Origin of the sequence: Amycolatopsis sp. MJM2582 (genome assembly GCF_000754115.1) — a bacterium.
GTDB classification, from domain to species: Bacteria; Actinomycetota; Actinomycetes; order Mycobacteriales; family Pseudonocardiaceae; genus Amycolatopsis; species Amycolatopsis japonica.
Genome location: NZ_JPLW01000001.1, coordinates 466649 through 523743, shown reverse-complemented (window position 1 = coordinate 523743; position 57095 = coordinate 466649). Strand labels below are relative to the sequence as shown.

The window sequence follows — 57095 nt, the reverse complement described above, 5'->3', positions numbered from 1 at the left end:
CAACGCGAGCCAGGACGACTTCAAGCATTGCTCGAAGTTCCTCGACCAGCAGTCGCGCGACATGATCAACGACGACGACTGCGACCTCGACGGCGACACGATCGAGCACATCATCGGGCAGGTCAAAAACTACCTGACGGGAACCTTCAATCCGTTCTACTCGAAGTACCTGAACGACTTCCGGACCATGTGCGCCAACACGCACACTGCGGTCGCCGGGGCCTGGCAAGGGCTGACCGATTTCTTCAGCCAGCTCGAAGAGAACCCGTTCGTCAACCTCGACGCGGCCGCCGGAACGTCGGGCGGCGGGTTCAAGACCGGCGGCGGCCAGGAGAACGGCGGCGGGCACACCGGCGGTCCCGGCACAGGGCCCGGTAGCGGTGGTGGCGGCAACACCACGCCGATCGGCGACGCGAAACCTCCCGCCCCGCCGGCACCGCCGAGCCCTCCGGACCCGAACATCAACCCCGTCACGGAGAAGCCGCTCGAAGTCGACCCGGAGACCGGGGAGGCGTACCCGATCGATCCGCGCACCGGAGAGGCGGTCAAGCCGGAAGGCCCGGAATCCGTCACCGTCGAGCAGGGTGATCACAAGATCTCCATGGCCGAGCCCGGCAAGGACGGCAAGATGGGGATCTCGGTCGACGACGGCTCAGGGCAGCCGAAGGACTACAAGCTCGACTTCGGCGACTCGCGGCCGTTGCCGGACGACACCCCCAACCGCGGACCCGGCGGCGACACGTCGGCAGGCGGCGCGATCCATCGTGACGCCGCACAAAAACCGGACGCTCCGCGTGTGGACGACCAGGCGTTCAAACCCGGTCCGGACGGCAAGATCCACATCGAGGACGGCGCCCTCAAGATCACCGCGGAGCGGCCGGACGGGCCGGACGGGCCCACCCGGGTGACGGTCGACGACGGCAGCGGCAAGCCGACGACGTACACCCTTGGCGAAGAGAATCCCGTGGCCAAGACGGCCGCTGGAGCCGGTGGCGGCGCCGCCGAGGCCCGTTCGGACGCCGCGGTGCCGGGCGGCAGGCATGCCGCCGAGCACGTTTCCGGTCAGCCCGTGGAAGCGGTGGCGAGGGACCACGCGACGGCGCAGGCCGCTCCGGAGCCGGCGTCGCAAGGGGAAGCCCAGTCCGTGCGAACGCACGAGGTTCCGGCTTCCGGCGCGGTCGAAGTCCCGGCGGCCGCCACCGAGCAGACCACGCCGGCCGCGGATTCGGAGTCGACGTCGCCGCAGTCACTGAGCGATCCCATGGGTGACGACGGTGGACTCGGCGAGACCTCCGATCCGGCGGGTGCCGGCGGCGGCGCGTCCACCTCCGCGACGTCGGGGCTCGGCTCGGCACCGGGCGGTGGTGGCGACCAGGCCGCCGCCGCCATGAGCGGTGGAATGGGCATGATGGGCGGCGGCATGATGGGTGGTGCCGGTGCGGGCGGCGGCGGTGGCGAGGACCAGCAGCGCTCCTCGAGTGGTTACCGCGTCGACGGCGGCCTCTTCGACACGGCGACGTCGAGCAGCCGGATCAGCGGTTCTCTCGACGACGACGGTGTCATCGGGTTCCGCTAGCGGCCGGCATCAGCGAGGGAGGACTGACCGTGGGTTCCGAGGACGCGCTTGCCGCGCTGAAGAGCAAATTGGCGAATCTGGAGAGTGAAAACTCCGCCAGGATGGCCCTACTCGACAAACGTCGTGAAGAGGCGCTCGCCGAGGCCAAGGAGAAGTTCGACAAGCAGTCGAAGATCCAGGGCGGCGTCATCGTCCGGTTGCAGGAGCGCAACCGCAAGGCCAAGGCCGCGGGTGGCTGGGCGACCGAGTCGACGTTGAGCGAGAAGGTCGAGGACGACGGCGATTTCGGGTTCGAGGAAGACGAGGCCGAGAACGAGCGTCGGGCCGGGTATCGGACGGCGGAGGAGCAGCCGGTCGCGTACCGGCCGCCCGCTCCTCCGGTGCAGGCGCCGACACCTCCGCCGCCTCCGGCTCCCGTTCCGGAAGAGCGTCCGGCCGGGCGGCACCGGCGGGCGGCGGCCGCGCGGGGTGACGACGACGATTTCGCCAACACCGATTGGCTGGCGACCTGAGCGGTCAGGTCCGCAGCGTGATGATGGCCCGCTCGACGCCGTGGAAAACGGCGTGCGACTTGTATCGCACGTCTTCGGCGACGTGGTCGGGAGTCAGGATCTCGGCGAGGGCGCGAAGCGCGACTTCGCCCTCGGCGACCGCGACCCGCGAGCCGGGGCAGGTGTGCCTGCCGAGGCCGAAGGCGAGCTCGGCGTCGGGGCCCAGCGGGATGGCCAGTTTGTCCCCGGTCGTGAAGTCCTTGCCCGCCAAGGAGAACGGCGTGGTCACGCGTCGGGCGGCGAAGCGGGTCGGGGCGACTTCGTGGATCAGGCCGCGTACGTCGTCGAGAACGTCGGGGCGGCGTAGGAGTTCGAGGCCGGCGAGGGCGAGGAAGTTCATGGAGTTCTCGTACGCCGCGTGGGCGAGCATCACCGGCGTGATCATCAGCTCGTCTTCGGTGATCCGGCCCGCTTCGTGTGCTTCGCGCAGCAGTGCCAGCCCGCCGCCTTCGACGGCCGTCGCCTTCAGGAAGAACATCGCGACCCTGAGCGCGGCGGTGTCGGCTCCGGCGGGCCCGCCCGACCAGACGTCCAGGTTCGCGGCGGTCTCCGAAAGGTTCGTCAGCAGCTTCTCGCCGAGCGGTTCGACCGTGCCGAGCACCGCCTCCGTCACCCTGGCCGCCGCGGGCCTGGCGAAATCGGCCACCAGATCGAACCGCCGGAGCGACTTTAGCGGGCTAATCGCGCTCCGGAGGTCGGTGAGCACGGTCTCCGGAAGCGGCTCCACCAGGGCGATGACCTCCTTGACGACCGCGCGCAGCCGTCGGTGGTCCGCGCCGTCCATCAGCAGGAGGTTCGGGGTCTCGGCCGCGGCGCCGCCCGGGTTCGAGCTGAGCTCGCGGTCGCGCAGGGCCTTGACGCGATCCGCCGGATCGTCCAGCACGAAGAAGTCGTCCACGTTCGTATGATGCCCATGCCGCGGCCGGAGGATGTGCCAGTGCGCTCAGAAGTGCCCGAAGAAGTTCTGCGGACCCCGCTCGTGCGGCGGCTGCTCGAACGCGCCGACGTCGAGCGCCCGGCGTACACGCACCTCGATTGCTCGAACCGGCACGAACCCGTCGAGGACACGCTGACCTGGGCGGAGCTGCTCGTCCACGTCCGGGCGGTCGCGGCGAGGCTGCGTGAGGTGATCCAGCCGGGAGACCGCGTCGCGATCACGGCGCGGCAGGACCTCTCTTACGTTGTCGCGTTCTTCGGCGCGTTGTACGCCGGGGCCGTCGCGGTGCCGCTGTCCGCGCCGGACGTCCGCGCGCACCGCGAGCGGCTGGTCGGCGTCCTCAACGACTGCGACGCCGACATCTGGCTCACCTCGGCAGCCTTGGTCGCGCGGCTGACGGAGTTCGCCGAGACCGAGCCGGTTCCGGCGCCCCGCGAGATCATCGCCGTCGACACCCTGCCAACGGATCCGGCGGACCGGTCGCTGCCCTCGCCCGTTTCCCCCGAAGACCCCGCCTACCTGCAGTACACCTCCGGGACGACGCGATCGCCCGCCGGCGTGATCGTCACGCATCGGGCGTTGTCGGCCGCCTGCTGGCAGATCTGCGACGCCTACGACGTCGACGAGCGCACCACGTGCGTCGGCTGGATCCCGTTCTTCCACGACATGGGGCTGGCGCAACTGCTCGCGGGGACGATGCACTCCGGCGGCCGGACGGTGTTCATCGCGCCGCTGGAGTTCATCCGGCGGCCGGAGCGCTGGCTGCTGCTGATGTCGTCCTATCCGAACACGCTCACGGCGGCCCCGAACTTCGCGTACGACCTGGTGACCGAGGCCGTGCCCGAGGCGAAGCGCGCCGAGTACGACCTCTCGACGGTGTTGATCGCGCTCAGCGGCAGTGAACCGGTCCGGGCGGCGACCGTCCGGGAGTTCCTCGCCGCTTACGAACCCCACGGCTTCCCGCGTGGCGCGTTCCGGCCGTCCTACGGTCTGGCCGAGGCCACGGTCTACGTCGCCAGCGGCGGTTCCGACGGCCCCGTGGTGACCGAAGTGGACGGCCGGGAGGTCGTCGAGATCGGCTGGCCCAGGGGGCAGCGGGTCCGCGTCGTCCCCACCCCGGATCGCGTTTTGCCCGCTAAAGGCGAAGTGGGCGAGATCTGGGTCAAGGGGCCCAACGTGGCGGCCGGGTACTGGCGGCGGCCGGACTTGACCGCCGAGGTGTTTGGCGCCGAACTCGACGGCGAGGGCGGCTGGCTCCGCACCGGCGACCTCGGCACGATCCGCGACGGCAGGTTGTCGGTGACCGGTCGCATCAAGGACCTGATCATCATCGACGGCCGTAACCACAGCCCGCACGACATCGAGGAGACGGTCGCCGCCGCGCATCCCCTTCTCGGGCCCGAGCGGGTCGCCGCGTTCTCGGTCGACGGCGACGAAGGCGAGGGCGTCGTCGTGGTCGCCGAACGCGCCAGGAAGGCCCCCGGCTTCGACGAATCCGAGATCGAGCGAGCCGCCACGCGAGCCGTCGCCGAGCGGCACGACGTGCGCCTCCGCGCCTTCTTCCTGGTGAAACCCGGCGGCCTGCCGCGGACCTCCAGCGGCAAGGTCGCGCGTTCCGCGGCCAGAACGCGGTACTGGACGGCGGATGGGCCAGAATCCACCCATGGCAGCTGACGGGAGCGAGTACGTCGACGAGATCAAGGCCCTCGTCTGCGAGACCTTCGACGTCGATCCGGAGACCATCGACGAGAACACGCCCTTCGCCGAGATGGGGGTCGACTCCCGGCGCCGCGTCCGGCTCCTGGCGACCGTCGAGGTGGAGTTCGGTGTCGACCTCGATCTCGACGAGCTGGACCGCCTGGTCGACATCCGGGGCGCGGCGACCGTGCTCGCCGAGGCCGTCGAGGCGGGCGCGAAACCGCGAAAACGCGGTCTACCAGGCTTCTTACGCCGAAATCGTTTGAGTTAGCAAAGGTGTGAATGTCCCTGCGGTCTCGATGACCGGTGGGTACATTCTGTGTGCATATGCGACGGCACCTGATGCCGTCGGCGTGCGTCGTAGGTAGGACAACGAGGCGGATACAGCGGGACGAAGGGGGCACCGGTCATGCCGGACGGGGGCTACAAAGCCGATTCAGAGGCGATGCTCACGGCGTCGACGTCGTTGGAGCGCGCGGCTGAGAAAACGACGTCCGAGGCGGGGAAGGTGGGGCCGACCCAGGTCGCGCCCGAGAACTTCGGCCGGGTCCACAAGGACTATCAAAAGGGCTACGCCACCGGGATTCTCGCCATTTCCGACGCGATGAAGGGCTACGCGGGCCAGCTCACCCAGCTCGCCGGCGGCGTCAGCACCGCGTCGACCCGATACACCTCTTCCGACCAGGCGAACGCCGCGGCTGCCAACAAGGCGGGAGCCCAGTAATGAGTCAACCGACGCAGGCGCAGATCGACGAAATGCTGAAGGACCCCTACGTCACCCAGGGGACCAAAGACGCCTTGATGCTGCCGTGGAACAGGGAAGCGGCATACAAGAAGGCCGTCGCCGAACGTGACTCGAACGCGGCCGGGGACAAGAAGCAGGCGGCCGAGACGAAACAGGCCGACAAGGACCTCGACTCCATGTCCCGGCCGGCCGCCGGGGGTGCGACCACCAAATCCGACCAGGTGCTCGACCTCGGAAAGCCGGCACTGGACTTCTTCTCCGACTGGGCCGAGCAGGTCTGGAACAAGATGCCGGAGAAGTCGGGCGAAATCAGCTACAAGACCGACATCTGGGACCGGTTCCACGAGAACCGCGAGATCAATTTCCAGAAGATGTTCGACGAGGTCGAGGATCTCGCCGACGCCAAGAAGATCGTCGAGCAGACCCAGAAGGACGCGAGTTCGGCGCTGACCACGCTCTTCCACGATTGGAAGGGCCAGGGCGCGACGGCCGCGAAGGTCAAGTACGAGCAGCGGATCCAGCCCGACGCGAAAGAACTCATCGCGCAGATGGACGGCGCCATCAAACTGGTGCCTTCGACCATCGACAAGATCTACAGCGCGCTCAAGCTGAAGGTCGACGAGACGCTGAAGCTCCGGGTCGACAAGGTCGCGACGGCGCCCCTGTACATCGCGAAGCAGGTCGTCGACATCGCGAATGGCAAGGTCGATTCCAAAGAAAAGCTCATGGACGTCGCGTATTGGCTCGACTCCGCGTGTCCGGGCAACAACCTCGCCGAACGGCTGCGTCACGACGACTGCAAGCTGAACGACGAAAACAAGGATTACGCGATCGGGGCCGCGAAGCAGTGGCTGAAGGGTTCTTTCGCCACCGAATTCGGTGAGCGGTACGAGAACTTCAAGAAGCTCTGCAAGAACGCGACCGAGACGATCAACACGCAGTACCACGAACTTTCGCGGTTCATGGAGGACTACACGAACCCGTTCCCCGCGCCCGGATCCGAGAAGCCGCCCGCCGACGACGGCAAGGGCAAGGGCAACGACACCGGCGGCGGCGGGAACACCGGCGGCGGCAGCGGTGGCGGAAGTGGCAGCGGGAGCGGAGGTGGCAGCGGCAGTGGTGGCGGTGCCAGCACGCCGCCTGCCGCGGAGGTCCCCGAGGCGCCGAAGCCCGAGGACAAGCCCGCCGAGGGAACCAACCCGGTCACCGGCAAGCCGTTGGAGATCGACCCCGAGACCGGCAAGCCGTACCCGATCGACCCCGCGACTGGCGAGGCGATCAAGGACGGCATCGACGGTCAGGACACCATGACCGTCCAAAAGGGCGACAACAAGATCGAGATGACCGAGCCGGACAAAGACGGCAAAATGGACATCAAGGTCGACGACGGCAAGGGCAACGAGAAGGACTACAAGCTCGACTTCGACGACCCGAAGGGCGAGGACGGCAAGCCCGGCGAAGAGGGCAAGGACGGCAAGGACGGCGAGTTCGGGCCGAAGGGCACGGTCAAGGAAGGCGAGCCCGGCCCCGACGGCGTCTACCGGCCCGGTCCGGACGGCAAGATCCACATCCAGGACGGCAACCTCAAGATCACCGCCGAGCAGCCGGACGGTCCGAACGGCCCGACCGTGGTGACCGTCGACGACGGCAAGGGCGAGCCGACCACCTACACCCTCGACGAAAAGGGTGAGAAGAAGGAACTCAAGCCCGGCGACGACCTCAAGAACGGTCTCGACGACCGGAATCCCGGCAACCCGCAGCCCGGCAAGACCGACGACATCCGCACGATGCCCGCCCCGGCCGAGGCCGGGATGGCTCCCGGCGGTGGCGGTGGCAGCGGCTTCAGTGCTCCTGGCGGAGTCGAGGTCGGTGTCGGCGCCGAAGGGACCGCTGGGGCGTCCGCGGGAGCGGAAGCCGCCGGTGGTGGTGGCGCTTCGGGTGCCGGTGGCGATGGCACCGTGCCGACCGCCAGTGGCGGCGGAGGCGGCGGCAGCTTCGAAGGCGCGCTCGGGAGCCCCATGGAGGGTGCTTCGGCGGGCTCGCTGAACGAAGCCGGGTCGCTGGAAGCGGGTGTGCAGTCAGGAGGCGGCGCGCTGCCGGCCGGGGCCGAAGGCGGTCTCGGGATGGCTCCCGGGGGGATGGATCCGGCGCCCGCGGGTGCCGGCGGTGCCGGTGCCGGAAGCTCGCCCGCCGGAATGGGCGGCATGATGGGTGGCATGGGCGCCATGGGCGGCGCGGCCGGCGGTGGCGGGGGTGACACGCAGCGCGGGTCGAGCCAGTACCGCGTCGAGGGTGGCATTTTCGAGACCAGTGGTGCGGGCGGCCGGATCAGCGGATCGCTCGACGACGAGGGTGGCGACCGCTCGATCAGCTACGAGCGATGATCGCCTGACCGGGGAACGAGGGAGGACCGATGAGCGCTGTCGACCGGCTGGCGGCCGCCATGTCCAGGCAGGACGCCGCCATCACGGAGCAGTTGGAGCAGCGCGGGCTGCGGGAGCGGCATCTCGCCGACGCCAAGGCCCAGGCGGTGGAGACCATGCAGAAGGACGCCGCCATCCACGACAAGTACGCCGCTCACATGCAGGAGCTGGGGAAGCGGAGCAAGGAGGCGGGCGGCTGGCTGACCGGCAAGACGACCGCCGACCGCAGCCACACCATCGGCTTCGACATCGAGGACGACGAGAAGCCGGACGCCCGGTTCGCCGAGTTCGGGGCGCGGCCTGACGCGCCGCGGCCGGTGGCGCCTCCGCCGCCGCCTCCGATCGCCCCCGGGGTGCCCGGGATGCCGGCGACGGTGGACGTCCCGCCTCAGGCGCCGACGCCCGCTCCGAGTGCCGCGGCGCCTGAAGCGCCGGGCACGCCCGCGCGCCGTCGGGGTCGTCACGCCCGTGACGACAAGGGCTTCGACGACGACGACTTCTCGAACAACTCGTGGATGGTCGACTGACCTGTTTCACCCCCGGATCGCGTTTAGCCCGCTAAACGCGATCCGGGCGGTCAGGCGGCGGGCTCGTCCTGGAGCTCGATGGGGGCGCGTTTGACGTCGGCGTCCAGCAGGGGCTGGTACTTCGTCGTCCCCGTCAGATGGGTGAGGAAGAACGCGGTGAACAGCGCCCGCGCCAGCTGCTGGGTGCCGCGGTGCGGCTTCCCGTGCAGCAACAGCTGACTCCAGTGCCTGCCTTCGGTGACGCCGAGGTGCGAAGACTTCCCGAGCTTGCGCAGCTGCACCGGGCCGCCCCACGCGTCGGCGATGGCCTCGGCGTGGCCGACCGGCGGCGCGACCAGGTCTTCGCTCGCCGCGAGGTGCAGGCCGGGCGCGGTCACCGACCGGGCCGACACCGTCGCCGGCGGCAGTGTCTGCGCCGGAGTGATGGTCGCGACGGCGCGGATCCCGGGCCGCTCGTCGTTCTCGGCCGCCTGCGCGGCGGCCAGCACCGCCGAACCACCGCCGGTCGAGTGCCCGGCCAGGCCGAGCTTCGCCGGGTCGACGCTGATGCCGTCCGGTCCGAGGCGGACCGTCGTGATCAGTTCGAGCGTGGTGAGCAGGTCGCCGGCCAGCAGCCGGTGCGAAGGCAGCGGCCCGCGCTGGGTGGCCGGAGCCGCCGCGACGATGCCCCAGCTCGCGAGGTGCCGGAGCAGATGCCGGTAGCTCCCGGTCGGCTGCAGCCAGCCGTGCCCGAAGGCGATCGCGGGCAGACCGAGCCCGGAACGGGGCGTGAACACGACACCGGGCAGTCCGACCAGGGCGAGGTTGCCGCGCAGAACGTCGTGCGGACCTGGGTGGGACAGCTCCGCGAGCAGCTGCTTGGGCTTGCTGGCCATGGTCGTGACCTTACTGCCCGCACCCCCACCTGGCCCGCGCGCCGCCCTGCGCGTCGCGTTTAGCCCGCTAAACGCGACGCGCGGGCGCCCGGGCGAGGGGGCCGGATTCCCGTCGTTAGGCTGGTGGCCGTGTGTGGAATCGTGGGATACGTCGGACACCGCCCGGCCCTGGACGTCGTCATCGGCGGCCTGCGCAGGATGGAGTACCGCGGCTATGACTCGGCAGGCGTCGCGGTCCTCGACGGCGCCGGCGCGCTGAACGTCGAGCGCAAGGCGGGCCGCCTGGCCAACCTGGAGACCCAGCTCGACACCGTCGGCAGGGACGCCTTCACCGGCACCGCCGGGATGGGTCACACCCGCTGGGCCACCCACGGCGCCCCGGTCGACCGCAACTCGCACCCGCACCGCGACGCCTCCCAGCGCGTCGCCGTCGTGCACAACGGCATCATCGAGAACTTCGCCGCCCTGCGCGCCGAGCTCGAGGCCGAAGGCGTCGAGATGGCGAGCGACACCGACTCCGAGACCGCCGCGCACCTCATCGCCCGCGCGTACACCGAGGGCGACACGAAGGGCGACTTCGCGGCCAGCGTCGCCGCCGTCTGCCGTCGTCTCGAGGGCGCGTTCACCCTGGTCGTGACCATCGCCGACCAGCCGGACACCGTCGTCGCCGCCCGCCGTTCGTCGCCGCTGGTCGTCGGCGTCGGCGAGGGGGAGCACTTCGTCGCCTCCGACGTCGCCGCGTTCATCGAGCACACCCGCGAGGCGGTCGAGCTCGGCCAGGACCAGCTCGTCGTGATCACCCGCGACGGCTACGAGGTCACCGACTTCCACGGCGACGCCGCCCAGGCCAAGCCGTTCACCGTCGACTGGGACCTCTCGGCCGCGGAAAAGGGCGGCCACGAGTACTTCATGCTCAAGGAGATCGAGGAGCAGCCGGAGGCGTTGGCGAACACGCTGCGTGGCCACTTCGACGGCGGCCGGATCATCCTCGACGAGCAGCGCATCTCCGACCAGGACCTGCGCGACGTCGACAAGGTCTTCGTCGTCGCCTGTGGTTCCGCGTACCACTCGGGCCTCGTCGCCAAGTACGCGATCGAGCACTGGTGCCGCCTCCCGGTCGAGGTCGAGCTGGCCAGCGAGTTCCGCTACCGCGACCCGGTGCTGGACCGCGCGACGCTGGTCGTCGCCGTCTCCCAGTCGGGCGAGACCGCGGACACCCTCGAAGCCGTCCGCCACGCGCGCGAGCAGAAGGCCCGCGTCCTGGCCGTCTGCAACACCAACGGCGCGCAGATCCCGCGCGAGTCCGACGCCGTCCTTTACACGCACGCCGGTCCGGAGATCGGTGTCGCCTCGACGAAGGCGTTCCTCGCGCAGATCGCGGCCAACTACCTGGTCGGCCTGGCCCTCGCGCAGGCCCGCGGCACCAAGTACCCGGACGAGGTCGCCCGCGAGTTCGCCGAACTCGAAGCGATGCCCGCCGCGGTGCAGAAGGTCTTGTCCACTGTGGACCAGGTTCGCGACCTCGGCCGCCGGATCGCCGACTCGAAGGCCGTGCTGTTCCTCGGCCGCCACGTCGGGTTCCCGGTCGCCCTCGAAGGCGCGCTGAAGCTCAAGGAACTGGCGTACATGCACGCCGAGGGCTTCGCGGCCGGCGAGCTCAAGCACGGCCCGATCGCGCTGATCGAAGAAGGCCTGCCCGTCGTCGTGGTGATGCCGTCGCCCAAGGGACGCGCGGTGCTGCACTCCAAGCTGGTGTCGAACATCAGCGAGATCCAGGCACGCGGCGCCCGCACGATCGTGATCGCGGAGGAGGGCGACGAGACCGTCCGCCCGTTCGCCGACGAACTGATCGAGATCCCGGCCGTCCCGACCCTGCTGCAGCCGCTGGTCTCCACGGTGCCGCTGCAGGTGCTGGCCGCCGAGATCGCCCGCACGCGCGGGTACGACGTCGACAAGCCGCGTAACCTGGCGAAGTCGGTCACCGTCGAATAGAGACCGGAGGCGTCGTGCAGGGAATCTGGACCACGGAACGGATTCGCGCGGCGGAGGACCGGTTGCTCGCCGTCACTCCCGACGGCGAGCTCATGCGGCGCGCGGCTTTCGGTCTCGCGGTGCACGCCGCCGAGATGCTGGCCGAACACACGGGTTCGGTGTCCGGGCGGCGGGTGACGTTGCTCGTCGGGTCGGGGAACAACGGCGGTGACGCCCTGTGGGCCGGCGCGTTCCTGCGTCGCCGCAATGTGGCCGTCTCCGCGATCCTGCTGAAGCCCGAACGCGCGCACGGCCCGGGGTTGGCCGCGTTGAAGCGATCCGGCGGCAGGGTTGTGTCCCTTGAGGACGGTCCACAGTGGATTCGGCGGGCCGACCTCGTCGTCGACGGGATCGTCGGGATCTCGGCGCGCGGGCCGTTGCGGCCGGACGCCGCCGCGCTGCTGGAGCACGTGAGCGCGCCCGTGCTCGCGGTCGATCTGCCGAGCGGGGTGGATCCGGACACCGGCGCCGTCGACGGTCCGGCGGTCGTGGCGGACCGGACGGTCACTTTCGGTGCGCTCAAGCCGGTGCACGCCCTCGCACCCGCGTCCTGCGGTGAGGTTTCCTTGGTGGACATCGGACTGCGGCTCACCGAGCCGGATCTGCAGCGACTCGATACGGCGGACGTCGCCGCCGCGTGGCCGGTGCCCGGGCCGGACGACGACAAGTACAGCCAGGGCGTGGTCGGGGTGGCCGCCGGGTCGGCGACGTATCCGGGCGCGGCCGTGCTCGCGGCGGGCGCGGCGGTGCGGGCGACGTCCGGGCTCGTGCGGTACGCCGGTCATGCGGCGGACGTCGTGCGCGGGCAGTGGCCCGAGGTCATCGCGACGGGTTCGGTGACCGACGCGGGCCGGGTGCAGGCGTGGGTCGTCGGGCCGGGGATCGGTACCGGGAACGAGGGGCGGGACGTCCTGCGGTTCGTGCTCGGCCGCGGTGTGCCGGTATGCGCGGACGCCGACGCGACGACGATCATCGCGCGTTCGCCCGACGTGCTCGACGCACGTGATCCGGACACGCCGCTCGTGCTGACTCCGCACGCGGGGGAGTTCGAGCGGCTGATGGGTTCGCCGCCGGGGGCGGACCGGGTCGCGGCGGCGCGGGCGGCCGCGCGGAAGTACGACGCCGTCGTGCTCTTGAAGGGGCATTGCACGGTGGTCGCGGCGCCGGATGGGCGTGCGCTGGTGAACACGCCGCGGGGGTCGTGGCTCGCGACGGCGGGTTCGGGGGACGTGCTGTCCGGTCTGGTGGGCGCGCTGCTCGCCGCCGGGCTCGATCCGTGGTTGGCGGCCGGGGCTGCCGCGCACGTCCACTCGCTCGCCGGGGCGCTCGCCGCCGACGGCGCCCCCACCTCGGCCTCCGGCATCCTCGGCGTGATCCCCGCTGCCCTCCGGTCCGTCCGTTCCCTGACCTCCTGACCAGGGCCCCGACCTGCGTTTGCCCCCTAACCGCGCTCTGCGGTCGGGCGCCCTCAGATACTCACATTCTGCGGGCGGGCGCCATCAGAGCGCGGTTAGCCCGCAAAACGCAGGTCGGCGGGGCAGGCGGCGCGAGTGGGAAAAAATGCGGCAGTTATCGAGTTACGTGTTAACTCCGGGCGAATAATCTGGTAAGAAGCAGATGTGAGCGCCGACACCCACCCCGCCGAGACCGCGATGGTCCGGGTCGTGAACGGTGTCGCCCATGTCTAAGACCAGGCCCTCGGACGCCGCCGTCGAGCAGCGACGCCAGGAGATCCTCGACCACGTCATCGCCACCGGCGAGGTCCGCATCGACGACCTCACCACCCGCTTCGGCGTCAGCCTCATGACGATGCACCGCGACCTCGACGACCTCGCCGACCGCCGTCTCCTCCGCAAACTCCGCGGCAAGGTCGAGGCCTACCCCGCGACGACCATCGAGTCGGCCGCCCGCTTCCGCGACACCTTCAACCAGGCCACCAAGGACGCGCTCGGCGAGGCCGCCGCGGCGCACGTCCACTCCGGCCAGACGGTCTTCGTCGACGACTCGACGACGCTCTTCCCGCTCGTCCGCCGCCTCGGCCAGGTCGAGGACCTCACCGTCATCACCAACTCGCTCGAAGCCGCCCGCATCCTCGGGCCCGCGAAGAGCGTCGAGGTCGTCCTGGCGGGCGGGCGCTACCACCACGAGTTCGACTCGTGCGCCGGCCCGGACGTCGTCGCGTTCCTCGACCGCACGCACGCCGACATCGCGTTCGTCTCGGTCGCCGCGGTCGCGGTCGGCCGCCTGTTCCACCCGGTCCAGGACTACGCCGAGCTCAAGAAGGCCGCGCTGCGCACCGCCGACCGCAACGTCCTGGTCGTCGACAACTCCAAGTTCGGCCGCACCGCCACCTACGCGTACGGCGACATCGGCGACTACGACCTCCTGATCACCGACGAAGAGACGCCGACCGAGGAGATCGAGGCGGCGCTGACCGCGGGGACCGCCATCGAGCAGGTCGAATGCGTACCGGAGGGGCCGGAATATGAGTTCTGACCTGGTCGCCGGAATCGATTCGTCGACCCAGTCGACGAAGGTCGTCGTCTGCGACGCGAACACCGGCGAGATCGTCCGCACCGGCCGCGCCTCGCACCCGGACGGCACCGAGGTCGCGCCCGCCGCGTGGTGGGACGCGTTCCGCGAGGCCACGGACGGCCTCCTCGACGGCGTCGGCGCCATCGGCATCGGTGGTCAGCAGCACGGCATGGTCGCCCTCGACCAAGCCGGCGAGGTCGTCCGGCCCGCCCTGCTGTGGAACGACACCCGGTCGGCGAAGGCGGCCGAAGACCTCGGCGCCGAACTCGGTGCCGAGAACTGGGCGAAGTCCGTCGGTTCACTGCCGGTCGCCAGCTTCACCGTCACGAAGCTGCGCTGGATGGCGGAGAACGAGCCCGAACTGGCCGATCGCGTCGCCCGCGTCCTGCTCCCACACGACTGGCTGACCTGGCGGCTGCTGGGCGACGGCGCCGAGCCGGTCACCGACCGCGGCGACGCCTCCGGCACCGGATACTTCTCGCCCGCCACCGGCGAATACCGCCAAGACCTCCTCGCGCACGCCTTCGGCGGCCGGACTCCCGAACTGCCCAAGGTCATCGGCCCAGCCGAAGCCGCGGGCCATACCGCGGACGGGATCCTGGTCTCGGCCGGAACCGGCGACAACATGGCCGCCGCCCTCGGTCTCGAACTCGTCCCCGGTGACGTCGTGGTCTCGCTCGGCACCAGCGGCACCGTGTTCGGCGTCTCCGAGGCGGCGAGCGCCGACCCCACCGGCATCGTCGCGGGATTCGCCGACGCCACCGGCCGGTTCCTCCCGCTGGCCTGCACGCTCAACGCGGCGCGCGTGCTCACGGCCACGTCCGCGATGCTCGGCGTCGAGCTCGCCGAGTTCGACAAGCTGGCGCTCGGCGCCACGCCGGGTGCCGGCGGCCTCACCTTCCTGCCGTACCTCGACGGTGAGCGGACGCCGAACCTCCCGGACGCCAAGGGCACGCTCTTCGGCCTGACCCGCGCGAACATGACGCCCGAAAACCTCGCCCGCGCGGCCGTCGAAGGCATGTTGTGCGGTCTGGCCGCCGGGCTCGACGCCCTGCGCGAACAGGGGCTCGAAGTCCGACGCGTCCTCCTGATCGGCGGCGGCGCGCAGTCGGCCGCCGTCCGCGCGGTCGCGCCGATCGTGTTCGGCGTGCCCGTCGTCATCCCCGAAGTCGCCGAGTACGTCGCGGTCGGTGCCGCGCGGCAGGCGGCCTGGGCCCTCGCTTCCAGCACGGAACCTCCCCGCTGGCAGGAACAGCACGGCTACACCCCACTCGAGCCGACCGAAGCGGACCGTGCCGAAGGGCGCCGGATCCAGCAGCGGCATCTCGAAGCCCGCGAACTCGGGCACGGCATTTCCGCGAAACCGAAAGAGGACTGAACCGATGGCCACGATCACCTACGACAAGGCGACCCGGCGCTACGCGGGCTCCGAGCGGCCCGCCGTGGACGCACTCGACCTCGAGATCGCCGACGGCGAGTTCCTCGTGCTGGTCGGGCCTTCCGGCTGTGGCAAGTCCACCAGCCTGCGGATGCTCGCGGGCCTCGAGGACATCGACGAAGGCGCCGTGTGGATCGGCGACCGCGACGTCACGCAGCTGCCGCCGCGCGCCCGCGATATCGCGATGGTGTTCCAGAACTACGCGCTGTACCCGCACATGACCGTGGGCCAGAACATGGGCTTCGCGCTGAAGATCGCGGGCCGCCCGGCCTCGGAGATCAAGCAGAAGGTGCTCGACGCGGCCAAGCTGCTGGACATCGAGCAGTACCTCGACCGCAAGCCGAAGGCGCTCTCCGGTGGTCAGCGCCAGCGTGTCGCGATGGGCCGCGCCATCGTGCGTGAGCCGCAGGTCTTCCTCATGGACGAGCCGCTGTCGAACCTCGACGCGAAGCTGCGTGTCTCCACCCGTACGCAGATCGCCGCGCTGCAGCGCCGCCTCGGCGTCACCACCGTCTACGTCACGCACGACCAGGTCGAGGCCATGACGATGGGTGACCGGGTCGCCGTCCTCTCGGACGGTCTCCTGCAGCAGTGTGACACCCCGCGCGCCCTTTACGACAAGCCCGCAAACGCTTTCGTCGCCGGATTCATCGGCTCGCCCGCGATGAACCTCGTCACCGCGAAGCTCACCGAAGACGGCGCCGAACTGGGTGGTGCCCGGGTGCCGCTGACCCGCGAGATCCTCGCCAAGGCCGAAGGCGACACGGTCACCCTCGGCTTCCGCCCCGAGTCGCTCGAGGTGACCACCAGCGAAGACGGCACCCTGCCGATCAAGGTCGACCTCGTCGAGGAGCTCGGCTCGGACGCGTACGTCTACGGCAAGCTGGCCGAGACCGACGCCGAGGGCGCGAAGTCGAACGTCGTCACCCGCGTGGACCCGCGCACACCGCCGGCCATGGGCGACACCCTGCACCTGCGGATCCGTCCCGACGAGCTGCACGTGTTCTCCGCCACCGACGGGGCGCGCCTGTCCTGAGCCGGTTCGTGGGAAACTGGTGGTCGTTATGACCGCCAGTTTCCCGCGTGCCGAGGTCGTCATCGACCTGTCCGCCATCCGGCACAACGTCGCCCTGCTCGCTTCCCGCGCCCCCTCGGCCCAGACGATGGCCGTGGTCAAGGCAGACGGCTACGGGCATGGCGCCCTCGAGGTCGCCCGGGCCGCCGTCGCGGGCGGCGCCACCTGGCTGGGCACCTGCTCCCTCGGTGAGGCGCTCGCGCTGCGCCGGGCCGGGATCGGCGTCCGGCTCTTCAGCTGGCTCGACACCCCCGAAGCCGACTTCGCGCCCGCTGTCGCCGAAGACATCGACGTCGCCGTGAGCTCCCTGGACGAGCTGGCCCGCGTGGTCGACGGCGCGCGCCGGGCACGCGACTTTAGCGGGCTAAACGCGATCTGCCGGGTTCACCTCAAGATCGACACCGGGCTCAGCCGAAACGGCTGCCCACCTGCGGATTGGCCGGCCCTGGTCAGGGCCGCGGCGGCCGCTGAGCCGCTCATCGAGGTCGTCGCCATCTGGTCGCACCTCGCCTGCGCCGACGAGCCGGGCCACCCCTCCATCGACGCGCAGGCGAAGCGGTTCGACGAGGCCTATGACATCGCCCGCGCGGCCGGTCTGAACCCGATGCGGCATATCGCGAACTCCGCCGCCGTGCTGACCAGGCCCGACCTGCACTTCGACCTCGTGCGCCCCGGGATCGCGATCTACGGGCTGAACCCGGTGCCCACCGAAGACGACCTGCGCCCGGCGATGACCTTCAAATCGTCCGTCGTGCTCACGAAACGGATCCCGGCCGGCGAATCGGTCTCGTACGGCCACAGCTGGACGGCCGAGCGCGACACCACCCTCGCCTTGGTTCCGGTCGGATACGCCGACGGAGTGCCGCGGTCGCTGTCCGGCCGCATGGACGTGTGGCTCGCCGGGAAGCGGCGGCCGGTCGTCGGCCGGGTCTGCATGGACCAGCTGATCGTCGACTGCGGAGACGAAGAACCGGCCGTCGGCAGCGAGGTGATCCTGTTCGGCAAGGACGGGCCCACGGCGCGGGAATGGGCCGACAAGCTGGGGACGATCGACTACGAGATCGTGACTTCGATGTACCGCCCGCGGGTCCACCGGACGTATCTGGAGGCAGGCTCGTGACACCTTCACGAAGACTGCTGGCCATCGTCGGCGGCGTCGGTGCGGTGGCCACCGGCACCGCCGCCGCGATCGCCGTCGCCGCACAGCAGCGGCGGCAGAGTGAGGATCCGTTCGTGGACGAGCCGTTGGGGGACTTGGAACCGGACCGGACGTCGACAGTGGCGGCGGAGGACGGCACGCCGCTCGCGGTCGAGGAGATCGATCCGGCCGATGGGGGAGAACCGGAGCTGACCGTCGTCGGCGTGCACGGTTTCGCGTTGTCGAAGCGCTGCTGGCACTTTCAGCGGCGAGACCTCGCTTCGCTGAAGCTGCCGCGGGTGCGTCAGGTCTATTACGACCATCGCGGGCACGGGCAATCCGGCGCCGCGACCGCCGAGACCAGCACCATCGAGCAGCTGGCGCGCGACCTCGACATGGTCCTGCGCTCGGTGGTGCCGGACGGGCCCATCGTGCTCATGGGGCACTCGATGGGCGGCATGGTGATCATGGAGCTCGCCGCGGAGCATCCCGAACTGTTCGACGACCGGGTCTGCGGCGTCGCGTTCATCGCGACCGCCGCGGGCGAGGTCGGCGCGCGGGGGCTGCCGCGTTCGCTGCTTTCGAAGTACAACCCGCTCACACGAGGCGTCGGCGGGCTCGCCGGCTGGCAGCCTGGGCTGGTCGAGTTCGTGCGCGCGGCGGGCGGGCAGTTGACCCGGCAAGCCGTGCGCAGGCTGGCTTTCGGCAGCCGGGACGTGTCTCCGCGGCTCGTCGACTTCATGCTGGAAATGCTCGAAGTGACGCCGGTGCGCGGGCTCGTGAACTTCGTCGACACGCTCGGCAGCCACAACCGGTATGCCGCGCTCGCCGGGCTGAAGCACGCGCACGTGCTGGTCGTCGGCGGGGATTCCGACCGGTTCACGCCGATCGCGCACGCCGAGCGGATCGCGGCGGAGCTGCCGGACGCGGAGCTGGTGCGCGTGCGCGGCGCGGGGCACATGGTGCAGCTGGAACAACCCGAACTGGTGAACAGCCACCTGATCGACTTGGTGCAACGATGCACGGGCACCGATGGTGAGACTTCCGAACGGCGGACCTGGTGGTGGCAACGCTGATGAATTTCGCTTTCCCGACTCCCGAGTCGACGATGGACTTCGGGCGCGAGCTCGGACGTTCGCTGCGTGCGGGCGATCTGGTGCTGCTCGCCGGGCCGCTCGGGGCGGGCAAGACGACGCTGACCCGCGGGATCGCGGACGGCCTCGGGGTCGGCGGGCGGGTCAGCTCGCCGACGTTCGTGCTGGCGCGGGTGCATCCGGCGGGCGCGGCCGGGGTCGCGCTGGTGCACGTCGACGCGTACCGGCTCGGCGGGGATCTCTCGCAGCTGGACGACCTGGACCTCGACACCGAACTGGAGCGGTCGGCGCTGGTCGTCGAATGGGGCGAGGGGGCCGCCGAACGTCTGTCGGAGGACTACCTCGTCGTACGCCTGGAGCGCCGGGAAGACGATGTCCGCCTGGTCACCCTGGAGCCCCACGGCACCTGGGCCACCCGCACGCCCGACCTGCGTTTAGCGGGCTAATCGCGATCTGGCCGCCCGACCTGCGTTTCGCCCCCTAATCGCGATCTTGGCGGGGCGACCTGCGTTTCGCGGGCTAAACGCGATCCGCGGGGCGCACGACGGAACGCGCGATTCCCAGGTCGACCAGGTCTTGGGGGCGTAGCCGCAGCCGGTCGGCGAGTGCGGGGACTTCGTCGGCGGGCAGCTTGAGGATCGCCGCGGCCGCCTCGGGCGACGTCACCGAGAAGTAGGCGTCAGGTGTCACCCAGGTCGACCCCGGCGCCGCGAACGCGAGCGCACCCCCGGACCCGCCTTCGCCGATCACCAGCGTCGTGATTGGCACGACCGCGCTCGCGACCGCCTCGAACAACTCCGCGATCGCCGCGCCCGCACCGGCCCGCTCGGCCGCCTCGTCGTTCGCCGCTCCGGGGGTGTCGACGAGGGTGAGCACCGGGATGCCGAGCCTCGACGCGAGCCGCACCAAACGCGCCGCGGTCCGGAACCCCGCGGGCAGCGTCGCCGTTCCGCACTGCGCCGCATACGCGACCGCTCGGCCGCTTCGCCAGCCGAAGCCGCACAAGACACCCGAGTCGACTCCGCCGCACCTGTCGCCCGAGAGCTCCTCTCGCCAGTCGAAGTACACGTCGAGGTACTCCGCGGCCCTCGGTCGCTCAGCGGAGCGTGCCGCCTGGACCGCATCCCACCCACTGTCGGGCAGGTCCGTGGATCCGAGCGCTCCGGGCGGCTCGGCGGCTTCCGCAGTCGACGAAGTCAGCAGGCGCAGCCACCGTTCCAAGGCCGAAGGAAGTTCGGCCGGCGTCACGATCTGATCCACCTGGCCCCACGCGAGCTTCGCCTCCGCCGTGTACGCCTCCGGGGACGCGTCGGCGGGCCGCACGCGAGAACCGGCGAAGCCGACCTGCGCGCCGGGCAGTGCGAGGACGACGTCGGCGCTCGCACCGAGCGTCGCCCAGCCGCCACCTGTGGTCGGATCGCGCAGCACCGAGATCTGCGGCACCGACCGGGCCCCGGCCGCCGCCCGCGCGATGCGCTGCAACTGCGAAAGCGCTCGCATCCCGTGCTGCATGCGGCTGCCGCCGGTCGCGATCAGCGACACCACCGGCAACCGGGAAGCCACGGCCCGCGCGAACGCCGCCTCGACGCGATCACCGGTCCGCCTGCCGATCGATCCGCCAAGGAAGCCGAACTCGAAAGCGATCACCACCGCCTCGACGTCGCCGATCATGGCGGTCCCACAGAGCACGGACTCGCTCTCGCCGGTCCGTTCCTCGGCGGCCTCGCGCGCCGAGCGATAACCCGGCCAGTCGATCGGCCCGTCGTCCGGCTCCTCGGAACGCGGAACGTCCAGATCCTCGAAACCGGTCGCGATCTCCTTGATGACAGACCGCGTCGAGGGCTCGCTCATCCGAGCGCCCGCTTCATGACCTTGCCCATGTCGTTGCGCGGCAACGCTTCCAGATAGCGGACCACCCGAGGCCGTTTGTGCGGCGACAACAGACGTGAGACATGGTCGGCGAGCTCCGACTCCGTCGGACGTTCTCCCTCGGGTACCACCCAGGCCACGATGCGCTCGCCGAGATCGTCGTCGGGCTCGCCGGTCACGGCGACCTCGGCGACACGGGGATGCTCCATGAGCGCGTTCTCGATCTCGCCCGCACCGATCTTGTAGCCGCCGCTCTTGATCAGATCGGTCGCCTTCCGGCCGACGATCTTCACGTATCCGGCCTCGTCGCGAGTCGCCATGTCGCCGGTCCTGAACCAGCCGTCGTCGAAAGCGGCTTCGGTGGCGTCGGGACGGTTGAGGTACTCGGTGAACAGGTTCGGGCCGCGGACCTGGATCTCGCCGACGGTCTCGACGTCTTCGACGGGCTCGCCCGCTTCGTCGACGAGGCGCAGATCGACGCCGCGCAGCGGGACACCGACGGTTCCGGGAACGTGCTCGCCGTCGGCGCGGATGCTGGTGTTCATGAGGGTCTCGGTCATCCCGTAGCGCTCGATCACGCGCCTGCCGGTCGCCTCGGTGATGCGCTGATGGTAGTGGACGGGCAGCGCGGCCGATCCGGACACGAGCAGTCGAGCGCTGCTCAGCGCCTTGGCGAGCGACGGGTCTTCGCCGACTTCGCCCGCGATGCGGTGGTACATCGTCGGGACGCCGAACATCATCGTCGCGCCGGTGGCGAGCTCGCGTGCGACGCCTTCGGTGGAGAAGCGACCGAGGTGCCGGACCGAGCCGCCGCGCCGGAGCGGCCCGAGGATGCCGAGGATCAGGCCGTGCACGTGGAACAGCGGGAGTCCGTGGACGAGGACGTCGTCGGCGGTCCACTCCCAGGCGTCCTCGAGCGCGTCGAGGGTGGTCGCGATCGCGCGCCGGGGGAGGACGACGCCCTTGGGCGGGCCGGTGGTGCCGGAGGTGTAGACGATCAGCGCCGGGGTTTCGGCGTCCGGTTCCGCGGGGAGATCGACCGGTGCGCCTTCGAGAACGATGTCGCGTCGCGGCAGTCCGTCGAGACCGGCGGGCAGGTCGACGCCCGGCTCGGCGAGGACGAGGACGGGTTCGCTGTCGGTGAGGATGTGCGCGAGTTCGCGCTCGCCGATCTTCGGGTTGAGCGGGATGGCGGGGACGCCCGCGAGCAGGGCGGCGATGACGGCGACGCTGGTGTGCACCGAGGGCGTCGCCCAGACGGCGACGCGGCCGTCCGGCAGGTCGCGGGCGAGCGTGCCGGCGATGGCCGCCACGTCGGCGTAGGTGAGGGAGGTGTCGCCGAAGCGGAGCGCCTCCTTGTCGGGGCCGCTCGCCAGCGTGGGGAACAACCGATCGGGCACCGTGTGACCTCCTGCTCGACTCCGCCGGCCGGGGCGCTTGGAGCCAAGGAACCCCGCTTTCGGAACCGTACCGGGCAGGCCGCCTCTGCCCTGCGACCTGCTTCACACGCCCCGCCCGACCTGCGTTTAGCCCCCCTAATCGCGATCTGTGGGTCCGGAAGACGGAGGCCCGCCGACTCGCCTTTCGCGGGCTAACTGCGATCCGCAGTCGGGGGAGCCAGATCGCGTTTCGCCCCCTAATCGCGATCCGGTGGGCGGGGCGCGGGGTCCGGCGGCAGGCCCGGTGCGCATCGCGTTTAGCGGGCTAAACGCGCTCCGGTGCCAGGGGAGCGGCCACGCCACCCGATCGCGTTTAGCCCGCTAAACGCGCTCCGGGGCGCTGGTCGTAGGCTGGGTAACCGTGCTGGTACTGGCCATCGACACCTCGACCCCGGCGGTCACCGCGGGCCTCGTCGCCCTGGACGGCGACGCCCTCGAGTCACGCGGCGACCGCGTCACGGTCGACCCGCGCGCCCACGGCGAGCTGATCACGCCGCACGCCCTCGAAGCCGTCAAGGCCGCGGGCGTCACGCTTCGCGACCTCGACGCCATCGTCTGCGGCGTCGGCCCCGGCCCCTTCACCGGCCTTCGCGCCGGTATGGCCACCGCCGCGTCGCTCGCCCACGCCCTCGGCATCCCCGCTCACCCGGTCTGCAGCCTCGACGCCATCGCCGCCGACGTCGCTCCCGGCGAAGCGCCCTTCCTCGTCCTCACCGACGCGAGGCGCCGCGAGGTCTACTGGGCCGCGTACGCCGCCGACGGCTCCCGGACGGACGGCCCCCACGTCGAGCGGCCCGCCGACCTCCAGACCACCATCAAGGTCGCGGCGGGCGACGGCGCCCTCCTTTACGCGGACACCCTCGGCGTCCAGCCGATCGAACCGCGCTTCCCGTCGCCTCTCGGGTTGGTCAAAGCAGCCGACTTCGACCAAGAGCCCGCGCCGCTCACCCCGCTCTACCTCCGCCGCCCCGACGCCGTCGAACCGGCCGCGCGCAAGAAGGTGACCACGCCGTGAGGCTGGAACCCTTACGTCGCAAGGACATCCCGCGCTGTGTCGAGATAGAGAAGATCCTCTTCCCCGGCGATTCGCCCTGGACCGCCTACGCCTTCCACGCGGAGCTCGACGCCGGCGGCCACTATCTCGTCGCCCGCCCGGATGAAACCGACGAGGTCATCGGGTACGCCGGTCTCGCCGTCGTCGGCCGCCGCGGCGACTACGAGGCGAGCATCCACACGATCGGCGTCGACCCGGCCCACCAGCGCCAGGGCATCGGCACCATCTTGCTGAAAGCGCTCCTCGACCGCGCGGACGAGCTCGCCGCGCCGGTCTTCCTCGAAGTCCGCACCGACAACGACGCGGCGATCACGCTCTACGAGCGACACGGTTTCGAACGCGTCGGCCTCCGGAAGCGCTACTACCAGCCTTCCGGCGCCGACGCCTACACGATGGTCCGCCCGCGGGCCCAGGTCCGAGACGAGGTGGCGGGCTGATGCCGCGCATCATCATGGGCATCGAGAGTTCGTGCGACGAGACCGGTGTCGGTCTCGTCCGCCTGCACGACGACAACACGGTCGAACTCCTCGCCGACGAGGTCGCCTCCAGCGTCGACCAGCACGCCCGCTTCGGCGGCGTCGTGCCCGAGGTCGCCAGCCGCGCGCACCTGGAGGCGATGGTCCCGACGGTCGAACGCGCCTTCGACAAGGCCGGGCTGAAACTGTCCGATGTGGACGCCATCGCGGTCACCGCCGGGCCCGGTCTCGCCGGTGCGCTGCTCGTCGGCGTCGCCGCCGCCAAGGCGTACGCCGCCGCGCTCGACATCCCGCTCTACGGCGTCAACCACCTCGCCGGGCACATCGCCGTCGACACGCTCCAGCACGGCCCGTTGCCCGAGCGCTGTCTCGCCCTGCTCGTCTCTGGTGGGCACACGCAATTGCTGCTGGTGGACGACATCGCGTCCGAGATCACCGAGCTCGGGTCCACTGTGGACGACGCCGCGGGCGAGGCCTACGACAAGGTCGCCCGCGTCCTCGGGCTCCCGTACCCGGGCGGCCCGCCCATCGACAAGGCCGCCAAGAACGGCGACGGCGCGGCCATCGCGTTCCCCCGGGGGATGACCGGGCCGCGCGACGCCAAGTTCGACTTCTCCTTCTCCGGCTTGAAAACCGCCGTCGCGCGCTGGGTCGAGGGCGCCGAACGTCGTGGCGAGGACATTCCTGTCGACGACGTCGCCGCGTCGTTCCAGGAGGCCGTCGCCGACGTCCTCACCATGAAGGCGATCCGCGCGGCGAAGGAACACGGCGTGGACACGCTGGTGATTTCCGGTGGTGTGGCGGCGAATTCGCGACTGTCCGAACTCGCCGCCGAGCGCTGCGCCGAAGCCGGGATCACCCTGCGTGTCCCGCGGCCGCGGCTCTGCACGGACAACGGCGCGATGATCGCCGCGCTCGGCGCGCACGTGGTCGCCGCCGGACGACCGCGAGCCTCGCTCGACTTCTCCGCCAACCCTGCCCTGCCGGTGCAGATCGTCTCGATTTAGCGGGATTCGGCGGCGGTGCGCGGCGCCGGGGCGAGATTGAGCAGCTCCTCCAGCGCCGCCACCGACAAAGCCGCGGCATGGCCGTCTCCGTAAGGGTTTCCGGCGTGCGTCGGATGAAGGTCGCCACGCAGGATCTTCGCGGCGGTGTCGGCGATGAGACCGGTGTCCGTCCCGACCAGCCAGGCACAGCCGGCCTCGATCGCTTCGCGTCGTTCGGTGACGTCGCGAAGCACGAGGACGGGTGTACCGAACGTCGGCGCTTCCTCTTGGATGCCACCGGAATCGGTCAGGACGAGCTCGGCGAGCCGCAGCGCCCGCACGAGATCGGGATATTCGAGCGGCTCGGTGATCGTCACCCGCGGCGTCCCGCCGAGCGCGGCCGTCACCTGATCCCGCACGGCCGGATTGGGGTGCACCGGGAACAGCACCTGGACGTCGCTGTGTTCCGCGACGATCAGTTCGATGGCCGCGAGCGTGCGGCTCAACGGCTCGCCCCAGGACTCGCGCCGGTGCGACGTCACGAGGACGAGCCGCTCACCCGCCTCGGCGATTTCCATCTCCAGCAAGGCGAGCGCGGTGTCCCGTGCGGGGAGATCACGTTCGGCGATCGCGATCACGGCGTCGACGACGGTGTTTCCGGTGACGGCGATCCGTTGGCGCGGAACACCTTCCGTGCGCAGTGCGGCCGCTGCGCCCGGCGTCGGCGCCAGGTGCAGGGCGGCGATACGCGAGATCATCTGCCGCGTCCCCTCTTCGGGGAACGGCGCGGCGAGGTCGTGGGTGCGCAGTCCCGCTTCCAGATGCACGACCGGGATGCCCTGCCAGAACGCGGCGAGCGCGCCCGCGAGCCCCGTCGTCGTGTCGCCCTGGACGACAATCGCCGCCGGTGCGACCCGGCGCAGCACCTCGTCGAGCGCAGGAAGCAGGCCGGAAACCAGTTCCGCCTGGGTGCCGGTGGTCCTGGGCGGAGTGTCGAGCCAGGCGTCGACAGGCAGGCCGAACGGGATCAGCGCCTGTTCGACCATGCCCGGATGCTGTCCACTGTGGACGACGAAGGGCCGTAGGTGCGGGTGCTCCGCCAGTGCCAGTGCCAGCGGCGCGAGCTTGACCGCCTCCGGCCGCGTCCCGGCCAGCAACATCACATCCACGCGTTCGCGCTCCTCATCCACGTTTTCGAGTGTCCCGCACAACGCGGGTGCCGGCCGCCGGCGTGCGAGGGGCCCACGCCGGCGGCCGTTCCGTCCAGGGGAGGGTCAGCTCCCCATCTCGCCGAGCCGTTTCGTGCGGCGGTAGCCCGCGATGACCGCGATGGCTCCGAGAACCAGCAGGATCACGCCGACGGCCAGCCACCAGCCGACATCGGCCCCGGTGGCGGCGAGGGCACCCACCCCGCCACCGGCGACGCCGACACCGGCGCCAGGCAACTTGTACATTTCGACCTCACTTCACCCTGGTCAGGCGGTGGTCGCCGGACGCCGGTTGCGGACCACGCGGATGCCGACCGGGATGGCGACGGCACCGAGCAGGCCGAGACCGATCCACAGCCCCGCGCCCGAAGCGAGCGGCACGGGCAGACCGGCCGGACCGCAGGTCGCCGACGAGACGATCACGTCGCCGGAACCGAGCGGGGTGAGGGCGTCACCGAGCAGCTTCACGTGGATGGCGTTGACCGTGAGGCTGCCGTCGGGGTTCTTGATCTGCTCGTTCAGGATGATCGTCGCGACGTTGACCGTGCCGAGGCCGACCTTGATCTGCGTGTTCGGGGCGGGCGTCGCGTCGACCGCGCCCGCGCTGCCGAAGTTCGCGCCGACCAGGTTGGTAGCGCCCTGCACACCCTTCTGGGTCGCGGTGCAGGTGGCTTCGACGACCTTGACGCCGACGTCGCCGAGGGCACCCTTCAGCAGCGGCAAGCCGACGTCGGCGGTGCTGGCCTTGGCCGTCACGGCACCGGAGTTGTCGTCGCGCTTGGCCTCGGTGTTGATCGCGCCCGCGGTCAGCACACCGGTGAGGTCGGCCTTCGCGAGGCTGTTGGTGGTCGGCCCGGAGGTCTTCGCCTCGGCGAGCGGCCCGGCCTTCACCGCGTCGAGGCCGAGGAGCTTCACATCGACCTTGACGCCATACGCGGAGCCGTCGCCGGGGGCCGCCGAGGCGGGCACCGCACCGGCGAGAGCCACGCTCGCCACCACAGCGGCGAGTACTCCGCCTCGTCGCAAGAGGTGCGTGTTCTTCAACTGGTCCTCCGAATTGATTCGTGGGGGAGTTTCTCTGGATCTGCGGTCGGCACGAAGGCACAACCGTCGCGGACGAATCCTCAGCTGGCCTGACTCGGCTCGCGGATCGTCTATCGCCGAGTGTTTCTTAAATTGAACAGAAAACTGCGAGGATCACCGGATCAGGTGGTCTTGCGGACATTTCCCGCAGGTCGCCGGATGCTTCACCCTTTCGGCCTAGTCAGTTTTTCCACGATCGTGCCGAAAGGGCCCATGATCACGTTGGAAATGCGAACCCCGGTCGAAAGGGCCGGTTCTCGCTGACTTACGCTCGTCGGCGAGTTCCTGTCCGCTGCGCCGGATCCCCGTCGTCTGCTGCGTCTTTCCTGAGAGGGTCACCGTGGCCGTTGCGAGCGCTCCTTTGCCGAGTCACCACCGGTTTACCCTGCGTATGGCGGTGCCGGCGGTGATCGCCGTCGCGGTCGGCCTCGTGCTGGCCGAACGTCTGTACCGGGTGTTCGAGGTCCAGCTCTCGGGCCTGATACTGCGGGTCATCACCACATCGGGTGTCTTCGTCGCCGGTGAACGCGAGACTGTCTACTTTGGGTTGTCGGGCGATACTCCACTCGGGTTAAGAATGACTCCGGAATGCTCGTCGGCATTCATGTTGCTGCCGCTGCTGCTGGTGACCGCCGTCATGTTGTATTTCCGTCCGGGAAATGCGAAGAGGCTCTTCACTTCGTTGGCGATTTCCGCGATCGTCGTCATTCTTGTCAATCAGATGAGGGTTTTGGCCATCGTCGGTCTCGTGAACGTGATGGGTATCGACGAGGGTTATTACTGGGGTCACACCTTGCTCGGTTCGATGGTCAGCGTCCTCGGCGGCGCGGTCGCCCTCGTCCTGTTCGTCTGGCTGAGCACCCGCAAGCCCCGCGCCGAACGCGGGACCGCCTGATGGGCGGCGGCTCGATCAAGATCCTTCTCGCGATCACGCAGGCCTTCGCGCTCACCATGAGCGTGGCGTTCATCGTGTACGTCGTCGTGATCGTCGTGCCGTACCTGCGGCGCAAACCCGCGCCCGTCGGCGACGCCGACGACTTCACCTGGCACTTCTTCGTTCCCTGCCGGGACGAACAGACCGTCATCCGGGAAACCGTGCGGTACCTGCGTTCGACGTTCCGGCAGGCGCACGTCTGGGTCGTCGACGACGACTCCGAGGACCGCACGGCGCGGGTGGTCCGGTCGATCTGGCGGCGCAACGGCGGCTACGACCCGTATCTGCACCTCGTCCCCCGCCGCCGTCCGGAAGCGAGGACGGGCAAGGGCGACGCGCTCAACGCGGCCTATCAGGCGCTCAACGACTGGATGGGCCCGGACGCGAGCCGTGACGACGTGGTCGTCGTGGTCGTCGACGCGGACGGACGGCCGGCGGAGAACTGCCTCGAGGTGTGCGCCGCGGACCATCTCTTCGGCGACGAGACGATCGGCGCCGTGCAACTCGACGTCTGGATGGGCAACGCGGGCACCCGTCCGCCGGGGAAGAACTGGTTCTCCCGCGCGTTCGGGCTGAAGCTGGCCCAGATGCAGGATCTCGAGTTCCGCACGGCCATCGCGGCCATCCAGACCTCGCGCGGGTTCACCGGCACGATCTCCATGGGTGGCAACGGTCAGTTCACACGACTGTCCGCATTGGACTCGATCGCCGGATCGGACGAGCAGCCGTGGCGCGGTTCGCTGCTGGAGGATTTCGAACTCGGCGTGCACCTGCTGACCGCGGGCTGGCGGACCGGCTACACGCCGGATTCCCATGTGAAACAGGAAGGTCTGTACAGCCTGCGTCGATTCCTGGTGCAGCGCACGCGCTGGGGCCAGGGCACGATGCAGTGTTCGCGGTATCTGCGGCGGATCTGGGATTCGCCGCACGTGAGCACGCTGGGCGCGGCGGAGATGATGTACTACCTCGCGCAGCCGTGGATGCAGTTGCTCGGCTCGCTGCTGTACCCGATCCCGTTCATCCTGCTGCTCTTCAGCACCGCGGGGGATCCGGCGCAGGTGTGGACCTGGTTCGCCGACGACGGCGCGTGGATCCTGTTCGCGATCTACGGTTCGTTCGGGCTGCTGCCGTTCATCGTGTGGGGCCCGATCTACCAGTTCAAATGCCTGAAGAGCCGCAATGTCCTACGTGGACTCGGGATGGGCTTCGCCTACGCGCTGTACATCTACACGTTCTACATCACGTCGTGGCGGGCGCTGTTCCGGCTGGTGCGCGGGCGCAACGGCTGGTCGAAGACGCGGCGGAACACCGAGCACGCCCCCGGGGTCAAGGTCGCGCTGGACTCCTGACCCCGGGGACGGCTTCAGACGGCGGGCAGGATCCGGACGTCGTCCGCCTTCACGAAGGCGATGCGGTGTCCGAACTGGATCTGCACGTACTTCGTCTTGCCCTTGACGACCACGTGGTTCGCCGGGTCGAACGTCGTCGCCGAGTAGTACTCGGAACCGAGGACGTTGCCGAGCGAGTACCGCTGCCCGGCCGAGAACGTGTACGGCAGCGGGATCACCTGCTGCACCGGCACGTTCGCCGGGTACGCCTCCGCCTCGGGATACGCGCGACCGAACACCGGCACGGTCGCCAGGCCGGGCTTCGGCGTGACGACCAGGCCGAACGCCGGGCTCGTCGTGCGCTGGTCGCGGAACCAGCCCTTCTGGCCGAGGTACCAGATCGCCGTCCAGCCGTCACGCCGCTCGGCGACCACGTAACGCTGGCCGGTTTCCGCGCGGCTGCCGATGTCGGAAACGGCCATCGTGCTCGCCGAACCGTCCGGGCGCAGGCCGATGTCCTTCAGCAGCGGTGCCGCGTCACTCGGCTCGCTGCGCAGCACGACCGAACCGGAACCCCTTGCCGGGCAAGGCTTTCCCGCGGTCTCGCAGCCGGTGAACGCGGGCTGGTTCGTGGCGAAGTCCGGCGTGATGGTCACCAGCGGCGAGCCGGGGCGGCCGAAACCGGACAGCGGCGCGCCCATCAGGTCGAAGTAGTGCGCCCAGTCCCAGTAGGGGCCCGGATCCCAGTGCATGCCCTTGATGGTCGAGGGGATCGTGCCGGGGACGTTGTCGTGGCCGAGGATGTGCGCGCGGTCGAGCGGGATGTCGTACTTCCGCGCGAGGTAGCCGACCAGCTTCGCGGAGGTGCGGTACATCGCCTCCGTGTACCAAGTGCCCTTCGCGGCGAAGCCCTCGTGCTCGATGCCGACGGACTTCGCGTTGACGTACCAGTTGCCCGCGTGCCAGGCGACGTCCTTGGTCGGCACGTGCTGCGCGATCTGGCCGTCCGACGAACGGATCGTGTAGTGCCAGCTCACGTAGGTCGGGTCACGGACGAGGTCCATCGCCGTGTCCCAGTAGCCCTCGGTGTCGTGGATGATGATGTATTCGACCTTTTGGCTCTTCGGCCGGTCCGCCTTGTCGTGGTTGCCGTAGTCGTTGTTCGGCAGCTCTTGGTACGGCGCCGGCACCGAAAGGCACGAAACCTTCTTCGGGCACTCGATCTTCGGGGCTTCGGCCTGGGCGCGCGCCGGGCTCACCGGTGACGCGGCGAGGGTGACGTTCTGGCCGTCGTCGGTCCTGCGGCTGACGCCCTTGGAGATGGTGTCGAAGACTTCGTCAGCGAAGGACTGCGCGCCCTCCGCGTCCTTCGCGCCGCTGTAGCGCGCGACGGCGGCCCTCCAATCGCCGGTTTCGCGCAGGTACTTCGCCAGCAGGGCGGCGCCACCGCGGATGTTCTGCGTGGTGTTCGTGCGCAGCGTCGCGACGTCCTGGCCGATCAGCGTGGCCGCCTCGTCGACGGTCTGGAGACCGGGCGGGGGAGGCTTCGGCGCCGGCGTCACCGGGAGTTTCGCCGTGCGGGCGTCGTCTCCGCGCGGATCCTCCTCGCCGTCGTCGTGATGCGTGCCCGTGCCCGCTTCGCGCAGGTCGGTCAGGTGCATCGGGCCGTAGCCGGCGGACGTGCTCGGGGTGCCGGCGTTGAAATCCCAACGCGACTCCAGGAACGAGACGCCGAGCAGGACGTTCTCGGGAACGCCGAACTCCCGCGCGGCGGCCGCGAAGTCCCGCTGACGCTGTTGATCCGCCGGAGCGGCTTCAGCGGGGACAGCGGCGAGGAGCCCGGCGGTGAGGCTGAGAATCGCGAGCCCGGCGGTCCGTCTGGACCGGCGCCGGGGCGGCGCGAGGGAAACGGGACGGAAGGGACGCGGCATGGGCGTATACCCCCAGTGACTAGGTCTGCTGAACAGGACCGACCCCAATGGTCGGAACCTAACCAGAAACCTGCTTGGTCCGTAAGGCCCCTCCGGATCGCGATTAGGGGGCTAAACGCAGGTCGGTGGCAAGGTGGGGGGCATGGAGCTTCTGCGGGGGAAGGACCACGTCTTCCTCGACTTCGACGGTCCGGTGTGCGACGTGTTCGCCCGGCTGCCGGCGAGCGAGGTGGCCGACAGGCTGAAACGCCTCGTCGAACCCGAGGTGATCGCCTCGGCCGATCCGTTCGACGTACTCCGGTTCGCGGTCTCTTGTGGGCCGAACACCGCGAACGTCGTTGAGCGGCAGCTCAGCCGCCTTGAAGGGGAGGCGGTCGCGCAGGTCCCGCCGGCACCCGGGGTCGCGGACGTGCTGCGTGACTGGCGCGCGCAGGGGTTCACGGTGACGGTCGTCAGCAACAACTCCGTCGACGCGGTCAGGGCGTTTCTGGGACTGCACGATCTCGCCGAGCTCGTTCGCGGGATCAGCGCGCGGACGTCGAGCGACCCGGCGCGGCTGAAGCCCGAACCCGCGCTCCTCGACGCGGCGGTGAAGGCACTCGGCACGTCGCCGGGACAGTGCGTCATGGTCGGCGACTCGGCGGCGGACATCCTGGCCGCTCGCGCCGCCGGTGTCGCCTCGATCGCTCTCGCGAAGACGCCGGCGAAGCGCTGGGCCCTCGCGGCCCTCGACCCGGACGCCCTGGTGACCGACCTCGCCGACCTGCGTTTCGCGGGCTAAACGCGCTCCGGCGGAACCGGGGCGGAACAAAACGGCCGGTCAGGGGCTCGCGGACAAGGTGAGCGGACCCTCCTTGCGAAGCTGGCACTCACATGGCTAGAGTGCTAATTGCACGGCCCGAACACGCCCCGGCACCCGCGACGGCGGGGGTGGTAGGAGCCGTAACTAATCCTGCCAACGCTTTCGACGACCGTGGAGGTCAACCCGGTGAGCGTGAACATCAAGCCGCTCGAGGACAAGATCGTTGTCCAGACGAGTGAGGCCGAGGAGACGACCGCTTCCGGCCTCGTCATCCCCGACACCGCCAAGGAGAAGCCCCAGGAGGGCAAGGTTCTGGCCGTGGGCCCGGGCCGCATCGACGACAAGGGCAACCGCGTCCCGCTCGACGTTTCCGTCGGCGACGTCGTCATCTACTCCAAGTACGGCGGCACCGAAGTGAAGTACAACGGTGAGGACTACTTGATCCTTTCCGCTCGCGACGTGCTGGCCGTCATCAACTGACGTCCGCTCTCAGCGCATGACGCCCCGGGCCCCGCATTGCCGGGGAACGGGGCGTTCGTGTTTTCCGAGCTTTAGAACTGGAAGGTAAGCGGAACAGGCCATGCCCAAGCAGATCAGTTTCGACGAGGACGCTCGTCGCGCGCTCGAGCGCGGGGTGAACAAGCTCGCCGACGCGGTCAAGGTCACCCTCGGCCCGCGCGGTCGCCACGTCGTGCTCGACAAGAAGTTCGGTGGCCCGACCATCACCCTCGACGGCGTCACCGTCGCTCGCGAGATCGAGCTCGACGACCCGTTCGAGAACCTCGGCGCCCAGCTCGCCAAGAGCGTCGCCACCAAGACCAACGACGTCGCCGGTGACGGCACCACGACCGCGACCGTGCTCGCGCAGTCGCTGGTGAAGGTCGGCCTGCGCAACGTCGCCGCCGGTGCCAACCCGACCGCCGTCGGCCGTGGCATCGAGGCCGCCGCGGAGAAGGTCATCGCGGTCCTCAAGGAGAAGGCGACCCCGGTCAAGGGTCGCGACAACATCGCCCAGGTCGGCACCGTCACCTCGCGTGACGCGGCCATCGGCGCCCTGCTCGGCGAGGCCGTCGAGCGGGTCGGCGAAGACGGTGTCATCACGATCGAGGAGTCGTCCACGCTGGCGACCGAGCTCGTGATCACCGAGGGTGTTCAGTTCGACAAGGGTTTCCTGTCGGCGCACTTCGCGACCAACCCGGAGGAGCAGAAGGCGATCCTCGAGGACGCCTACATCCTGCTCGTTCGCGAGAAGATCTCGTCGCTGGCCGACCTGCTCCCGGTGCTGGAGAAGGTCGTCGAGGCCAAGAAGCCGCTGCTGATCATCGCCGAGGACGTCGACGGCGAAGCGCTGTCCACCCTCGTGGTGAACTCGCTGCGCAAGACGATCACCGCCGTCGCGGTCAAGGCGCCGTTCTTCGGCGACCGCCGCAAGGCGTTCCTGGACGACCTCGCGGTCGTCACCGGTGGTGAGGTCATCTCGGCCGAGATCGGGCACAAGCTGTCCGAGACCACGCTGGCCCAGCTGGGCAACGCCCGCCGGATCGTCGTCACCAAGGACGACACCACGCTCGTCGACGGTGCCGGCACCAAGGACGACATCGCGGGCCGCGTCGCGCAGATCCGCAAGGAGATCGAGAACACCGACTCCGACTGGGACCGCGAAAAGCTGCAGGAGCGGCTGGCGAAGCTCGGCGGCGGTGTCGCGGTGATCAAGGTCGGCGCGGCCACCGAGACCGAGCTGAACGAGCGCAAGCACCGCATCGAGGACGCCGTGGCTTCGACCAAGGCGGCCGTCGAAGAGGGCATCCTGCCCGGCGGCGGCTCGGCTCTCGTGCACGCGGTCAAGGAGCTCGACGGCGGCCTCGGCCTCGAGGGCGACGAAGCGACCGGTGTGCGCATCGTCCGCGACGCGCTGTCCGCCCCGCTGTTCTGGATCGCGACCAACGCGGGCCACGAGGGTGCGGTCATCGTGAACAAGGTCCAGGAGCAGAAGTGGGGGCACGGCTTCAACGCCGCCACCGGTGAGCTCACCGACCTGCTGGCCGCCGGCATCGTCGACCCGGTCAAGGTGACCCGGTCCGCGGTGGCGAACGCCGCTTCCATCGCCCGGCTCGTGCTCACGACGGAGAGCTCCGTCGTCGAGAAGCCGGTCGAGGAGGAGCCCGCCGCGGCCGGTCACGGCCACGCGCACTAGTTCCACCCCTGAAGCGGGGCGGCACTCCACTCGGAGTGCCGCCCCGTTTTGCTGTCCCGCCCCTCCCGCACCCGGATCGCGTTTAGCCCGTGAAACGCGATCCGGGCGTGGGGAGGGGGCAGCCGCGGGCAGAGCGACTTTCGCGGGCTAACCGCGATCTGACGGGATCCCCGCGCCGACCTGCGTTTCGCGGGCTAAACGCGATCCGGTGCCCGGACATGCGGAAGGGCGGCACCCCACCCGGATGCCGCCCTTCCGCGTTGCCGAACCGGCCGGATCAGCCGTTCGACATGCTCAATGTGCGCTTGTCCGCCTTGATGATGTGCTCGCGTTCCGATTCCGACAGCCCGCCCCAGATCCCGTACGGCTCGTGCACGGCGAGTGCGTGGTTCCGGCACATCGCCAGTACCGGGCAGGCCAGGCACACGGCTTTGGCCCTCGCCTCGCGGCGGGCTCTGGCCGGCCCGCGCTCGCCGTCAGGGTGAAAGAAGGACGCGCTGTCCATGCCTCGGCACGACCCTTCGAGCTGCCAGTCCCATACATCCGCGTTGGGCCCCGGGAGCCTGCGTGTGTCCGCCATCCTGACCGCCTCCGTCATCCGGTCGAAGCGTTTACCTGCTCTGCTGCGCTGCGGATACTCCATTCGGTGCAACGGCGGTAACGTTAGAAGCGCGCCAATACTTGTTCAAGAGATTCAAGACGATTCAGCCGTTAGGCATCCCCCGGATGTGTGAGCCGTACTTTCCGCTCCGGTTGCCCCTGCCCCGGCCTGCCTGGATATTGGGTCGAGTGGGATCTCGGACGAGCAGTGAAGAACCCACCCTGCCGGTGGCCTCCGTCGCTCGCCGGCTCGGGGTCGCACCGTCCACCCTGCGCACCTGGGACCGCAGATATGGCGTAGGGCCGAGCCGCCACACCAACGGCCGTCACCGCCGCTACGGCAGCTCCGACATCGGCCGTCTCGAACTGATGCAGCGCGCGCTCCTTCGCGGCGCCTCGACGGCCGAAGCGGCGAAGTACGCACTCGAGCAGATGCCCAGGATGGCGACGGAGTCTCCGGAATCCACCGCCGTCCAAGTGGCGGAGCAGGCCGCCGCGCCGGCCTCCGAAGATCACGACGTCCCGTCCCGCCTCGCCAGGCGGTTGAGCACGGCCGCGCTCGCGATGGATTTCGGCGCGGTCCAGCGCATGCTCGCCGACACGATCCGCGAACTCGGCGTCCTGCCCGCCTGGACCGGTGTCGTGTCGCCGGTCCTGACCGCACTCGGCGCGCGCTGGCGCGGGGTGAGCGCCGGAGCGGAGGTCGAGTACCTGCTCGCCGAATGCGTGTACGCCGCCCTCGTCCGCGCGACGCCGGTGCTCCGCGAGCCGCGTAACCAACGCCCGGTCCTGCTGACCTGCGTCCCGGACGAGCGCGACAACATGCCGATGTACGCGCTCGCCGCGGCACTGGCGGGACGTCGGATCGGCGCCCAGCTGTTCGGGGCGTCCCTGCCCGCCGAAGTGCTCGCGGTGACCGTCCGCCGCAGTGTGCCGGCGGCGGTCGTCCTGTGGTCGGGGCGGCGGGCGACCGCGGACCCGCGCCTGTTCGCCAGGGTGTCCCGCGGCCGTCAGCGCAGCAGGCTGTTCGCGTGCGGTCCCGGCTGGGATCCCGCCACCCTCCCGGACAAGATCGAACTGCTCGGCGAACTGACGACCGCCGCCGACCGGATCGAGCACGTTCTTGTCGGTGCGAGGCGATAGAAAGGACGCATGGAATCGTCCTTGCGGTCCGCCGCGTTCGGTGACGGCGTGCCGCCGCCGGACCCGTTCGCGGTGCCCGCGTCGCCTCGCGGGCGGTTGCTCGCCGCGATCGGGCTCGGTGCCCGCGGCCGGTACGCGGCGGCGGCGACGCTGCTGAACGGGTTGCGGGCGAACGGCAGCCCGGTGTTCGCGTCGCTGGCCGCGAGCACGCTGGCGTCGCATCGGCGGCAATTGGGCGGGCACGCGGCGGCGCTCGTCCTCGACGGCGAGGCGCTCATGCTGGCGATCGCGGAGCCGTCAGGTGAGCCCGACCCCGACGGTCTCGACGCCGAGGGCGCGCGGGCGGACGCCCTCCTGGGGCTCGCGGCGGACAACCTCGGGCGCGGCAGGCTGACCGCCGCCCGGCGGTTGGTCGCGCGCGCGGACGTGCACTGCGGCAACTGGCGGACCCGGACCAGGGCCGGTTGGGTGGGCGCGGAAATCGAACTGGCGGGTAACATTTCCGGGGCGGCCATCGCACCGGCGGAAATGGCGTGGGAAACCGCGCGTGCCAGGGGCGCGTGCCGACATGTCGTCAAATCGAGCCTGGTACTCGCCGTGACGATCGCGAATGGCGGTTCCGCTGAGCGGGATCGTGCGAAAGCGCTGGTAGAGAGCGCGCGTGAAACCGCCGAGAAATACGAATTCAATTCACTTCTGTGGGTGGCATGCCTGCTCGAGGCCGACTTCGGGGCAGGACACGCCGATGAGTATCGATCCAGAAGTGCCGAACTGTTGCACGCAGTGTTACGGCATGCGGATCCTTGCGGGAGGTGGCTCGCCCGGGAATCTCCGTGGGTCCCCCTCTGAGGGCGTCTAGCCTGTTGGAGGGCCCATTCCGGCAACCGGGCTAAGAACTTTCAAAAAAAGCCACCGGATCGTGTCAAGGTTCGGGCTAAAGCGTCCGATAGGGGAAGTGGAATGTCACCCGGCTGCAGGAAGGAAACCCCGTGACGACGGTCTTGATCTGCGACGACCGACGCAGTGTCCGCGAAGGGCTCACTCGAGTGATGTCCGCGGTCCCAGGGGTCAGTCGCATCGACTGCGTAGCGCACGGTGACGAGCTGCTGGCCCGGTACTCCCGTCAGCCGGTCGACGTCGTGCTGGTCGGAACCCAGCGCGCTGTCCCGACTGGCGTCGAAGCCACCCGGCGGCTCGTCTCTGCGAACCCCCAAGCGAACGTGATCGTGTTCGGCGCCCCGGACGACGCGGGCAGCATCGCCGCCGCCATCGCCGGCGGTGCGCGCGGCTACCTGCGCTGGGACGCCTCGCGTCCCGAGCTGGTCGCCGCACTGGCGCACACCCTCGCCAGCACCTCGGTGCCGGCGCCGCGTCAGCCGTCCGACCCCGGTGTCCAGCTCACCGAGCGCGAGCTCCAGGTGCTCCGCGGGATGAGCCAGGGCAAGAGCAACGGACAGATCGGCCGCGAGCTGTACCTGTCCGAAGACACCGTGAAGACCCACGCGCGCCGCTTGTTCCGCAAGCTCGGCGTTCGTGACCGCGCTCAGGCGGTCGCCCACGGATTCCGCCGTGGACTTGTTTCCTGACAACGCTTTCCTGATTTCATCGGTCAGATTGCAGAACGGGTGACGAACGGGCCGGGGGAGAACCCCTGGCCCGTACCTGTGTTCCCTGTCACGCTTCGCGCTTTTATGTTCGACGCTCGGGCACTCTTGCCCGAGCGAGTCCGCCTCCGGGCGGACCGTCGTACCCCACTGCGTTCCGGCTCGTTGAAAGTTCGACTACGGGCGAAGGGAACCAGGAAGACCCGGGTTCAGCGTGCTCGCCGGAAAGGCGGCGCGCCGACGACGGCCGTCAGCGAAGGTGTCGGACCCGGGCGGTACGGTAGCTGTCACCGGTAGTGGTCTCCGAAGTCACACACCGGACTCTTTGCACGCCTATACGTAACACTGGGACTGTTGTCTGCGATGGCCAATGTGGGGGACGGACTGGATGAGCCGGTCGCCGCTGCTGTTGAGGGTGATCCTCAAGCGGTCGAGCGGTTGCTGGCGGCCATCCGTCCTTTGGTAGTGCGGTACTGCCGCGCTCGGGTTGGCAGGCAGGAGCGTTCGTTCGCTTCCGCAGACGACGTTGCTCAGGAGGTGTGTCTCGCGGTGCTCACGGCATTGCCTTCGTACCGTGATCAGGGCCGCCCGTTCCTGGCCTTCGTCTACGGGATCGCCCAGCACAAGGTGGCCGACGCGCATCGCGCCGCGGCCCGCAACCGCGCCGAACCGGTCGCCGAAGTCCCCGACGAGGTCGAGGGCGGCGTCGGTCCCGAGCAGCGTGCTCTCCAAGGCGAGCTGAACGAGCGCATGTCGCAGCTGCTGCGCGTCCTTCCCGACAAACAGCGTGAGATCGTGGTCCTGCGGGTTGTCGTGGGATTGTCCGCCGAAGAGACGGCAGAGGCCGTGGGGTCCACCCCCGGCGCCGTCCGGGTGGCCCAGCATCGCGCCCTCGCGCGCCTACGTAAGGTTCTGGCCGCTGAGGAGGTGATCTGAGTGACCGATCGCGACCATCGGTTCTCCCCTGGGACCGATCGTGAACTGACGGCTTTCGAAAGAGGGCTGACGCCCTCGGAAGCCGAGTTCGCAGCTGATCTGTCGGCCGTCCAGGCCGATGACGCGCTGCTCGACGCTCTCGGCGGCTCGGATCCGAAGATGGCCGACGACCTCGGCGATCAAGAGCTCAACGCCCTGCTGCTGGCCTGGCGTCGTGACATCGACAGTGAGCCGCTGGCGGAACTCGTCGACGTCGACACCGCCGTCGTCACCGTGAAGACCGCCGCGCTCGCCCGTAAACACGGGGGAAGACGCCGGCTGCTGGTCCCGGTGGCCGCCGCCGCGGCCGTCCTGGCCATCGCCTTCGCCGGTACCGGTCTCGCCGCGAAGGACGCGCAGCCTGGTGACACTCTCTGGGGCCTGACCAAGGTGCTTTACGCCGACCACGCCCGGTCGGTCGAGGCCGCCGCGGCGGCCAAACTCGATCTCGAGAAGGCCAACCTCGCGCTCGCCGGCGGGCGCCTCGACGACGCACGCAAGGCGCTCGACGAGGCCCAGGCCGCGCTGAACCAGGTGACCGACGAAGAGAACCGCGATCAGCTGCTCGAACAGCACCGTCAGTTGAGCGCTCAGCTGCAGAACCCCGGTCAGCAGCCGCTGCCCCCGGATCAGCAGTCGCCTTCGCAGACTCCGGTCGCGACCACCCCGCAGCCCACCACGCAGCCGACGGCTCCGCCGACGTCGCTGCCGGGAGGCGGCAACCCCGGCACGTCGCTGCCGGGCACCACGACTCCCTCGCCGACTCCGCCTGCCACGACCAGTGAGCCTCCGCCGCCCACGACGTCGACCACGCCGCCGGCCTCGGGCAACGACCCGGGCGGCTCGCGGAACGAACCGTCGCCGGGTGCCGGAGCGCAGGCTCCCGCGGCCGCCGTCGATACGCCGTAACACCCCAGAACGCCGAAAGGGCCTGGTGAGATCTCTCTCACCAGGCCCAAATCGCGTTTAGCGGGCTAAACGCGCTCAGTAGGCGCTTTCGTTGGCGGTGACACCGTCCGCGAAGCCGCGGCAGTAGTCCCAGCTCACGTAGTCGCCGGGGTTCGGATCGAACGCGGGCTCGTGCGGCCGCATGCGGCCGTCGGCGAGCAACTGCTCGAGACTGGCGCGCAGAAGATGCCAGTCGTGATAGTGGGGTTCGTCGCATTCACCGCAGTCGACCACGATCCCGCGTACTCCGCGCGGCTCGAGAAGCGCCTGGTACACGGCGAGATCGGAGAGGTCGGCCAGCAACTCGGTGCGCTCTTCGTCGCTGATCGGCTCGTCGAGCCGGTCGGCGTCGTCGATGAACGCGCGGGCCGGGTCGTCCGGGTCATCCGCGAACGGGTCTGGGGGCAACGCATCTTGCGGCACGCCTGCACGCTACCGGGCGCCCACCCGGGCCGGGCGGCCGCCCGGCCCGGATATCATGAGGAGCAGGCCCCCGCCACGATGCCACCAGCCACGGCGGCTTCCCTCCATCACCGCCAGGAAGGCCCTTCGCCTGCTATGACCAGCGACAGCGTCACCGCCCCCGTCCCGAGCAAGTTCGCCATGCTCGGGCTGACCTTCGACGACGTGCTGCTGCTGCCGGCCGAGTCCGACGTGGTGCCCAGTGCGGTCAGCACCCGCACCCGGCTCTCGCGCAACGTCACCCTGAACATCCCGCTGGTCTCCGCCGCCATGGACACGGTCACCGAAGGCCGGATGGCCATCGCGATGGCGCGCCAGGGCGGGATGGGCGTGCTGCAGCGCAACCTGCCGATCGACGACCAGGCGGCCGCCGTCGAGGTCGTCAAGCGCTCCGAAGCGGGCATGGTGACCGACCCGGTCACGTGCTCGCCCGAGGACACCCTCGCCGAGGTCGACGCCCTGTGCGCGCGGTTCCGGATCTCCGGCGTGCCCGTCACGGACGCCGCCGGGACGCTGGTGGGCATCATCACCAACCGCGACATGCGGTTCGAGGTCGACCACACCCGCGCGGTGCACGAGGTGATGACGAAGCCGCCGCTGGTCACCGCGCAGGTCGGCGTCACCGCGGAGGCCGCGCTCGGGCTGCTGCGCCGCCACAAGATCGAGAAGCTGCCCATCGTCGACGGTGCGGGCAAGCTGCGCGGGCTGATCACGGTCAAGGACTTCGTCAAGACCGAGCAGTACCCCAACGCCTCGAAGGACACCAACGGCCGCCTGATCGTCGGTGCCGCCGTCGGGGTCGGCCCAGACGGGCACAAGCGCGCGATGGCGCTGGCCGACGCCGGGGTGGACGTGCTGATGGTCGACACCGCGCACGGGCACTCCCGCGCCGTCGTCGAGACCGTCGCGCTGCTGAAGAAGGAACTGGGCGAAACCGTCGACATCGTCGGCGGCAACGTCGCGACCCGGGCCGGCGCGCAGGCGCTGGTGGACGCGGGCGCGGACGGGATCAAGGTCGGCGTCGGCCCCGGTTCCATCTGCACCACCCGCATCGTCGCCGGGGTCGGCGTGCCGCAGATCTCCGCGATCTACGAGGCTGACCAGGCGGCGCGCCCGGCCGGGATCCCGGTCATCGGCGACGGCGGCATCCAGTACTCGGGTGACATCGCGAAGGCGATCGCGTCCGGCGCGTCCACGGTGATGCTCGGCAGCCTGCTCGCGGGCACCGCCGAATCGCCCGGTGACCTGATCCTGGTCAACGGCAAGCAGTTCAAGACCTACCGCGGCATGGGCTCGCTGGGCGCCATGCAGTCGCGCGGCGAGGCGAAGTCGTACTCGAAGGACCGCTACGCCCAGGACGACGTGCTGAGCGAGGACAAGCTGGTCCCCGAGGGCATCGAGGGGCGGATCCCGTTCCGCGGGCCGCTCGCGAATGTCGTCCATCAGCTGGTGGGCGGGCTGCGGTCGGGGATGGGCTACGCGGGTGCGTCGACGATCCCCGAGCTGCAGGAGGCGCAGCTGGTACGGATCACCGCGGCCGGGCTCAAGGAGAGCCACCCGCACGACATCACCATGACCGTCGAGGCGCCGAACTACACCACCCGTTAGTCCGCCCCTTAGGACACTTACCCATCCGGTTCCGTTCCCGGGAGACTTGGCCCGCTGATCAAGTCTCCTGGGAGGAACCCGATGTCTTTCACGTCGCGCCGAACCGCGCTCGCCGTCTTCGCCGCCGCCGCCCTCGGGCTCGGCGGCGGGGTGGCGGCTTCCGCCGTCCCCACCGCTTCCGCCGCGCCGTCCGCACCCGAGGCCGCCGCTCTCCAGGCATCGCCGGGTGAGCTGTGGAAGCGCACCGAGCTGTACTTCGGGACGACGAAGCCGGGCGGCGGGGAGCTGACCGACGCCGAGTTCACCGCGTTCACCGACAAGGCCGTCACGCCGAGGTTCCCCGACGGGTTCACCGAGCTGACCGGACGCGGCCAGTGGCGCGGTTCGGACGGGGTGATCTCACGGGAGAGGTCGAAGGTGATCGTCGTCGTGTACCCGTTCACCGATCGCGACGCGAACCGCGAGATCGAGGAGATCCGGACCGACTACAAGAAGGCCTTCGCGCAGGAATCCGTCCTCCGGACCGACTCCGTCGAAAAGGTCTCCTTCTGACCTCGAGCGCCTTTAGCGGGCTAAACGTGAAACGGGTGGGGCACCTGGGGCTGGTGTGACGTCCGGCCCGGTTCGGGTGCCCCGTGCGCAGGTCACCCACGCGGCCTAGCGACAATGGGGTGTAACGGTCGTCGGTGAGAAGGGACTTGACGTGCGGGATCTGGTCGAGATCGGCATGGGCCGCACCGCGCGGCGGGCGTATGACCTCGATGACGTGGAGATCGTGCCGTCGCGGCGCACCCGGTCGTCTTCGGTCGTGTCCACCGCCTGGCAGATCGACGCGTACCGGTTCGAGCTGCCGCTGGTCACGCACCCCACCGACGCGATCGTGTCGCCGGGAACCGCGGTGGCCGTCGGCGAGCTCGGCGGGTTGGGCGTCCTCAACGCCGAAGGGCTCTGGGCGCGGCACCCGAACGTCGAGGACGCGATCTTCCGCCTCGTCCGGGCGGCCGAGGACACCGAGGACCCGACCGCGATCGTGCGTGAGCTGCAGGAGCTGCACTCCGCCCCGATCCGGCTGGACCTGCTGACCGAGGCGATCAAGACCGTCCGCGAGTCCGGGGTCACGGTGGCCGCGCGGGTCAGCCCGCAGCACGCCGCCGAGCTCACGCCGGATCTGCTGGCGGCGGGCGTCGAGATCCTCGTCGTGCAGGGCACGATCATCTCGGCCGAGCACGTCCAGCGCGACGCCGAGCCGCTGGACCTGAAGGACTTCATCGGGCGGCTCGACGTCCCGGTGATCGCGGGCGGCGTGAGCGACTACCGCACCGCGATGCACCTGATGCGCACCGGCGCGGCCGGCGTCATCGTCGGCCACGGGGCCAGCCGCGGCGTGACGAGCACCGACAGTGTGCTCGGGATCGGGACGCCGATGGCGACCGCGATCGTCGACGCCGCGGCCGCGCGCCGCGACTACCTCGACGAGACCGGCGGCCGGTACGTCCACGTCCTCGCCGACGGTGGGATGAGCACGTCCGGCGACATCGCCAAGGCCATCGCCTGCGGTGCCGACGCGGTCATGCTGGGCGCGCCGCTGGCCGCCGCCTCCGAGGCGCCGGGGCAGGGGCTGTACTGGACGTCGGCGGCCGCGCACCCGTCGCTGCCGCGTTCGCGCGTGGCGCTGGGGCCGGACTACGCCGTCGACCTGAAGACGCTGCTGTTCGGGCCGTCCTCGGACGCTGAGGGCGTCGTGAACCTCTTCGGCGCGCTTCGTCGCGCGATGGCGAAGACGGGCTACTCGGACCTGAAGGAGTTCCAGCGGGTGGGCCTGACCGTTCGCCGCTGATGCTCGCTTCCCGGCCCGGATCGCGTTTAGCCCGCTAAACGCGATCCGGGCCGTTCTTTGCTCACGTGCCCCAATAGTCACACCTGCCCCATGTGCCCCACCAGTGTCGCGTTTAGCCCGCTAAAGGCGCTCTGAGGCCGCTTGGGCGGCGCGGGTGATTTCGGTGTGGCGGGATTTCCAGAAGGCCGGGTCCTTGGTGGGGGCCAGGTCGACGGAGCCGTCCAGTTGCTCTCGCAGGATGTCGGCGTGCCCGGCGTGCCGGTTCGTTTCGGTGAGCATGTGGACGAGGATGTTGAACAGCATCACGTCGGGACTCGGCCACCACGGCACGCGGCCGGGCGCGTCGATGGGCAGCGCCGCGATCGTCGCGTCGGAGTGCTCCCAGACGCGCCGGTAGCGGCCGACGATCTCCTCGCGGGTTTCGTGCTCGGTCGCCCACAGGTCGGTCCCGCGCTCAGGGATCGCCCCGGGGAACGGCCGATCGAAGACCTCGCCGAAGTACCGGGCCTCCCACGCCGCCAGGTGCTTGACCAGGCCGAGCAGGTTGGTCCCCGTCGAAGTCAGCGGACGCCGGACGTCGTACTCGGAGAGCCCGTCGAGCTTCCGGAGCATCGCTTCGCGGATCTCTCGCAGGTCACTGTGCAGGTATTCCTTCGCGAAATCGTCGATCACGACTCCGAGCATGCACCATCCGAGTGGAAGGTAACCGGCGAGTAACTTACCTCTGGTCAGAAGGGGTGGCCGGGGTTACAGTCGAGGGTGTGACTGCGAGTAACACCACCACTGAAGACGACTTCGACTACGACGTGATCGTCGTCGGCTCCGGGTTCGGCGGCAGTGTCGCCGCCCTGCGCCTGACCGAGAAGGGCTACCGCGTCGCCGTCATCGAGGCGGGGCGCCGCTTCGCCGACGACGAGTTCGCGAAGACGTCCTGGGACCTTCGCCGCTACGTCTGGGCGCCTCAGGTCGGCTGCTACGGCATCCAGCGCATCCACATGCTCAAGGACGTCATGGTGCTCGCCGGCGCGGGCGTCGGCGGCGGCTCGCTGGTCTACGCGAACACGCTGTACCGCCCGCTGAAGCCGTTCTACGTGGACCCGCAGTGGTCCCACATCACCGACTGGGAGGCCGAGCTCGGCCCGCATTACGACCAGGCCAGCCGGATGCTGGGCGTCGTCACCAATCCCAGCGTCACGCCGTCCGACGTCGTCATGAAGGGCGTCGCCGAGGACATGGGCGTGCCGGAGTCGTACCACCCGACCCCCGTCGGCGTGTACTTCGGCAAGCCGGGGGAGCGCGCGGAGGACCCGTACTTCGGCGGCGCGGGCCCGGCGCGCACCGGCTGCACCGAATGCGGCGCTTGTATGACCGGCTGCCGTGTCGGCGCCAAGAACACGCTGGTCAAGAACTACCTCTACCTCGCGGAGAAGGACGGCGCGAAGGTCATCCCCCTCACCACCGTGAGCGCGATTAGCCCGCTAAACGCAGGTGGGTACGAGGTAAGCATCAGGAAGACCGGGACCACCTCGCGCAAGTTCCGGCACAAGCTCACCGCGGGGCAGGTGGTGCTCGCGGCCGGCACGTGGGGCACGCAGAACCTGCTCCACAGCATGCGCGACACGGCCAAGCTGCCGAAGCTCTCGCCGCGTCTCGGCGAACTGACCCGCACGAACTCCGAGGCCATCATCGGCGCCGCCCGCACCTCGGTGGACGAGGAGCGGAACTTCAGCCGCGGCGTCGCGATCACGTCGTCGATCCACCCCGACGACAACACGCATATCGAGCCCGTCCGCTACGGCAAGGGCAGCAACGCGATGAGCCTGCTCCAGACCATCGCCACCGAAGGCGACTCGGCGGTCCCGCGCTGGCGACAGGCCGTGAACTTCATGTTCAAGCACCCGGTCCAGACCGTGAAGCTGCTCAACGGCTACCGCTGGAGCGAGCGCACGGTGATCCTGCTGGTGATGCAGAGCCTCGACAACTCCATCACCACGTACACGAAACGCGGGCTCTTCGGCCGCCGCAAGTACACGTCCAAACAGGGCCACGGCGAGCCGAACCCCAGCTTCATCCCCGCCGGGCACGAGGCCAACCTCCGCACCGCCGAGCGTATCGGCGGCATGGCGGGCGGCACCTGGGGCGAGATCTTCGACATCCCGCTGACGGCGCATTTCATCGGCGGCGCCCCGATCGGCACGGCGCCCGACAACGGCGTGATCGACCCGTACCACCGCGTCTTCAACTATCCCGGCTTGTCCATTGTGGACGGATCGGCCATCACGGCCAACCTCGGCGTGAACCCCTCGCTGACCATCACCGCGCAGGCCGAGCGGGCCTTCTCGTTCTGGCCCAACAAGGGTGAAAAGGACAGCAGGCCGTCGCAGGACGCGCCGTACGCGCGGCTCGAACCGATCGCGCCGAAGAATCCCGCGGTTCCGGCGGCCGCGCCGGCGGCACTTCGGCGCTAAGTTGGGGGAGTGACAGCCTCCGAACGCGCACACGCGCTGCTGAACCGCGTCCGCGCCCTCCACGAAGAATGGGCGCGTGTAGTAGGACAGATGGACGAGGAGGCCGTGCACGCCCCCAGCGCGTTGCCCGGCTGGACACGCGCGCATCTGTTGTCCCATTTGGCGCGCAACGCCGACGGCCTGGTCAACCTGCTCACCTGGGCGAAATCGGGTGTCGAGACGCCGATGTACGCCGGTGAGGCGGCCAGGGACGACGACATCGAGAAGGGTGCGTACCGGTCCGCCGAGGAGATCGCCGAAGACGTCGTCGCGTCCGCGGCACGGTTCGTCGAAGTCGCCTCCAGCATGCCGGACGACGCGTGGCCGGTCCGCGTGCGCGCCCGGCAGGGACGTGAGATCCCGGCGGAGTTCGTGCTGTGGCTCAGGCTTTCCGAGACCGCCATCCACTTGGCGGATCTCGATCTCGGTTACGACTTCGGCCGGGTCGCGGAGTTGCTCGGCGACGAGTTCGAGATCGTCGTCGGCAACGCGATCGGCATGTACGGCGGCGAGCTGCCCTCCGTCCTGCTGGTCGCCGTCGGCGAAGACGGGACGCGTCACGAATGGCGGATGGGCGCCGGAGAGCCGGTCACGCTGACCGGCTCCCCGGGTGACGTCCTGGCGTGGATCACCGGCCGCAGCGACGGATCCACTTTGGACGGTACCGCGCCGCCGCTGCCGCATTGGCTGTGACGGCACGATCCACAAAGGACTAGGCGCGGAACGAGTCCACGCCGAACTGCTTCGCGATGTCGTCCAGCATCGCGTGCGCGCCCTGCAGGCTGACCGATGTGAACCACGTGGTGTCGTTGACGTCGATCACCTTTCCCTTGAGGGTGCCCCAAAGCGGGTTCGACTGGAACTTCGTCTTGGGGCTCTCGGCCTGCTTGGTCTCGTCGGCATAGGTGGCGACGAAGATCGCTTCGGCGTCGAGCTTCCCGATCTCTTCCTGGCTCAGGTCGTTGGAGATCTTCGCCTTGTTGTCCGGCTGCCCGGCGGGCCGCTGTAGCCCGGCGTCGGTCATCACGGTCCCGGGGAACGACGCGCTGCTGTACAGCCGCACGGTCGGCTCGCCTTCGACGAAGCGGACCACCGACACGGCGGCGGACTTGCCGAGCTTGGCCTTGATCGCGTCACCGACCTTGCGGGCGCGCTCCTCGTAAGCCTTGATCTTCTGCTCCGCCAAGGCTTCCTTGCCCAGCGCCTTGCCGAGCATCCGGATGTTGTCCTTCCAGGTGGCGCCGGTGGTCTGGCTGAACACCGTGGGCGCGACCTTGCCGAACTCCGCGTAGAACTTCTCGTGACGCACCTTCGCCGAAACGATCAGATCCGGCTTGATGTCGTACAGCTTCTCGATGTCCGGGCTTTCGAGCGCGCCGATCTCCTTGGCGCCCTCGGCGTACTTGCGGTCGTCGCCCAGGTAGTCCGGCAGCTTGTCGTAGTTGCGATATTTGGTGTACGCCACGACCTTCGTCTCGAGTGCCAGCGTCGCGTCGACGTAGCTGGAGTCCAGCGCCGCGACGGTGGCGGGCTGCTTGTCGATCGTGGTCGACCCCATCACATGTTCGATGGTGCGCGGGAATCCACTTTGGCCGGTGCCGGTGGAGGCGGATTCCTGTGCCCCGCCACCGCATGCGGAGAGTGCCAGGCAGGCGGTCACGGCGAAGGCGACGGCTGCGCGCCGGGGTGGGGTCATGGGTCACTCTTTCTGTGCGGTTAGGCTTTCCTAACCGGAGCATAGGATGGCGGATGTCCACAGTGGAAGTTCGTGTTGGAAAGGCGACAGCGGGAGCCCTGCTCCTCGCCCTTCTGGCTGTGATCTGCGTCGCGAGCGTCGCCCTCGGTGCGCGTTCGATTCCGTTGGGTGTGGTCTGGGACGCGATCTTCCATCCCACCGGTGTGCCGGATCACCTGATCGTCCGTTCGTTGCGGGTGCCGCGAACGCTGCTCGGTGTCCTGGCGGGACTCGCACTCGGCGCGGCCGGGGCGCTTATGCAGGGACACACCCGAAATCCGCTCGCGGACCCCGGTCTGCTCGGTGTCACCCAGGGCGCGGCGTTCGCGGTGGTGCTCGCCGTCGTCGTGCTGGGCATCGACGACCTCTACGCGTTCATCTGGTTCGGCTTCGCGGGCGCACTCGTCGCGAGCGCCGTCGTGTTCCTGCTCGGCGCCGTCGGCGGCCGCGGCGCCACACCGGTGACGCTCGCGCTGGCGGGAGCCGCGGTGAGCGCCCTGCTCAACGGCGTCATCTCCGCGATCGTCCTCGGCGACGACCGCGGGATGGAGACGTACCGCTTCTGGCACGTGGGTTCGATCGCGGGCCGGGACCCCGCGATGATCGGTCAGATCGCCCCGTTCGTGGCCGCGGGCCTGCTCCTCGCGGTGATCAACACCCCGGGGATGAACACCCTCGCGCTCGGTGACGACGTCGCCGTCGCGCTCGGGCGGCGGGTCGGCCGGACGCGGTTGCTCGGCGTCGTCGCGATCACGCTGCTGACCGGCGCCGCCGTCGCCGCCTGCGGGCCGATCGCGTTCCTGGGCCTGCTCGTCCCGCATTTCGCGCGGGCGATCAGCGGACCCGATTACCGCTGGCTGGTGCCGTTCTCGGCGGTGCTCGGCGCGATCCTGCTGCTCGCCGCGGACCTTCTCGGCCGCGTGATCGCCTCGGACAGCCTGGAGGTCGGCATCATGCTGGCGGTCCTCGGCGTGCCGGTGTTCGTCCACCTCGTCCGCAAGAAGGGCCTGGCCCGGATATGACCGCACCCAAGGTGATCTCGTTCGGCCCGGCGGCCTGGTCGGTCCGGCCGAGGACACTCGCCGTCGCGACTCTCGCGGCGATCGCGCTGGTGCTGGTCGCGGCGCTGAACATCGGCATCGGCACCTCCCACATCGGCCTCGGCGACGTCCTGAAGACGCTGTTCGGCGGTGGCACCGCGCGGGAACGCGGGATCATCTTCGACCTGCGGATGCCGCGCACGCTGACCGCGATCGGCGTCGGCGCCGCGCTCGGCCTCTCGGGTGCGCTGTTCCAGACGATCGCCCGGAATCCGCTGGCCAGCCCGGACATCCTCGGGATCACCTGGGGCGCGGGTGTCGGCGCGGTCGGCGTGATCGTCGCCGGCGGCACGGGCGGCCAGGTCAGCGGCCTGGCGAGCACGCTGGGCGTCCCGCTCGCCGGGCTGGCGGGCGGTGTGGTCGCGGGGATCCTGCTGTACGCGCTTTCGTGGCGGCGCGGGATCGACGGCTACCGGCTCGTCCTGATCGGCATCGCGTTGTCCGCCGTCGGCTACAACCTCGTGTACTGGCTGCTGACCGTCGGAGACGTCGACAACGCCGCGCGCGCGACCACGTGGATCGTGGGCAGCCTCGCCGACGTCGGCTGGGAATCGGTCGGCCCGGTCCTGCTCGCGCTGGCCGTGCTCGCGCCGGTCACGCTGATCGCCGGGCACACCATCGGCGGGCTTCAGTTCGGCGACGACACCGCGCGCGGCCTCGGGATCCGGGTCGACGCCGCCCGGGGTTCCCTGCTGCTGCTCGCCGCGGCGCTGGCCGCCGTCGCCACCGCGGCCGCCGGGCCCATCACCTTCGTCGCGCTGGCCACCCCGCAGATCGCCTTGCGGCTGGTCCGCTCGGCGCAGCCGCCACTGTTCGGATCGATGCTCCTCGGCGCGCTGCTGACCGTCGGCGCGGACTTCGTGGTGCGCGTGACACCGGTCCTGTCCGGGCTGCCGGTCGGCGTGCTGACGGCGATCCTCGGTGCGCCGTACCTGATCTTCCTGTTCATCCGCAGCCGTAAGGAGGAGCGCGCGTGAACGCCAGACTGCGTGCCCGGGAACTGGAACTCGGTTACGGCGAAACGCCCGTCGTGACCGGGCTCGACCTCGACGTCCTCGACGGGACCGTCACCGCGATCATCGGCCCCAACGGCTGCGGTAAGTCCACTTTGCTGCGTGCGCTGGCGAGGTTGCTCAAGCCACGCGAGGGCGCGGTCTTGCTGGACGGCGAGCGGATCGACAAGCTGCCGACCCGTGAGGTCGCCAAGATCATCGGCCTGTTGCCGCAGACGGCGTCCGCTCCCGAAGGGCTGACCGTCTCCGATCTGGTCCGGCGCGGGCGGCATCCGCACCAGAGCTGGTACCGGCAGTGGTCGTCCTCCGACGACGAGGCGATCGAGCGGGCGCTGCGGCTGACCGGGATGGACGAGTACGCGGGCCGGGTCGTCGACCAGCTTTCCGGCGGGCAGCGGCAACGGGCGTGGATCTCGATGACGCTCGCCCAGGAGACCGGGCTGCTCCTGCTCGACGAGCCGATCACCTACCTCGACCTCGCGCACCAGATCGACGTGCTGGACCTGGTGTACCGGCTGCACAAGGAACGCGGGACCACCGTGGTGATGGTGCTGCACGATCTGAACCTCGCCGCCAGGTACGCGGACAAACTGGTCGCGATGCGCGGGGGCCGGATCGTCGCGCAGGGCCCGCCCGCCGAGGTGCTCACGGAACCGCTCCTCGACGAGATCTTCGGCCTGTCGGCGAAGGTCATGGAGGATCCGGTGTCCGGGACGCCGCTGGTCGTGCCGGTGAGCGCCCACCTTCGGGCGTAGCGTCGCAACCTGTCCGTCCGCTACGCGTCTAACGGGCATGGAGAGAAGGGCGTTCCTCAAACTCGCCGGTGCGACCGTGGCCGGAGTGGCCGCGACGGCGTGCTCGGCCGCGCCTCCCGCGCAGGCGCCCAGTTCCGCGCCCGGCACGTCGCTGCCGCCGAGCACCGGCGTCACGCCGCCGTCCGGTCCGCCGGACTGGGCCGCGCTGCGGAACAAGATCTCCCTTCTCCTGCCGGGGGATTCCGGCTACGACAACGCCAAACGGGTGTTCAATCCGGCTTTCGACGGGCTCAAGCCGGCCGCGATCGCGAAATGCGTCAAACCCGAGGACGTGCAGGAAGCCGTTTCCGCCGCGGCACGGCGGGTTCCGATCGCCGCTCGTAGTGGTGGCCACAGCTACGCCGGCTACTCGGTTCCCGACGGTGGCTTGATGATCGACCTCGGCGGAATGTCCTCAGTGGACGTCCAAGGTGAACAGATCGTGATCGGCGCGGGCGCGAAACTGAAGGACGTCTACGCGACGCTCGGCGGCGCGGGACGTTGTCTTCCCGCGGGTTCCTGTCCCAGCGTCGGGATCGCCGGGCTGACGCTCGGTGGCGGAATCGGTGTCCTCGCCCGGAAATACGGTCTCACCTGTGATCACCTGGTGTCCGCACGAGTCGTCACGGCGGACGGGAAACTCCGGACGGCGTCGGCGGATTCCGAGCCCGAGCTGTTCTGGGCGTTGCGCGGTGGGGGAGGCGGCAACTTCGGGGTCGTCACCTCGTTCACCTTCCGCACCGACCCGGCGCCTTCGGCTGTTTCGGTGTTCTCCTTGCGATTCCCGGCCGGTAGCGCGAACGACGTGCTCGCCGAGTGGCAGCGGTGGCTTCCCGAAGCGCCGCCGGAGTTGTGGGCGAACGTCGTGCTGTCCGGGGGAACGCCGGTCGGCGCGCGCATCGCCGGTTGCTACGTAGGCGATTCCGCCTCCTTGGGCAAGCTGCTGAACGGATTCCCCGGTGCGACGCGTTCCGTGAAGCAGCTCGACTATCTCGGCGCGATGAAGTACTTCTCCGGCAGCGAAAGCCGGCAGTCCTTTGTGGCCTCATCGCGAATACTCGAAGAACCGGCCGATCCCGCGAAGCTGACGTCCGTACTCAAGGGCAGGCGCGGAATGGACCTCCTGGTTGACGTCTCGGCGGTGCGGTCGCCGACGTCGCACCGGACGCCACCGCGTTCTGGCATCGGAAGGCGATCGGCAGTGTGCAGATCTACAGTCAGGCGGACACGCGTAACCGTTCCGCGGCAACGGATTCCGTCGCGGAAGTGGTGACAGGGCTCGGGCTGGGCGGGGGCTATGTCAACTACATCGACCCCGCCCTGCCCGACTGGATGACGGCGTACTACGGCGGCAATGCCACCCGTCTCAAGCAGGTGGCCAAAACCTACGACCCGGACAAGGTATTCGGATTCGCGCAGGCCGTCACGCCGGATTAGAGGTCGATGCCGGTGAAGACGGTGACCCGTTCCTCGGTGAGGTCGTTCATCGCGGCGAGAACGCCTTCCCTGCCCACGCCCGATCCCTTGACTCCGCCGTACGGCATCTGGTCCGCGCGGTAGGACGGGACGTCGCCGATGATCACGCCGCCGACTTCGAGTTCGGTCGACGCGTAGAAGGCGAGATGGACGTCGCGGGTGAACACGCCGGCCTGCAAGCCGTAGGCGGATTCGTTGACCGACGCGAAAGCTTCGTCGACACCATCCACAATGGACACCGCGAGGACCGGGCCGAAGATCTCTTCCGCCCAGGCCTTTGTGGACGGTGGGACGTCGGTGAGCACGGTCGGCTCCACCGTGGCTCCGTCACGCTTGCCGCCGGTGAGGATCTTCGCGCCCGCGGCGACGGCCTCGTCGATCCAGGCCACGATCCGCTCCGCGGCCGCCTCGTCGACGACCGGTCCCACGTCGGTGTTCTTGTCGTACGGGTCGCCGGTGCGCTGGGCCTTCACGGCTTCCACCAAGGCGGGCACGAACTCTTCGGCGACCTCGCGTTCGACGATGACGCGTTGCACGGCGATACAGGACTGCCCGGCCTGGTAGTTGCCGAAGGTCGCGATCCGCTCCGCCGCACCCTCGGGATCCGGCCAGTCGCGGAGCACGACGGCGGCCGCGTTGCCGCCGAGTTCGAGGACGACGTGCTTGCGCGGCGCGGCGTCCGCGATCGACCAGCCGACCGGACCCGAACCGGTGAACGACACGACCGGCAGCCGGGGATCCGCGACCAGCGCCGACGTCTCCTCGTTGCCGAGCGGCAGCACCGAGAACGCGCCCTCCGGCAGGTCGGTCTCGGCCAGGATCTCGCCGAGGATCAGCGCGGCGAGCGGCGTCCGCGGGGCGGGTTTGACGATGATCGGCGCGCCGACCGCGAGCGACGGCGCGACCTTGTGCGCCACCAGGTTCAGTGGGAAGTTGAACGGCGCGATCCCCAGCACCGGGCCGCGCGGGACGCGACGGGTGAGCGCCAGCCTGCCTTCGCCCGCCGGGTCGGTGTCCAGCCGCTGCAGGTCACCGCTGAACCGGCGGGCCTCCTCGGCGGCGATCCGGAATACCGACACCGCGCGCCGCACCTCGGCTTCGGCCCACTTGAGCGGCTTGCCGTTCTCGGCGGTGATGACCTCGGCGATCTCCTCGGACCGGCCCGCGATGACGCGCGAAACGTGGTCGAGCGCCGCGGCGCGGCTGTGCGCCGAGGAACGCCGGAACTCCTTCGCGACACTCACCGCCGCGCTCACCGCTCGCTCGACCTGATCGGGGCCGGGCACCGCGACGGTGGCGACTTCGCTTCCGTCGAAGGGGTGATGCACGGTGAGCGTCGAAGCGCCCTGCTCGGGGCGTCCGGCGATCCAGGCGGGGCGCGGCTCCGGGGTGATCATGTCCATGGGTGACAAGGTATTCCAGTCAGGGTTTGACGAGCACCTTGAGCGCCTCGCGGTCGGCCATCGCGCGGTAGCCGTCGGGAACCGCTTCGAGGCCGATGGTCCGGTCGAAGACCTTGCCCGGCTGGTACTTGCCCTCGACGACGTCTTCGAGCAGCTCGGGGATGTAGTGGCGGGCCGGGGCGACACCGCCGGTCACGGTGATGTTGCGGCGGAAGAGCGCGGGGCCGATCGGGCCCTCGGCGTACTGCGGCACGCCGACGCGGCTCACCGTGCCGCCGGGGCGGACAGCTCCGACACCCATCTCGAAGGCGGGCTTCGTGCCGACGCATTCGAGGACGGTGTGCGTGCCTTCACCGCTTGTCAGCTCTCGCACCTTCTCGATGCCTTCGTCGCCGCGCTCGGCTACGACGTCCGTCGCGCCGAACTCACGGCCCAGGTCCGTGCGGGTCCGGTGGCGGCCCATCAGGATGACGCGCTCGGCGCCGAGGCGTTTCGCCGCGAGAACCGCGGAGAGACCGACGGCGCCGTCACCGATGACAGTGACGGTGGTGCGCTCGTTCACGCCCGCCTTGACCGCCGCGTGGTGGCCGGTCGCGAACACGTCGGAAAGCGTGAGGAACGAGGCGAGCAGGTCGTCGTCCTCGGTGTGCGGCAGTTTCACCAGCGTGCCGTCGGCCTGCGGGACGCGGACGGCCTCGCCCTGACCGCCGTCGACGCCCTTCGCGCCCCAGTTGCCGCCGTGCAGGCAGGAGGTGTGGAGGCCTTCGCGGCAGAACTGGCACGTGTTGTCGGAGTAGACGAAGGGCGCGACGGCCAGGTCTCCCGGCTTGAGCGTGGTGACGTCGGAGCCGACGGCCTCGACGACACCGAGGAACTCGTGCCCGATCCGGACGCCGCGGTCGCGCGCGGGCATGCTGCCGTACGGCCAGAGGTCGCTGCCGCAGATGCAGGAACGGACGACGCGGAGGAGGGCGTCGGTCGGTTCGCTCAGCTTCGGGTCCGGGACGGTCTCGACGCGCACGTCACCGGCGCCGTAGATGAGTGTCGCTCGCAAGACGGGTCCTTTCCTCGGCTGGCCCCAGTATGGGCGCGTCGCGTTTAGCCCGCTAAACGCGATCGGTGGAGGTCGCGCAGCAGGAGGATTTCAGCGCCGTGGTGGATGGCCTCCCGGTTGATATGCAGGACGAGGGCCGCGAAGGGGTACTCCGCGTACGGGCCCTCAGCCTCGCCACAGGGGCGTTCGAGGCCTTCGGCGGTGAGGGCGCGGACGCCGTCACGCCAGCGCGCGTAGGCGTCGTCGAGTTGCTCCAGCGCTTCCTTGGCGGAGGCCGCGTAGGGGAACGTCTGATAGTCGACGGGCGGGCCGTTGAAATGCGACGCGTTCCGCATCCCGAAGACGCCGACGATGATGTGCGCGAGGCGCCAGGCGATCGTCGTGACCGGCGGCGGGGACGGCTCCGGATACGCCCAGTCGATCGTGACGTCGCCGTTCTCGCCCGGCCGCACCGTCCAGCAGCCCTCGACGGGTTCCCAGAGGTATTCGTCGTCGGTGAGGGTGTCCAGCCGAGGGCGCAGGTGGTTCTTCCAGTGCCAGTCGAGCTGTTCGGAGAGTTCCTTGCTCCAGTCGATGCCCATGTCCCGGACGCTAGGCCGCGTCGCGGTCATCCGCTGTCCTGAATCGTGAGGGGGTTGGCGGCGGGGTGACCGGGCCCACCTGGGACGATGGTGGGGAAGCGTACTGCTCTGATCTGGAGGTTTCAGGTGCCCAGTCCCACCGGTCCGGTACTCGTCGTGGACTTCGGGGCGCAGTACGCGCAACTGATCGCGCGCCGGGTGCGTGAGGCGCAGGTCTACTCCGAGGTCGTCCCGCACACCGCCACCGCCGAGGACATCCTCGCCAAGGACCCCGCCGCGATCATCCTTTCCGGTGGTCCTTCCAGCGTGTACGCGGAGAACGCGCCCGCCCTCGCTCCCGGGCTGGTCGACGCGGGCGTGCCGATCCTCGGCATCTGCTACGGCCACCAGGTGCTCGCGCAGGCCCTCGGCGGCACCGTCGAGCCGACCGGGATCCGCGAGTTCGGCCGCACCGAGGTCCGCGTCGCCGGTGAAGGCGGCGTCCTGCACGCCGGCCTCCCGAGCAACCAGCCCGCGTGGATGAGCCACAACGACAGCGTCACCAAAGCCCCCGAGGGCGCCACCGTGACCGCTTCGAGTGACGGCGCCGCCGTCGCCGGGTTCGAAGACGTCGAGCGCCGCTTCGCCGGCGTCCAGTACCACCCCGAGGTGCACCACTCGCCGCACGGCCAGGAGGTGCTCCGTCGCTTCCTGCACGACATCGCGGGCATCAAGCCGCAGTGGACGACGTCGTCCATCGTCGACGACCAGGTCAAGCGCATCGCCGAGCAGGTCGGCGACGGCCGGGCGATCTGCGGGCTGTCCGGCGGCGTCGACTCCGCCGTGGCCGCCGCGCTGGTCCAGCGGGCCATCGGTGACCGGCTGACCTGTGTGTTCGTCGACCACGGCCTGCTGCGTTCGGGCGAGCGCACCCAGGTCGAACGCGATTTCGTCGCCGCGACCGGGGTGAACCTGGTGACCGTCGACGCGCGCGACCGGTTCCTCGACGCGCTGGCCGGGGTCACCGACCCCGAGGAGAAGCGCAAGATCATCGGCCGCGAGTTCATCCGCGTGTTCGAGCAGGCCGAGCGCGACCTCAAGGCCGAGGGCGACTACAAGTTCCTGGTCCAGGGCACGCTGTACCCGGACGTCGTCGAGTCCGGCGGCGGTGAGGGCGCGGCGAACATCAAGAGCCACCACAACGTCGGCGGGCTGCCCGACGACCTGCAGTTCGAGCTCGTCGAACCGCTGCGCCTGCTGTTCAAGGACGAGGTGCGGCGCGTCGGGCTGGAGCTCGGGCTGCCGGAGACGATCGTGCAGCGGCAGCCGTTCCCCGGCCCGGGGCTCGGCATCCGGATCGTCGGCGCCGTCGACGCCGAGCGGCTCGCGACGTTGCGCGCGGCGGACGCCATCGCGCGCGAGGAGCTCACCGCGGCCGGGCTCGACGGCGAGATCTGGCAGTGCCCGGTGGTGCTGCTGGCCGACGTCCGCAGCGTCGGCGTCCAGGGCGACGGGCGGACCTACGGGCACCCGATCGTGCTGCGGCCGGTGTCGTCCGAGGACGCGATGACCGCGGACTGGACGCGGCTGCCGTACGAGGTCCTGGAGCGGATCTCGACCCGCATCACGAACGAGGTCGCCGAGGTGAACCGGGTGGTCCTGGACGTCACGTCCAAGCCGCCGGGCACCATCGAGTGGGAGTGACGGCGCCCGCTCTGACCTGCGTTTCGCGGGCTAAACGCGATCTGTCCGTCCTGGGGGCACCCAGGCGACCGGATCGCGTTTAGCCCGCGAACTGCGTTCTGGGGTCTGGGGCACCCGCCGCGGCCCGGATCGCGATTAGGGGGCGAAACGCAGGTCGGCGGCGGTGGGCACCGTGGCGACGCCGGATCGCGTTTAGCCCGCGAAACGCAGGTCGGCGCGGGAGGGGGCGGAGCAAGGCGAAGGCCCCGGCGAGGGGTCGGGGCCTTCGGAGTGGGGTGGAGCGTCAGCGGCGCCGCTAGCGGCGGCTCTTGCGCAGCGAAGCGGCGAGCAGCAGGACGCCGACGAAGATCGCCCCGCCCGCCATGATCCACCGGAAGTCGAACTGCGGGAGCCACGTGGAGCCGTCCGAGAGGACGTAGCCCGACACCAGCAGCGTCGCGATCCCGACGATCAGGGTGATGACGTCCACCCCGCGCTTCGCCGGCTGAGTCGCCTGGGTCTGCGTGCTGTCGTAGTTGTCGTAGTCGTACTCAGCCACGACGCACCTCCACGTTCCCGACACCGTTCTTGACCTGCAGAGTGATCTTCTGCCCGTTGTCACCCGCCGAAGTGAAGTCGATGCTGT

The 57095-nt window shown here is 69.8% G+C and carries 54 protein-coding genes and 1 pseudogene (2 of these 55 running past the window's edge); 38 read left to right on the top strand and 17 right to left on the bottom strand.

Features of this window, described 5'->3' with window-relative positions:
- A protein-coding gene (locus ED92_RS02520; protein ID WP_037332642.1) for a hypothetical protein crosses the window boundary here: on the top strand, positions 1–1576 show its 3' portion. Its footprint begins 932 nt before the window's first position; only the last 1576 of its 2508 coding nucleotides appear in the window; the start codon falls outside the window, past its left edge; it ends in the stop codon at positions 1574–1576.
- A 29-nt stretch (positions 1577–1605) separates the two neighbouring features.
- A complete protein-coding gene (locus ED92_RS02515) occupies positions 1606–2088 on the top strand; it encodes a hypothetical protein (RefSeq protein ID WP_037332639.1) in 483 nt (160 codons plus the stop codon).
- 4 nt (positions 2089–2092) lie between these two features.
- Here ED92_RS02515 and ED92_RS02510 read toward each other — a convergent pair whose 3' ends face one another.
- Complete coding sequence (locus ED92_RS02510) at positions 2093–3025, bottom strand: cytochrome P450 (RefSeq protein ID WP_037332636.1); 933 nt, start codon at positions 3023–3025, stop codon at positions 2093–2095.
- 15 nt (positions 3026–3040) lie between these two features.
- Here ED92_RS02510 and ED92_RS02505 point away from each other — a divergent pair, with 15 nt between their 5' ends.
- The 5 genes from ED92_RS02505 to ED92_RS02485 all read left to right on the top strand — a co-directional run bounded on the left by ED92_RS02505 (position 3041) and on the right by ED92_RS02485 (position 8457).
- Positions 3041–4738, top strand: coding sequence for a fatty acyl-AMP ligase (locus ED92_RS02505; protein WP_037335872.1), 1698 nt, complete (start codon positions 3041–3043; stop codon positions 4736–4738).
- Positions 4728–5033 (top strand): acyl carrier protein, encoded by a 306-nt coding sequence (locus ED92_RS02500; RefSeq protein WP_037332633.1) that lies wholly within the window; start codon positions 4728–4730, stop codon positions 5031–5033. The genes ED92_RS02505 and ED92_RS02500 overlap by 11 nt, the downstream gene beginning before the upstream one ends.
- A 138-nt stretch (positions 5034–5171) precedes the next feature.
- On the top strand, positions 5172–5486 hold the full coding sequence (locus ED92_RS02495; protein WP_005166844.1) for a hypothetical protein: 315 nt from the start codon (positions 5172–5174) through the stop codon (positions 5484–5486).
- Complete coding sequence (locus tag ED92_RS02490; RefSeq protein ID WP_037332630.1) at positions 5486–7891, top strand: collagen-like protein; 2406 nt, start codon at positions 5486–5488, stop codon at positions 7889–7891. Before ED92_RS02495 ends, ED92_RS02490 begins: the two co-directional genes overlap by 1 nt.
- Before the next feature lie 29 nt (positions 7892–7920).
- On the top strand, positions 7921–8457 hold the full coding sequence (locus tag ED92_RS02485; RefSeq protein WP_037332627.1) for a hypothetical protein: 537 nt from the start codon (positions 7921–7923) through the stop codon (positions 8455–8457).
- 50 nt (positions 8458–8507) lie between these two features.
- On the opposite strand, the gene ED92_RS02480 is transcribed toward ED92_RS02485, so the two are convergent.
- Positions 8508–9332 (bottom strand): dienelactone hydrolase family protein, encoded by an 825-nt coding sequence (locus ED92_RS02480; protein ID WP_037332625.1) that lies wholly within the window; start codon positions 9330–9332, stop codon positions 8508–8510.
- Positions 9333–9461: 129 nt separating this feature from the next.
- On the opposite strand from ED92_RS02480, the gene glmS reads away from it, so the two are divergent.
- From glmS to tsaE, 8 genes are all read left to right on the top strand, one after another.
- The gene (glmS, locus tag ED92_RS02475) at positions 9462–11324 is read left to right on the top strand and encodes a glutamine--fructose-6-phosphate transaminase (isomerizing) (RefSeq protein ID WP_034305013.1); all 1863 of its coding nucleotides are present in this window, start codon (positions 9462–9464) and stop codon (positions 11322–11324) included.
- Positions 11325–11338: 14 nt separating this feature from the next.
- Positions 11339–12778 (top strand): bifunctional ADP-dependent NAD(P)H-hydrate dehydratase/NAD(P)H-hydrate epimerase, encoded by a 1440-nt coding sequence (locus ED92_RS02470; RefSeq protein WP_037332624.1) that lies wholly within the window; start codon positions 11339–11341, stop codon positions 12776–12778.
- 265 nt (positions 12779–13043) lie between these two features.
- A complete protein-coding gene (locus ED92_RS02465; RefSeq protein ID WP_037332622.1) occupies positions 13044–13859 on the top strand; it encodes a DeoR/GlpR family DNA-binding transcription regulator in 816 nt (271 codons plus the stop codon).
- Positions 13849–15276, top strand: coding sequence for a xylulokinase (gene xylB / locus ED92_RS02460; protein WP_037332620.1), 1428 nt, complete (start codon positions 13849–13851; stop codon positions 15274–15276). Before ED92_RS02465 ends, xylB begins: the two co-directional genes overlap by 11 nt.
- A gap of 4 nt (positions 15277–15280) precedes the next feature.
- Complete coding sequence (locus ED92_RS02455; protein WP_037332616.1) at positions 15281–16372, top strand: ABC transporter ATP-binding protein; 1092 nt, start codon at positions 15281–15283, stop codon at positions 16370–16372.
- 28 nt (positions 16373–16400) lie between these two features.
- Positions 16401–17531: an alanine racemase gene (gene alr, locus ED92_RS02450; RefSeq protein ID WP_037332612.1), complete on the top strand. Its 1131-nt coding sequence runs from the start codon at positions 16401–16403 to the stop codon at positions 17529–17531.
- Positions 17528–18625, top strand: coding sequence for an alpha/beta fold hydrolase (locus ED92_RS02445; protein WP_037332607.1), 1098 nt, complete (start codon positions 17528–17530; stop codon positions 18623–18625). The genes alr and ED92_RS02445 overlap by 4 nt, the downstream gene beginning before the upstream one ends.
- Entirely contained in the window at positions 18625–19089 is a 465-nt protein-coding gene (gene tsaE, locus ED92_RS02440) for a tRNA (adenosine(37)-N6)-threonylcarbamoyltransferase complex ATPase subunit type 1 TsaE (RefSeq protein WP_037332600.1), read from the top strand. The genes ED92_RS02445 and tsaE overlap by 1 nt, the downstream gene beginning before the upstream one ends.
- Positions 19090–19162: 73 nt before the next feature.
- Here the strand turns inward: tsaE and ED92_RS02435 are convergent, their stop codons facing one another.
- Both ED92_RS02435 and ED92_RS02430 read right to left on the bottom strand, forming a co-directional pair.
- Complete coding sequence (locus ED92_RS02435; protein WP_037332596.1) at positions 19163–20494, bottom strand: carboxyl transferase domain-containing protein; 1332 nt, start codon at positions 20492–20494, stop codon at positions 19163–19165.
- Complete coding sequence (locus ED92_RS02430; RefSeq protein ID WP_037332595.1) at positions 20491–21912, bottom strand: acyl-CoA synthetase; 1422 nt, start codon at positions 21910–21912, stop codon at positions 20491–20493. The genes ED92_RS02435 and ED92_RS02430 overlap by 4 nt, the downstream gene beginning before the upstream one ends.
- 400 nt (positions 21913–22312) lie before the next feature.
- On the opposite strand from ED92_RS02430, the gene tsaB reads away from it, so the two are divergent.
- Genes tsaB through tsaD form a run of 3 tightly spaced genes read left to right on the top strand, consistent with a single transcriptional unit; the run spans position 22313 to position 24488 of the window.
- Positions 22313–22966, top strand: coding sequence for a tRNA (adenosine(37)-N6)-threonylcarbamoyltransferase complex dimerization subunit type 1 TsaB (gene tsaB / locus ED92_RS02425; protein WP_037332593.1), 654 nt, complete (start codon positions 22313–22315; stop codon positions 22964–22966).
- Complete coding sequence (gene rimI / locus ED92_RS02420) at positions 22963–23442, top strand: ribosomal protein S18-alanine N-acetyltransferase (protein ID WP_037332591.1); 480 nt, start codon at positions 22963–22965, stop codon at positions 23440–23442. Before tsaB ends, rimI begins: the two co-directional genes overlap by 4 nt.
- A complete protein-coding gene (tsaD, locus tag ED92_RS02415; protein WP_037332589.1) occupies positions 23442–24488 on the top strand; it encodes a tRNA (adenosine(37)-N6)-threonylcarbamoyltransferase complex transferase subunit TsaD in 1047 nt (348 codons plus the stop codon). Before rimI ends, tsaD begins: the two co-directional genes overlap by 1 nt.
- Here tsaD and wecB read toward each other — a convergent pair.
- From wecB to ED92_RS02400, 3 genes are all read right to left on the bottom strand, one after another.
- A complete protein-coding gene (wecB, locus tag ED92_RS02410; RefSeq protein WP_037332583.1) occupies positions 24485–25636 on the bottom strand; it encodes a non-hydrolyzing UDP-N-acetylglucosamine 2-epimerase in 1152 nt (383 codons plus the stop codon). The two genes, tsaD and wecB, sit on opposite strands and share 4 nt — an antisense overlap.
- 105 nt (positions 25637–25741) lie before the next feature.
- Positions 25742–25921, bottom strand: a complete 180-nt coding sequence (locus tag ED92_RS02405) for an LPXTG cell wall anchor domain-containing protein (RefSeq protein ID WP_037332580.1) — start codon at positions 25919–25921, stop codon at positions 25742–25744.
- 21 nt (positions 25922–25942) lie between these two features.
- Positions 25943–26719, bottom strand: a complete 777-nt coding sequence (locus tag ED92_RS02400) for a choice-of-anchor P family protein (protein ID WP_037332577.1) — start codon at positions 26717–26719, stop codon at positions 25943–25945.
- 430 nt (positions 26720–27149) lie between these two features.
- Between ED92_RS02400 and xrtP the strand changes: the two genes are divergently transcribed.
- Together xrtP and ED92_RS02390 are read left to right on the top strand one after the other, a co-directional pair.
- Positions 27150–27653 carry an exosortase P gene (gene xrtP / locus ED92_RS02395; RefSeq protein ID WP_037332575.1) on the top strand — a complete coding sequence of 168 codons (504 nt, stop codon included), beginning with the start codon at positions 27150–27152 and terminating at the stop codon, positions 27651–27653.
- Complete coding sequence (locus tag ED92_RS02390) at positions 27653–29041, top strand: glycosyltransferase (RefSeq protein ID WP_037332573.1); 1389 nt, start codon at positions 27653–27655, stop codon at positions 29039–29041. The genes xrtP and ED92_RS02390 overlap by 1 nt, the downstream gene beginning before the upstream one ends.
- Before the next feature lie 14 nt (positions 29042–29055).
- Here the strand turns inward: ED92_RS02390 and ED92_RS02385 are convergent, their stop codons facing one another.
- On the bottom strand, positions 29056–30951 hold the full coding sequence (locus ED92_RS02385; RefSeq protein ID WP_037332571.1) for an N-acetylmuramoyl-L-alanine amidase: 1896 nt from the start codon (positions 30949–30951) through the stop codon (positions 29056–29058).
- 142 nt (positions 30952–31093) lie between these two features.
- Between ED92_RS02385 and ED92_RS02380 the strand changes: the two genes are divergently transcribed.
- The 3 genes from ED92_RS02380 (at position 31094) to groL (ending at position 33947) form a co-directional block, all read left to right on the top strand.
- On the top strand, positions 31094–31732 hold the full coding sequence (locus ED92_RS02380) for an HAD family hydrolase (RefSeq protein WP_037332568.1): 639 nt from the start codon (positions 31094–31096) through the stop codon (positions 31730–31732).
- Between the two features lie 207 nt (positions 31733–31939).
- A complete protein-coding gene (gene groES, locus ED92_RS02375) occupies positions 31940–32233 on the top strand; it encodes a co-chaperone GroES (protein WP_007031106.1) in 294 nt (97 codons plus the stop codon).
- A 100-nt stretch (positions 32234–32333) separates the two neighbouring features.
- Positions 32334–33947 (top strand): chaperonin GroEL, encoded by a 1614-nt coding sequence (groL, locus tag ED92_RS02370; RefSeq protein WP_037332565.1) that lies wholly within the window; start codon positions 32334–32336, stop codon positions 33945–33947.
- A 277-nt stretch (positions 33948–34224) separates the two neighbouring features.
- On the opposite strand, the gene ED92_RS02365 is transcribed toward groL, so the two are convergent.
- The gene (locus ED92_RS02365; RefSeq protein ID WP_007031108.1) at positions 34225–34545 is read right to left on the bottom strand and encodes a WhiB family transcriptional regulator; all 321 of its coding nucleotides are present in this window, start codon (positions 34543–34545) and stop codon (positions 34225–34227) included.
- A 230-nt stretch (positions 34546–34775) separates the two neighbouring features.
- Between ED92_RS02365 and ED92_RS02360 the strand changes: the two genes are divergently transcribed.
- From ED92_RS02360 to ED92_RS02340, 5 genes are all read left to right on the top strand, one after another.
- Positions 34776–35690 carry a MerR family transcriptional regulator gene (locus ED92_RS02360; protein ID WP_369797389.1) on the top strand — a complete coding sequence of 305 codons (915 nt, stop codon included), beginning with the start codon at positions 34776–34778 and terminating at the stop codon, positions 35688–35690.
- 9 nt (positions 35691–35699) lie between these two features.
- Positions 35700–36539 carry a hypothetical protein gene (locus ED92_RS02355; RefSeq protein WP_037332560.1) on the top strand — a complete coding sequence of 280 codons (840 nt, stop codon included), beginning with the start codon at positions 35700–35702 and terminating at the stop codon, positions 36537–36539.
- A 140-nt stretch (positions 36540–36679) separates the two neighbouring features.
- Positions 36680–37276 carry a response regulator transcription factor gene (locus ED92_RS02350; RefSeq protein ID WP_003073605.1) on the top strand — a complete coding sequence of 199 codons (597 nt, stop codon included), beginning with the start codon at positions 36680–36682 and terminating at the stop codon, positions 37274–37276.
- Positions 37277–37657: 381 nt separating this feature from the next.
- Entirely contained in the window at positions 37658–38230 is a 573-nt protein-coding gene (locus ED92_RS02345) for a sigma-70 family RNA polymerase sigma factor (RefSeq protein ID WP_026467317.1), read from the top strand.
- A complete protein-coding gene (locus ED92_RS02340; protein ID WP_037332558.1) occupies positions 38231–39178 on the top strand; it encodes an anti-sigma-D factor RsdA in 948 nt (315 codons plus the stop codon).
- A 75-nt stretch (positions 39179–39253) separates the two neighbouring features.
- Here ED92_RS02340 and ED92_RS02335 read toward each other — a convergent pair whose 3' ends face one another.
- Positions 39254–39640, bottom strand: coding sequence for a DUF5319 domain-containing protein (locus ED92_RS02335; RefSeq protein WP_005166667.1), 387 nt, complete (start codon positions 39638–39640; stop codon positions 39254–39256).
- A gap of 135 nt (positions 39641–39775) precedes the next feature.
- Here ED92_RS02335 and guaB point away from each other — a divergent pair, with 135 nt between their 5' ends.
- The 3 genes from guaB (at position 39776) to ED92_RS02320 (ending at position 43124) form a co-directional block, all read left to right on the top strand.
- A complete protein-coding gene (guaB, locus tag ED92_RS02330; RefSeq protein ID WP_016331163.1) occupies positions 39776–41287 on the top strand; it encodes an IMP dehydrogenase in 1512 nt (503 codons plus the stop codon).
- Between the two features lie 81 nt (positions 41288–41368).
- Positions 41369–41839, top strand: a complete 471-nt coding sequence (locus ED92_RS02325) for a DUF3574 domain-containing protein (protein ID WP_037332555.1) — start codon at positions 41369–41371, stop codon at positions 41837–41839.
- Between the two features lie 151 nt (positions 41840–41990).
- Positions 41991–43124, top strand: a complete 1134-nt coding sequence (locus tag ED92_RS02320) for a GuaB3 family IMP dehydrogenase-related protein (protein WP_034304399.1) — start codon at positions 41991–41993, stop codon at positions 43122–43124.
- A 120-nt stretch (positions 43125–43244) separates the two neighbouring features.
- Here ED92_RS02320 and ED92_RS02315 read toward each other — a convergent pair whose 3' ends face one another.
- Entirely contained in the window at positions 43245–43808 is a 564-nt protein-coding gene (locus tag ED92_RS02315; RefSeq protein WP_037332553.1) for a DinB family protein, read from the bottom strand.
- 77 nt (positions 43809–43885) lie between these two features.
- On the opposite strand from ED92_RS02315, the gene ED92_RS02310 reads away from it, so the two are divergent.
- Positions 43886–45592, top strand: coding sequence for a GMC oxidoreductase (locus tag ED92_RS02310; protein WP_037332550.1), 1707 nt, complete (start codon positions 43886–43888; stop codon positions 45590–45592).
- 9 nt (positions 45593–45601) lie between these two features.
- Entirely contained in the window at positions 45602–46324 is a 723-nt protein-coding gene (locus tag ED92_RS02305) for a maleylpyruvate isomerase family mycothiol-dependent enzyme (protein WP_037332548.1), read from the top strand.
- A 19-nt stretch (positions 46325–46343) separates the two neighbouring features.
- On the opposite strand, the gene ED92_RS02300 is transcribed toward ED92_RS02305, so the two are convergent.
- On the bottom strand, positions 46344–47327 hold the full coding sequence (locus tag ED92_RS02300; protein WP_200882663.1) for an ABC transporter substrate-binding protein: 984 nt from the start codon (positions 47325–47327) through the stop codon (positions 46344–46346).
- Between the two features lie 53 nt (positions 47328–47380).
- On the opposite strand from ED92_RS02300, the gene ED92_RS02295 reads away from it, so the two are divergent.
- The 4 genes and pseudogenes from ED92_RS02295 (at position 47381) to ED92_RS02280 (ending at position 51710) form a co-directional block, all read left to right on the top strand.
- Complete coding sequence (locus ED92_RS02295) at positions 47381–48388, top strand: iron ABC transporter permease (RefSeq protein WP_052120215.1); 1008 nt, start codon at positions 47381–47383, stop codon at positions 48386–48388.
- Entirely contained in the window at positions 48385–49443 is a 1059-nt protein-coding gene (locus ED92_RS02290; RefSeq protein ID WP_037332546.1) for an iron chelate uptake ABC transporter family permease subunit, read from the top strand. Before ED92_RS02295 ends, ED92_RS02290 begins: the two co-directional genes overlap by 4 nt.
- Complete coding sequence (locus ED92_RS02285; protein WP_037332544.1) at positions 49440–50234, top strand: ABC transporter ATP-binding protein; 795 nt, start codon at positions 49440–49442, stop codon at positions 50232–50234. Before ED92_RS02290 ends, ED92_RS02285 begins: the two co-directional genes overlap by 4 nt.
- A gap of 151 nt (positions 50235–50385) precedes the next feature.
- A pseudogene (locus tag ED92_RS02280) lies at positions 50386–51710 on the top strand (FAD-dependent oxidoreductase).
- Here the strand turns inward: ED92_RS02280 and ED92_RS02275 are convergent.
- The 3 genes from ED92_RS02275 to ED92_RS02265 are packed head-to-tail and all read right to left on the bottom strand — an operon-like array spanning position 51707 to position 54787.
- On the bottom strand, positions 51707–53152 hold the full coding sequence (locus ED92_RS02275) for an aldehyde dehydrogenase family protein (protein WP_037332543.1): 1446 nt from the start codon (positions 53150–53152) through the stop codon (positions 51707–51709). The pseudogene ED92_RS02280 and the gene ED92_RS02275 sit on opposite strands and share 4 nt — an antisense overlap.
- 19 nt (positions 53153–53171) lie before the next feature.
- Entirely contained in the window at positions 53172–54206 is a 1035-nt protein-coding gene (locus tag ED92_RS02270; RefSeq protein WP_037332542.1) for a zinc-dependent alcohol dehydrogenase family protein, read from the bottom strand.
- Between the two features lie 44 nt (positions 54207–54250).
- A complete protein-coding gene (locus tag ED92_RS02265) occupies positions 54251–54787 on the bottom strand; it encodes a DinB family protein (RefSeq protein ID WP_037332540.1) in 537 nt (178 codons plus the stop codon).
- Between the two features lie 126 nt (positions 54788–54913).
- Here ED92_RS02265 and guaA point away from each other — a divergent pair, with 126 nt between their 5' ends.
- Positions 54914–56470, top strand: a complete 1557-nt coding sequence (guaA, locus tag ED92_RS02260; protein WP_037332539.1) for a glutamine-hydrolyzing GMP synthase — start codon at positions 54914–54916, stop codon at positions 56468–56470.
- A gap of 295 nt (positions 56471–56765) precedes the next feature.
- On the opposite strand, the gene ED92_RS02255 is transcribed toward guaA, so the two are convergent.
- Together ED92_RS02255 and ED92_RS02250 are read right to left on the bottom strand one after the other, a co-directional pair.
- The gene (locus ED92_RS02255; RefSeq protein WP_037332538.1) at positions 56766–57008 is read right to left on the bottom strand and encodes a hypothetical protein; all 243 of its coding nucleotides are present in this window, start codon (positions 57006–57008) and stop codon (positions 56766–56768) included.
- Positions 57001–57095: the 3' portion of a PspC domain-containing protein gene (locus tag ED92_RS02250; protein WP_037332536.1), read on the bottom strand. The gene runs 1177 nt beyond the window's last position; the window shows 95 of its 1272 coding nt (coding positions 1178–1272); the start codon falls outside the window, past its right edge; its stop codon occupies positions 57001–57003. Before ED92_RS02250 ends, ED92_RS02255 begins: the two co-directional genes overlap by 8 nt.

Bases quoted from the DNA above. Each gene is read 5' to 3' on its own strand.
- ED92_RS02505 (WP_037335872.1), top strand. From the start codon at position 3,041: ATGCCGCGGCCGGAGGATGTGCCAGTGCGCTCAGAAGTGCCCGAAGAA.
- ED92_RS02500 (WP_037332633.1), top strand. From the start codon at position 4,728: ATGGCAGCTGACGGGAGCGAGTACGTCGACGAGATCAAGGCCCTCGTC.
- ED92_RS02495 (WP_005166844.1), top strand. From the start codon at position 5,172: ATGCCGGACGGGGGCTACAAAGCCGATTCAGAGGCGATGCTCACGGCG.
- ED92_RS02490 (WP_037332630.1), top strand. From the start codon at position 5,486: ATGAGTCAACCGACGCAGGCGCAGATCGACGAAATGCTGAAGGACCCC.
- ED92_RS02485 (WP_037332627.1), top strand. From the start codon at position 7,921: ATGAGCGCTGTCGACCGGCTGGCGGCCGCCATGTCCAGGCAGGACGCC.
- ED92_RS02480 (WP_037332625.1), bottom strand. From the start codon at position 9,332: ATGGCCAGCAAGCCCAAGCAGCTGCTCGCGGAGCTGTCCCACCCAGGT.
- ED92_RS02465 (WP_037332622.1), top strand. From the start codon at position 13,044: ATGTCTAAGACCAGGCCCTCGGACGCCGCCGTCGAGCAGCGACGCCAG.
- xylB (WP_037332620.1), top strand. From the start codon at position 13,849: ATGAGTTCTGACCTGGTCGCCGGAATCGATTCGTCGACCCAGTCGACG.
- ED92_RS02455 (WP_037332616.1), top strand. From the start codon at position 15,281: ATGGCCACGATCACCTACGACAAGGCGACCCGGCGCTACGCGGGCTCC.
- alr (WP_037332612.1), top strand. From the start codon at position 16,401: ATGACCGCCAGTTTCCCGCGTGCCGAGGTCGTCATCGACCTGTCCGCC.
- tsaE (WP_037332600.1), top strand. From the start codon at position 18,625: ATGAATTTCGCTTTCCCGACTCCCGAGTCGACGATGGACTTCGGGCGC.
- ED92_RS02435 (WP_037332596.1), bottom strand. From the start codon at position 20,494: ATGAGCGAGCCCTCGACGCGGTCTGTCATCAAGGAGATCGCGACCGGT.
- tsaD (WP_037332589.1), top strand. From the start codon at position 23,442: ATGCCGCGCATCATCATGGGCATCGAGAGTTCGTGCGACGAGACCGGT.
- ED92_RS02405 (WP_037332580.1), bottom strand. From the start codon at position 25,921: ATGTACAAGTTGCCTGGCGCCGGTGTCGGCGTCGCCGGTGGCGGGGTG.
- xrtP (WP_037332575.1), top strand. From the start codon at position 27,150: ATGGCGGTGCCGGCGGTGATCGCCGTCGCGGTCGGCCTCGTGCTGGCC.
- ED92_RS02390 (WP_037332573.1), top strand. From the start codon at position 27,653: ATGGGCGGCGGCTCGATCAAGATCCTTCTCGCGATCACGCAGGCCTTC.
- ED92_RS02385 (WP_037332571.1), bottom strand. From the start codon at position 30,951: ATGCCGCGTCCCTTCCGTCCCGTTTCCCTCGCGCCGCCCCGGCGCCGG.
- ED92_RS02380 (WP_037332568.1), top strand. From the start codon at position 31,094: ATGGAGCTTCTGCGGGGGAAGGACCACGTCTTCCTCGACTTCGACGGT.
- groL (WP_037332565.1), top strand. From the start codon at position 32,334: ATGCCCAAGCAGATCAGTTTCGACGAGGACGCTCGTCGCGCGCTCGAG.
- ED92_RS02365 (WP_007031108.1), bottom strand. From the start codon at position 34,545: ATGACGGAGGCGGTCAGGATGGCGGACACACGCAGGCTCCCGGGGCCC.
- ED92_RS02355 (WP_037332560.1), top strand. From the start codon at position 35,700: ATGGAATCGTCCTTGCGGTCCGCCGCGTTCGGTGACGGCGTGCCGCCG.
- ED92_RS02345 (WP_026467317.1), top strand. From the start codon at position 37,658: ATGGCCAATGTGGGGGACGGACTGGATGAGCCGGTCGCCGCTGCTGTT.
- guaB (WP_016331163.1), top strand. From the start codon at position 39,776: ATGACCAGCGACAGCGTCACCGCCCCCGTCCCGAGCAAGTTCGCCATG.
- ED92_RS02325 (WP_037332555.1), top strand. From the start codon at position 41,369: ATGTCTTTCACGTCGCGCCGAACCGCGCTCGCCGTCTTCGCCGCCGCC.
- ED92_RS02315 (WP_037332553.1), bottom strand. From the start codon at position 43,808: ATGCTCGGAGTCGTGATCGACGATTTCGCGAAGGAATACCTGCACAGT.
- ED92_RS02300 (WP_200882663.1), bottom strand. From the start codon at position 47,327: ATGACCCCACCCCGGCGCGCAGCCGTCGCCTTCGCCGTGACCGCCTGC.
- ED92_RS02295 (WP_052120215.1), top strand. From the start codon at position 47,381: ATGTCCACAGTGGAAGTTCGTGTTGGAAAGGCGACAGCGGGAGCCCTG.
- ED92_RS02290 (WP_037332546.1), top strand. From the start codon at position 48,385: ATGACCGCACCCAAGGTGATCTCGTTCGGCCCGGCGGCCTGGTCGGTC.
- ED92_RS02275 (WP_037332543.1), bottom strand. From the start codon at position 53,152: ATGGACATGATCACCCCGGAGCCGCGCCCCGCCTGGATCGCCGGACGC.
- ED92_RS02265 (WP_037332540.1), bottom strand. From the start codon at position 54,787: ATGGGCATCGACTGGAGCAAGGAACTCTCCGAACAGCTCGACTGGCAC.